The sequence below is a fragment of the Sphingomonas sp. SP5 genome, assembly GCF_058313455.1.
On sequence record NZ_JBZFLF010000011.1, the window covers coordinates 1 to 43,500 of the forward strand.

The following is a 43,500-nucleotide window of genomic DNA, read 5'->3' on the forward strand; positions in this document are numbered from 1 at the left end:
CGTCAGCTTGCCCAGGTTCCTGCCTATCGCCTTATCGTCGAAGGCGAGCGCGATGGTCGGCTCGTCGTCGCCGAGGTGGATGATCTCTACGATGCAGCCAGGCAGTGACGCCGCGGCGGCCATTTGGAAGGTCGCGTCGGCGAGCCCCTTGCCGGTGGAGGACGAACTGTGCCCGGTCCTGACGACGCGGGCCACGTGCCGGCCCCCCGCAGTGACGACGTCGTCGGCGACCGCGGTCACCTCGTCGTCCCCGATCGACGCCACCAGCGGCCCCATGTCGGCGCGAGCCCCTCCCGCGCGGATCGTCACGAAGCGTCGGAGGAGGAGTGTGGCGACCTCTCGATGGAGGCGATATTCCTCGGTGGCGAGGGGACCCTTGGACCAGCGCAGCTCGAGCAGGGCCTCCATGTCGGCCATCGAGGATGCGGAGGGATCGGTGGCGGCGAGTTCCTTTACCACGCCTCGCACCAGGTCGTGCATCCTCGTCATCGTAGTCGGCGTGCGCCGCCCGCCTACGTCGAGGACGTGCGTGTAGAGAAAGCGGCGGGCGCAGCGGGAGTAGAGGTCCAGCTGCGCGGTGGTGATGCACACCGGCGGCCCGATGCGGATCGGAAGCGGCAGGGTCTCGGGATCGGCTGCACGTTCCGCATGCGCGATCGCCGGGCGTGCGTTCGTCACCCCCAGTCGGGCGATGAAGGGGGAGGCGTCGCGCCGGGCCCCCTTCGCCGTCTTGGTGGCCGAATACAGCAGCAGCCGGTCGCGCGCGCGGGATGCGGCGACGTAGAGCAGGCATTCCTGTTCGAGCGCATGGTCCGCGGCGGCAAGGGTGACGGTGCCGCCCTGTCCTCCCTCGATCATCCCGTCCGGGACCGGGCAGGCGGGTTTGCGCGCCGTGCTCGGCATCGCGTTCTTGTTGAGGCCCATGACGTGCACTGCGGGGAACTCGAGCCCCTTGCTACCGTGGATCGTCATCAGCCGGACGGCGTCGATGCCCTGCGCCGCCGCAGGCTGCTGGCGGAGGTCTCGCTCGTCGGCGAGCTGGACGAGGCGCCTGATTCCATCGAGCGTGCGCTGGATCGGGAGGCCGGGTCCCGATCGCTCCGCGCGCAGGAAGCCCATCAGCTGCCAGATCGCCACTCCCATGGCGCGACTCGAGACGTCATCCGCCGAGGCGAGCAGCGCGGCCGTCCGCGTCCGGTCTAGCAGGAGGTGGGCGAGCACCGTCCACGGCCTCGCGTCGATGCCGAAGCCGGCCAGCATCCCGGCGGCCCGATCAAGCGCGTTGGCGTCGCTCTGGTCCAGGTGCGGCGCCCTGGTCGTCGTGGATGCCCACGCCATTGGCGCCGCGTCGGTGGCGCGCAGGTGCTCGACGACGGCCGATGCGCCGGCGAGGCTCAGGCCGGTCGCGAGCCCTTCAAGCGAAGGTTTCCGAACGAGGCCCATCGCGCGTCGGTCGACCAGCAGTGAAAGGACGGACAGGAGATCCTTCACCTCGGGGCGCTCGAACAGGTTGCCAAGATAGAGCACCGGGATGCCGCGCCGCTCCAGCTCGCGGCCGACGCGGGTGACCCGGTCGTTCCCCGGGCAGAGCACCGCCTGATCGCGGAACGGCACCTGCGGCGAGCCGCGGAGGATCTCGTCGGCGAGCGCGTCGGCCTCGTCATCGTTGTCGCCGAAGGTGACGTGCTCGGGTCCAATCCCGATGGACGCGCGGAAGGCGTCGAGCGACGCGTCACCGGTGCCTGCCTGCATGCTCCCGCCGAACCTAGAGAATGCGCCAACGATCTCTGGCGTCGAGCGGTAGTTGACGCGCAGTCGGCCGCCCAATGCGCCCGGGAAGTCGTGGGTCGCGAACCGGGACATGTTGAAGGACGAGGCGCCGCGAAACCTGTAGATCGCCTGCCGCGCGTCTCCCACGGCCCAGAGGTTCCGGCCGGCGTCGGTCAACTTCTGGAGCAGCCGCACGCTGCTGCGGTTCACGTCCTGATACTCGTCGACGAGGATGTGCGAGTAGGTGGCGCGAAGCGCGGCCGCCGCCTGTGGATCGCCGTCGAGCAACGTGACTGGCAGCGACACGAGGTCGCCGAAGTCCACGGCGCAGGCCGCCTGCTTCAGCTCCTCGTATCTCCTGTAGACGAGCGCGACCTCGGCGCACCGCTCCCCCGCCGCGCGGGCGTCGGCGTCGACGGCGTTGTCCACCATCTGCTGAGCGAGGGACGCGAAGCGCTCGGCGTCGGCAACCTCGTCCTTCGCCCGCGACATTGCGCCGAGCATGTCCTTTAACGGGCGCGCCGGATCCATGAAGTCGCGGTGGTGCCGGAGGTTCAGGGCGAGGTATTCACGCTCCATGATGGCGATCGCCTCGCTGCGATCCATCATGCGGGGCTCCCTAGCGAAGCCCAGCTGACGATGGTGGCGCCGCACGATGTCCAGCCCGAACGCGTGGAAGGTGCCGATCCACATCGCCGGTGCGGCGTCGGGGCGGAGCAGCGCGATGCGATCCGAGAGCTCGCCTGCGGCCTTGTTCGAGAAGGTGAGCACCAGGATCGAGCGGGGATCGACACCGTCGTCAACCAGCCCGGCGACGCGCCCGACGAGCGTCTGTGTCTTGCCGGTGCCCGGTCCCGCCTCGAGTAGGTAGGGGGCACCGCGATGGCGGGCGGCTTCGGCCTGTTCTGGGTTGAGGGGCTTGGATGGGGACGCTGGCTGCTGTGGAGGGGCGGCGTCGATCTCCGGGAGCAGCAGGGCGTCGAGGAGCTGCATCGCAATGACGTCGAAGGGGGCACCGAGCCGGTCGGCGATCTGGCTGGCGGTCATGCCGCCGAGATGCAGGGATCGCGCACGAGCGCGGGGAAGGATCAGTTCGCGGCCGAAGAGATCCATCTGGACCTCGCGCCGTTGTCGTCGGCTGTAGTCGACGACCCTGTCCTCCCCGACAGGCGCCGTCTCAGCCGGACGGGCGGGATCGACCTCCAGGGCGATGTGCTCAGTGCGGTCGTCGCCAAGGGTGGCGTGTCCGAGCTCGTGACCGATCAGGAACGCCCTTGCGAACGCGTCGCCCGCGTCCTCGTGTCGGATCGCCCGGTCGTTCGGATCGAAGTGTGCGCGACAGCCGGCCAGGATGGGACTTCCCGCCTCGACCGGCTCGACGTCGAAACCTTTGTCGGCGGCGACGGCCGAGACGATGTCGATCGGATCCCAAGGGTCCGCACCACCGGCGACGGCTGCATCGTGTAGGGCCGCGGCGCGCTGCCGTGCGAGTTCGACGGCGTCCACCGGTCAGTCCTGCGGGTTCAGCAGCTGCTTGCGCCTATCCTCCGGCACCCTGCACTGCTCGAGCAGCGCCTCGAAGGTTACTTTGCCCCCGCCCGCGCTCGGCGCGTCGTCGGACTTGTAGCTGAGGCCCGGGGTCAGTCTTGGTGGCCCCGCCAAGAAGGCGCTGAGCTCGTCGACCCCGGTGCGCAGGCCGCGCGCCAGGGCCGCGACGAACCAGGCCGGGACGCTGGGGATGTCCACCGCCCGGGAGCGGAAGCCCTGGATCACGCCGCTGGGGACGTCGAGCGAGCGCCTGAGAATGACGAGTTCATCGGAGGCGAGCGCGGCGAACGGATCGGCTGCCTGCGCCGCCACGCGTGCCGGTGCCGCGGCATGGAAGTCGGCTAGGGACGCCTCGACCCAGGCCTCGTCAACGGGCGCCGAGATGTCGGCGGTTGCGCGCTGGAGCCGCATCTCCATCGACAGGTCGATCAGGTCCTCTGCGAGTTCGGGGTGGAGGCGCAGGTATCGTTCCAGCGTGTCCCGGTCGTGATCGAGCTCGATGGCGAAGGCCATCAAGACCTCTTCGGCGTCATGGTTGGGTTGGTCAGTCATTCCGGCTTCCGATCCCCAGCTGCTCCCGTATGGTCGCGATGGCGGCGTCGCGTCTGTTGCGCACGGTCTTCTCCGACTTCACGCCGAGGACCTTGCGTATCGTGAGGACGTCGTCGTCGATCGAGTCGATGGGCATGTCCTGGAGGAGCATCTCGATAACTCTGCTTTGCTTGTCTGGTAGTGTCCTGATCGCCTTTGCAACCTTGGACCGGTAATTCGGGTCGTCGGAAAGCAGCTCCTGTTTGACGTCGAGGCTGCCGACCGCCTTCTCCACTGCGATCGAGGGTTCGCCGCTCTCCTCGTCGTCGATCGTGTCCTTCCTCGCCATATGGCGTCGCGCTCGGCCCATGGATGTTTTGCGCAACGCCGCGATTGCGCCTGAGAACATGACCTCGAAATAGTCGAGTGCGGATCCAGGAGTTGCACGATCCTCGATCAGCCTGGCCTTGAAGATGTCGCGCACGCGATCCCGTGCATCTGCCCCGTGGATGTTCTCGGGACCGCCGGCCCGCTCGCCCTCAATGCGGGGAAGGGCGGACGCCAAGCGCCGCATGAGCTCCCGGTAAAGTTCGTTGAAGTACCGCTCATCGTTGTCGTTCCGCGTGGCGCGGATCAGGTGGACGAGGCACTCTGACTGCACATGGTTCGGTGAGGTCGCGTCTCGCACCTTCAGCCTCTCGAGGATCTCCTCGCGCGACAGGTTGACCAGTGATGCCAGCGCGGTTTCAACCTCCTCACGTCGAGCGTAGGGAGTGCCATCCCGTTTTCGCTTGGTGAGCCCCTCTACCTGCCGTGTCTGCAAGATCATCCTCTGATGTTTTCGCCCGTTCGGCGTTCTAGTTCTCCAGATGCCTGAGTGGCAGGTCGGACCAGCTAACTACTACACTCAGATTTCTGTCGAATCGGTTTATAGAATGAGGTTGGTCTTGGACCAAGCGCCGTTGTCCGAGAGGCCGAGCTTCGAATCCATTGTTTGGGCGTTGGTTCATTAGATTTTGGTGTCACAACCGAACGGTTTTTGACAGCAGATGATAGGTGAGCGCAGTCGGGCCAATTCTCATGCAAATAGGTCTCGCATTGCCCTTTGTCTGAAGCGGTTGAGCCAGCGCCGTCGACGATGTTCGGGAGCATCATGGATCATATGGCACCGCTGGCACAGGGCGGCGAGGTTACGCGGTCGATTGTCACCGGGATCATGGTTCAAATGCGCGCTAGCTAGTACGACGCGAGTCACGCGCGGGCTCGACGGGGCCATGCCGGCAAACATGAGTTGAGTGTGGGATAGATTGGGCTGAAGCTGTAGGGTGCGGACCCGCTTGCCCCGTCCGTCACGCCAGACCGTGGCATCCTCGTCCCACCAAGTTCCTTCGCCGAGATGGATCACCTCGCGGCCGTGGGGCCGTTGGCAGCGCTCACAACGGCCCTTTGCTCTTCGAAAGCGGATTAGCTGGGATAGTTCAGCCCAATCGACCGGGTACAGCCAGCGATGTTCAGGCGCGATCGGCATGGCAATGCTACGAGCCAGTGAAATCTAGGTGCAAAGGCCGGTCGAAGCGGGACTCCTCAGCGTCAGCGAGAACTTGTTCAAACCCAGCTCGATAGCCCTCTACAAGGCTTCGGCGTTTGGCATATGCGCGCCGTCGGCCTGGCGTATCAGCCTCGACGCGAAGGCGCAGTACGCCACGCAGCGCTGGCGGTCGATGATGCACCGGCAATGGCAGGAAGATCGAGGAACCGCTGCTATCCATCATGTAAGTGCGTTCAGCGAGCAGCGCGAGCGTGGCACGGAAGGCTACTAAGATGAGTTTGGCCTCATCGTCGGCCGCGGCATAGCTGCTAAGCACACCCAGATCGACAGGCATCAGCGGCTCTGCATCTGGAGCATCGCTGTCGAACACCCAAGGCTCCCACCAGATGGCGCCCATTTTTTTAAGCAGGTCGAGCCGATCCCACAGCGGTTGCCAATTTGGTTTCTTACCGGGGCCCGGAACAAGCTGCTTTTCAATCCAAGGCTTCTGCCAAGCTTGCGTTTGATAGCCGTGAGTTAAACCCCAAAGTGCATGCACCCCTGTTTCTGATATCTTCCGAGCTGATGGTTCAGGGGCGAGCTGGCGAACCTCGTTAATCGGAACACCGTGCGTGGCGTCGGTGATTATCGTCGCATAGAGGTCGATCAATAGGACGAGAAGCAGCGGATCGCCGGCCTCACGCACACGGCGCAACACTGGAGTTTCGTGTCCTAAGCCGGTGACGATCTGCACGGGCAGGAAGATTGGTTCGGCATCGCGCGCCAGTTCAGGCAATTCGTACTGCGGAGCCATGCGCGTCGACGCATTGGTATGCCTGACCAAGCCGGCAGCAATTAGCTCCTCAATCGCCTGCTTCGCGCGAGGCTTACCGATGCCGACATATTCGTCGCAAGCTTTAGCCGACCATTTAGTGAGTCGATGATCGCTCCCGGTGCCGGCCAGCAGCACCAGGTACGCCATGATAAGGTAGAGCCGGTTGGAGGCAGGTGCCGTCTGTAGCTTGTCCCACACATCAGGCCCCAGCGCGAAAAAGCTACTGCCGCTACCACCGCCCCTGACTCGCTTTTTGCCCTCTGCGGCATCCATGAGCGCACTTCCCGAGCCGATAACAATCACGTCATAGCACACCAGCTTACACCCATCAAGGCAATCAAGGCTATCAAGGGTATCAAGGTCATCAAGAACACCAGACCATATCAAGGTGATCAAAAAACCGCCGATCAGGCCGCGCAAACCGCGCTCGATCGTTGCGTTGACGTGCAAATCCGGTATAAGCCGCCCCCTTCGGCCTTTCCTTCGGGCCAAGGGATAATTTCAGGAGCGTTCGCCGGTATCCGGCGGTGCGTAGAGTTGCTGGGGGTATTTATGAACACTACCGCTTCCCAGCAGCTTGGAATGGCGGCTTTCCGGCCTCCACATAGCAGAGAGGCTTGGGATCTTCCGTCTTGTGCAAAAGCCTTGGTCCACACCAAACTCTCCGTTTTACATGGCACAGAAGAGCGAGGTGCTCTCGGTAAGGCGAAGGTAGAGGCACTTTACAATCTAGCCAAAACTGGAGCGGATTTCGCCGCGGCTACGGAATTGGTGAACTTTGTATGGCGTCAGAGCGTTGAAGATGAGCTCGTAGAGCTAGTTTTGGCGGGAGGTGTCGCGCCAATCGTGGCATTCCCACATCCCGGTTTCGATGATGATGATGCCATCGATCACGATGCAGGGCGGCGGCTTAGTAGCCGTAATGCGTTGCCATACGCGCATGCCGCTCGCCTGAGAATCGCGCTGACGGGCCATGAAAATGTGACCATCAAACAGGCGGCGCGAGTCGGACGTACCAAACTCAGTCGCTTTCCACGCTTCGTGTATCAGCCCAGTTTTACCGGGGAGGTGTCCCGCGACCGGCCGTACATCCTGGTGGATGATACCCTGAGCCTCGGGGGTACCCTTGCGATGATGCGTTCTTATATAGTAGGGCAGGGGGGAACGGTGATCGCGGTTTCCGCGTTGGCTCACTCATTGGGTAGGAACCTTGAGTTTGCTCAACGAGCGGTAACCGGTGATTCACTGATTGCGATGTATGGTCCAGAATTGGACGCCCTATGGAAAGGAGAAATTGGACATGACCCTTTTCGCCTCACTGATGCGGAAGGTCGGTTTCTCCTCGAATGGGGATCAGGAAGCGGTAAGAAGCTCGCAGACGCATCAGGACAGTCCCTTGTACACGAACTACGAGCTAGACTCGATCGAGCAAGAGCTACGTGCGGGTAACGCCGCGGGTTATGCGGCGGGTGTCGCATTTGGCCTAAAACCAAACGCGCGAATTGTTTCAGCCGGCCTTCGATAATATCGATCTATTCTGCGAACCCGCTACCTAGTTAATGTAGCGGGTTATTTTTTGCGTTGTCGAGTGCGCGCAGGCCAGCAGCACCGATTTCTAAGTGCCATGCGCCAGGATGCTCTCTGTGCGGCCTATAGGGCCCTGTAGAGCGTGGCATGGTGGCATTTGAGCAGCTTGGCGGCTTCCCGCACCGATCTGCCTTCGCTTACCAACCGCTCGCCGAGTGCAATCTGATCGGGCGTGAGCTTGGGTGGGCGGCCGAAGCGGACTCCCCTCGCTTTAGCTGCTACCCGCCCGCTGCTGGTGCGCTGGTGGATCAGCTCGCGCTCAAACTCGGCAATGCCGGCGAACACCGTCAGCACCATGCGACCGGCCGGCGACGTCGTGTCGGCCCAGGGCTCGGCCAGCGACCGCAGGCCGGCACCGGCCTCCTTCAGCTTCTCGGCAATGTCGAGCAGATCACGGGTGGAGCGTGCCAGTCGATCGAGCCTCGTCACCACCACCGTGTCATCGTCGCGCAGTTGCTCGATCATCTTGGCCAGCTCGGGTCGATCACGCTTCGCGCCTGACACCTTCTCTTCGAACGTCCGCTTGCAACCGGCCTCTTTTAACGCGGCGCGTTGTAGCCGGAGGTCCTGGTCATCGGTGGACACACGGGCGTAGCCGATCAGCATGTCGCAAAACTGTATCAAAAACGGAGCGTTGTGCAACCGACTTTTGCGACAGTGACGTACGAGGAGAAACGAGCGCCGGAATAGCTGTCGCAGAACTTAGGACATTAGCGACGAACCAGCCGTCCCATTTCTCCGTCGTACCCGGTGGGTTTTGGGAAAGAGCAATCGGGAACAGGTTTTGGGAATGCAGGGAGCGGCAGCGCTCAACGGCTCACTGCCGCCCTGCCCTTCTCGCCTCAGCTTCCTTTACGGGAACGCCGATCAGGCTCTGGTTAGCTCAGTTTTGCGCGTGATAGTCCAATGCTCCAGTCGTTTGTAGACGATCACCTTGTCGCCGATCAGATCTCCATGCCGGCGACAGAAGAGGTCGAGCTGATCGCGATCGCCGACCAGTTCGACACAGATCGTCAGATGCGGATCGGCAATTTCCGAGCCGTTCTCCCGGATCGGTTCGTGATTGCTGAAGCCGTAATGGGTATTTTGCGCGACGGCGTTGATGATGCCGTCCGCCTTCGCGGTGCGAATCAGCTCGCGATAGAGCGGCTTTGCCCCCCAGAAGCGACGCGGGCCGATCTTGTCGGACGGTTTCAGATAGATGCGCAGCATCCCGACTTCGCGGTGATGGACGGTGAAACGATTGGGCATGACGGGCTTTCGACAGGAAACAGGATCAGGCGCGCGTGCGCCGGCGAGAAGCGCGGTGCGTGCGGGCATCGCGCAGGGTCGCGTCGGGTGTGAGGTGTGCGGCAGGTACCTTTGGCACAGCGACGCGCTGCGACAGGTAGATGCCGTTGTGGCCTGAGCAGAGGTAGGCGACGAAGCACGCGACTGCGATCGGCACCGTATAGGCCGCGCCGAACAACTCGATCCCCATGAACGTGCAAGCCAGCGGTGTGTTGGCCGCGCCCGCGAACAGCGCGACGAAGCCGATCGCTGCGAATAGCCCCGACGGTACTCCGAACATCGGCGCGAGCGCATTGCCGAGCGCCGCGCCGATAAAGAACAGCGGCGTGACCTCGCCCCCCTTGAAGCCCGCGCTCAGGGTCACGACGGTAAAGAGCAGCTTCAGCGCCCAGCTCCACGAGTGCGTATCGGGACCAAAGAAGCTGGCGATGGTCAGGCTGTCCGGTGTCGCGGCGAGCGTACCCAGGCCAAGATAGTCGCGGGTTCCGAGCAGCCAGACCAGCGCAATCACGGCCAGCCCGCCGATAACGGGTCGTAGTGGGCCATAGGGGATCACGCGCTTCAACCATCCGCCCAGCGCGTGATTGGCCTCGGCAAAGGTCAGCCCGGTCAGACCGAAGGCAATGCCGGCGACACCGGCCTTGGCGACGAGCAGCGCGTCGACCGGCACCAGCGCATCGACATGGTAGACGCCGTGATGAATGCCCCAGGCAAGACAGGTCCAGTCACCGACCAGCGCCGCGACCAGGCATGGCACCAGCGCGCGATACTCGACCCGACCGATCGCCAGCACCTCCAGTGCAAAGACCGCGCCCGCAATCGGCGTCCCGAAGACCGCGCCGAACCCAGCCGCGATCCCGGTCATAAGGAGGGTGCGTGTCGCTTCCGCATCCAATCTGAGCGCGCGTCCAAACCCGCTGGCAAGACTGCCGCCCAACTGCACGGCGGTGCCTTCACGTCCCGCCGATCCCCCGAACAGATGTGTCACGACCGTGCCGAAGAAGATGAGCGGAGCCATGCGCAGCGGCACGCCGCCCCCCGGTTCGTGGATTTGCTCGACGATGAGGTTGTTGCCGCCTTCGACCGAGCGCCCTGTCAGATGGTAGAGCAGTCCGACCACGAACCCGCCGATCGGCAGCAGGTAGAGCAGCCAGGGAAAGGCGAAGCGAAGCCGGGTTACGGCGTCGAGGCTCCGCAGGAAGGCCGCGCAGAGCGTTCCCACCGCTGCGGCCATCGGGACCAGGATCAAAGCCCACCGCAGTACCGACGTGGCATGGGTGCGGCGATCGCGAATGAACGCTGCCATGTTGAACTGGTCATAGAGATTGCGAAATGTCGCGCGCACGATTCCTCCTTGCTGCCTTGCGGCGCCTGGTAGGAATCATCGGCCCTTGCGAGGGCGGTTCGACCGAATGGCCCGGCGGAAATCCATCGCCGTGCCTGCGCATATGCTGTCCGACCGCGACCCGGTCAACCAACCGCAGAAGCATGAGACTATCGTTTTGGTGAGGACCGATAAAATGGCTTTGGCCACGGAATAAACCCCGACGAGCATCGTCTACGCTTTCGAGACCGATGCGCTGGAGGCTTATGCGTAGACGAGATTGGATGCTGGGTCTGACGGCTTCGGCCCTACTTACCGGCGCAGTCGCGGCCGCCCCCGCCGATGGCTACGCTACCATGATGTCTGTCGCGATGGACCGGATGATGGCGGGCATGATGGTCAAGCCGTCCGGTGACGTCGACCGCGACTTCGTGGCGATGATGCTTCCGCATCATCAGGGTGCCATCGATATGGCGGTGGCGGAGCTGCGCTACGGCCATAACGAGCAGCTCAAGCGCATCGCGCAGGAAATCATCATCGATCAGCAGCAGGAGATCGCCGCCATGAAGCTGGCGATCGGCCAGCCGCTACCGCCTTCGACGCCAGCCCCGACGCAGGGCGGCGACCACCATAGCCCTATGGAGCACTGACATGATCCGGACCATCCTGCGCTCGGCCGCCTTGCTGATGAGCGCCGCACCGGGCCTCGCCATGGCCCAGCAGGCGCCGTGGAACGCTAAGGACATGCCCGTCAGCCACCGCGACCGCGTCTATGCGTCTGAACAATTCTCCAACACGGTGTCGGTGACCGACCCGGCCGACAACCGGCTGCTCGGCGTCATCAAACTCGGCGATCCCCAGCCGATGAACTTCTCCCCGCTCTACAAGGGACAGGTGCTGGTTCACGGCCTGGGCTTCTCGCCGGACGGGAAGACCTTGGCGGTCGTGTCGATCGGATCGAACGCCGTGTCGTGGATCGACACCGCCACCAACACCGTCAAGCACACGACCTATGTCGGGCGCAGTCCGCACGAGGCGTTCTTCACGCCGGACGGCAAGGAGGTGTGGGTCACGGTCCGCGGCGAGGATTATATCGCCGTGCTCGACCCCACGACGTACAAGGAGACGGGGCGCATCAAGACGCCCGGTGGTCCGGGCATGACGATCTTCTCTCCCGATGGCCGGTACGGCTATGTCTGCTCTTCGTTCAATCCGGTATTGGCTGTGTTCGATGTCGCGACCCACGCGCAGGTCGGACAGGTGGCGCAGCCAAGCCCCTTCTGCCCCAACATCGCCGCGACGCCGGACGGCAAGCAAGTGTGGTTTACGCTGAAGGACATCGGCAAGACGGTCGCATTCGATGCTCGGCCACCCTTCGCGATCCTGAAGGTGCTGGATACCGGGCCTATCACGAACCATGTCAATTTCGCCCGCACGGCCAAGGGGCAGTTCGCGTATGTGACGGTCGGCGGAGAGAATGTGGTCAAGGTGTTCCGCACGTCCGACTTCACGCCGGTGGCAACAATTCCGGTCGGCAAGATGCCGCACGGTGTTTGGCCATCGGGCGACGGCCGGCGCGTTTATGTCGGGCTAGAGAATTCCGATGAGCTGGCCGCGATCGACACTGCCGGCAACACGGTCGTCGCTACCGTGCCGGTCGGACAGGCACCGCAGGCGATCGCCTATGTGTCGAACGCAGTTCCGACAGGCCCCGGCACCGACAATCTCCAGCCGCTCGGCACAGCGGGCAAGGCGCTGCATCTGACCATGGGGCCGATTGGCGGCAAAGGTACGGCAAGCAGCATCACCCTCTTCGACCAGGGCATCATTCAGGTCGTGCAGAGTGCCGTTACCGGTTTGCAGCCCAAGAAGCCTTACATGCTCGTACTGACCGCCAATGCGGACGGCAGCGGCGCTGTAGAGCCGCTTGCGAACTTCATGAGCAACCCGGCAGGTGCGGCGATCGTCAACGCATCGGGTCCGATCCGCCAGATCGTTCAGGGCAGCACCGCGACACCCCGGCGCTTTCTGGCGGTTGCGGAGGTGGTGAACGGCGCGCCGGGGCGCATCGTGCAGGTGCAGCGCGACTGAGATGGACCCGCTTGCCGCCGCGATCGAACCGCTGATCCCCGGGCTGCGCCGCTATGCCCGGTCGTGGTTGCGCGACCGGGTGATGGCGGATGACGTGGTGCAGGATTGCCTGGAGCGCGCGGTCGGGCGCTGGCGACAGCGACGGGGTGCGGAGGTCCGCCCGTGGGTCTATGCGATCCTGCACAATTTGTTGGTCGATCATCAGCGGCAGCATAGCCGGCGAGGTACGGCGGTTCCGCTCCACCTCGTGGACGACGCCGCGCTCGGCCGCCCGGCCGATCAGGACACAGGCCTGCACCACCGCGACCTGCTGCGCGCGCTTGATGCGTTGCCTGAAGAACAGCGAACGGTGCTGCTCCTGGTCTCGGTCGAGGGCCTGCCCTATGCGGAGGTCGCTGCCGTAGTCGGCGTGCCGCTGGGCACGGTAATGTCGCGCATATCGCGGGGGCGCGACCGTCTGGCGACCCTCCTCCGGGAGGGTGAACGGCCGCGATTGAGGAGCGTGCAATGACCAGCCCGATCGGCGAGGACGATCTGGCCGCATGGATCGATGGCAGGCTGTCGCCCGAGCGGCAGCGCCTGGTCGACGCCTATCTTGAAGGCCAGCCGGACGTGCATGCCCGTGTGCGAGAGCAGGCGGAGCAGGCGCGAGCCCTTGCATCCCTGTTCGCCCCCGTCGCGGATGAACCGATCCCGGCGACGATGCGCGTGGCAGCGATCAGGGGACGGCAACGGCAACCGCGTTGGCAGCTCGCCATCGCCGCGTCACTTCTGCTGGCGTTGGGGTTTGGCGGTGGCTGGTCGAGCGCGCGGTGGAGCGGCGAACCCCGCGCGGGCATCGCGGCGCTGGCCAACGAGGCGAGTGATAATTTCCGTGTCTATGCCGCCGACCGGATACGACCGGCGGAGATCGGCCCCGACCAGCGCGCCATGCTGATCCGATGGACCTCCGCTCGATTGGGTGAGCGCGTCACGATCCCGGACCTCAGCACGGCCGGCTATCGCTATGGCGGGGGGCGACTGGTCGCGACGCCCCACGGCCCTGCGGCACTGCTCCTCTACGACGGACCGCAAGCGTCGAAACTTGCGGTGCTGACGAGGCCCATGCAGATCGACAAGACCGCGAGCATGACCAGCACGTCCAGCGGGACCATGGGCCGGGTCACATGGGCGGTCGACGGGATCGGCTATAGTGTGGTGGGCGAGCGACCCGCGGCCGAACTGCATCCGATCGCCGATGAAGTCCGGCGTCAGGCAGATGCCGCGCTTGTGTCCTGATAGCGCCTTGCCGCCTCCCGGCGCCGACGGGCACCGGGCGGTCCAGCGCGATCACGGCTTGCGCTCGACATCCTTCCTGTCGGTCTCGGCCGGCGTCAGACGGGCTCGCTCGCGGATGCGGCGTTCCAGCGGCGCGCCGACGAACAGGACGAGCATTGCAAGGCTCACCCCGCCGATGATGAGCGGCCACACCGCCAACCCTGCTGCCGCGCCGATCGTGGCTGTCACCCAGATGCACGCGGCGGTCGCCAATCCATGCACTTCCTGACCCTGGCCGACCCGCAGCACCGCGCCGGCACCGATGAAACCGACGCCTGTCAGAATGCCCTGCATCGCCCGCCCTGCGGCGTCGGCGTTTACATTTGGCAGGCCACTATGCACGACCGCCTGCACGGCGATGCAGCTCGCCAGACCGACCAGACCCAGCGTTCGCAAGCCCATGATCTGCCGGTTCTCGCGCGAGCGTTCCCAGCCGAGCACCATCCCGGCCGCGGTCGCCACCACCAGCCGCCCGATCGCATCGATCCAGAAGCCGATGTCCGATGCCGCTGACGCTTCGATCATTCGACCAGCACGTGGACGTGATGCCAGGCGGTGCACAGATAGCCGGCGAAGTTCCACATCGTGTCCGGCCGTTCGGGCTGTCCCTGTCCAGCCCCGTCGAAGGCGCGCACGACAAGGTGCTGGCGACCTTTGGCAAGCGTGGCGTCGAGGGTCCAGCGCCGCCAACCCCAGTGCGTCTCCGGATCATCGGCGAACGTCGCCTGTTGCCACTCGCGACCACCGTTTACCGACACTTCGACCCGAGAGACGCGGCGATCATAGGCGATGGCATAGCCCTCGATCCGCACCTCCCCGGCCGGCAGGCTTTCGCCAGAGCCGGGCACGCAGATCGCGGCGTTGAGCGGCATGGCATTGATGGTCAGACCCCGGCTCCAGTCGACGGTGTCGCTCGTCACATCGGCGGGAAACAGCTTGTAGTCGTGCGCCTGGATCGGTGCGTCGGAAGGCATGTCTCGCACCTCGATCCGTGTCAGCCATTTGGCGCTGCGCACGCCGGCATAGCCCGGCACCACCATGCGGAGCGGTGCGCCGTGTTCGGGCGTCAGCGGCTCGCCGTTCATCGCCCAGACGAGGAGGACGTCGGGCTGCCGCGCCTTGCTCATGGCGATCGATACCCCGAACAAGGCTTCCTCGCCCTCCACGTCCACCTCGTCCGCGCCGGTGAACGCCACGAACAGGTCGGACGCATCAGGTGCGCCGACCGCATCGAGCACATCGGCCAGGCGTACGCCGGTCCACTCTGCATTGCCGATCGCGCCGACATCCCAAGGATCACCCGACGTTTTTCCGACCTGCTGGAGGTCAGTGCGCCGGTTGCCGGCGCACTGGAGAACTGCCGTCACCGTCCGCGTGGGGAACGTAGCTTTCAGTTCCTCTACCGAGAAAGAGCGGCTCGCCATGCCCGTCCCGCTCACCTCGATCCGATGATTGGCGGGCAGATCCGGCACTGGCCCGTGGCTGCGCACGTAGAACAGCGCCTGCGGCGTCAGGAACCGCTCGATCAACGCACCGGGCGTCGGCTCGGCGTTGTAGGGATCGGATTTGCGCTCGATCATATCGGTCATGGACGAACAAACGCCGCAAGCGCGCGGATCGCTTCAAGTCTTCAAGACCATCACAGACGAAAGGCTGCCGATCGTTCCGATATCCAGATTGGAATGAGCAGATCAAACGGTTGGTCGTATCGATCAGATTGCGCGATATAAGCTGCATGACCCTGGAGCAGCTCAGAATCTTCGTCGGTGTCGCCGAGCGCGAACACGTTACCAAGGCAGCGGAGGTGCTGAACGTCACGCAGTCCGCTGCCTCCGGCGCGATTGCTGCCCTCGAAGCGCGCTACGGGGTTCCTCTGTTTCACCGCGTCGGGCGTGGCATCCAGCTGACCGAAGCAGGCCGCGGCTTTCTGGAGGAAGCGCGCGCGGTGCTGGGGCGGGCAGCGCATGCCGAGACGATGCTGGCGGACTATGCCGGGCTTGCCCGTGGTTCATTGCGGATCGTCGCCAGCCAGACGATCGCGAGCTACTGGTTGCCGGCAAAGCTCGCCGCCTTCCACGAACGCCACCCGCAGATCGCGGTTGAGCTCGCGATCGACAACACCGAAGGTGCGGCAGCGCAGGTCCTGAGCGGCGCGGCGGAACTCGGCTTTGTCGAGGGCGAGGTGGACGAACCGGCACTCGCCCACTGGAACGTCGGGCGTGATCCGATGGTGCTGGTCGGCCGCGAGGACGCCGAACGTGTCGACGAGGCCTGGCTGCGCACAGAACGCTGGATCGTCCGTGAGCTGGGATCGGGTACGCGCTCGACCTTCGAGGACGTGCTGCGAACGCGCGGGTTTGATCCGGCCCAGCTGACGATAGCGATGACGCTGCCGTCCAACGAGGCGGTGCGTACCGCGGTCGAGGCCGGTGCCGGCGTTGCCGTCTTGTCGCGATTGGTCGTAGCTCGTGCGCTCAAGGCCGGTGACCTTGTCGAGCTGCCGCTCGGGCTGCCCGACCGCGCCTTTCACGCGCTGCGCCACAAGGAACGCTATCGCACCCGCGCGGCCGACGCGCTGACGGACCTCATCAAGGAGCAGGTCGCATGACTGCCGACACGCACTCCGTTCTGAGCGGCCTCAAGCCGCTCAGCCGGCTCGATCATCCCCGCGAGATGATCCGTCAGTTCACGCCCAACTGGTTCGCCGCGACGATGGGCACGGGCATCCTTGCCCTCGCGCTGCCGCAGGTGCCCGGCATCGGGCCTTCGCTTAAACCCGTCGGCGAGGTGTTGTGGTTCTTCAATATCGCACTCTTCGCGCTGTTCGCCGGCCTTTATGGTGCGCGCTGGGCGATGTTCGGGCACGAGGCGCGGCGCATCTTCGGGCATAACACCGTGTCGATGTTCATCGGCACCATCCCGATGGGCCTCGCGACGATCATCAACGGCTGCCTCGCCTTCGGCATCGCACGGTTCGGGAATGGCATCGTACCGGTCGCACACGTCCTGTGGTGGATCGACGTCGCCATGTCGCTCGCCTGTGGCGTCCTGATCCCGTACATGATGTTCACCCGTCACGAGCACAGCCTGGACGGCATGACCGCGGTATGGCTGCTGCCGGTCGTCGCTGCCGAAGTGGCGGGCGCCAGCGGCGGGCTGCTCGCGCCGCATCTGACCGATCCTCACGCGCAGCTAGTCACGCTTGCGACCTCCTATGTGCTGTGGGCCTATTCGGTGCCGGTCGCGTTCGGCATCCTCGCCATCCTCATCCTGCGCATGGCGCTCCACAAGCTGCCGCATGAGAGCATGGCGGCGTCCTCCTGGCTGGCGCTGGGACCGATCGGCACGGGTGCTCTGGGCATGCTGGTGCTCGGGGCGGACGCGCCGGCGATCCTCGCGGCGCACGGGCTGGCCGGTGTCGGTACCGTCGCGGAAGGGATCGGCGTTGTGGCCGGACTCTGCCTGTGGGGCTTCGGCCTGTGGTGGCTGGCGCTCGCGACGCTCATCACCATCCGCTACTGGCGCGCCGGCGTCCCGTTCAACCTGGGCTGGTGGGGCTATACCTTTCCGCTCGGCGTCTACACCGTCGCCACCTTCCGCCTAGGCACGACGCTGAACCTCGGTTTCTTCGGTTTCGTCGGCACGGTGCTGACGGTTGCGCTCGCGGCGATGTGGCTGCTGGTCGGTGCCAAGACGCTAGCCGGTGCATGGCGGGGCAACCTGTTCGTCTCGCCCTGCATCGCCACCCCGAACTGATCCGCCATGATGATCGGATCAGTCGGTCCGATCACTTGCAGAATGCCCCTTCGATCCGCCAGCGTGACTGGCCACAGGAGAGCCTTGTCATGGACAATTTCGACGCCGGGCTGGCGAGTGAGACCAGCCGTCGCCGCTTCCTCAGCCATGCCGCGCTCGGCACCGCCGGCCTTGCCGCCGCGCCGGCACTGGCGCAGCAGCTCGTCGACCTGAAGCTGCCCGGCGGCAATGCCGAGCGGCCGATGACCAGCGCCTTTCCCGGCAAGGGCAGCATGATCCTCCAGCGCGTCCATCCACCCTTGCTGGAGACGCCGATGGAGGTCTTCGACAAGTCGGTGTTCACGCCCAACGACCAGTTCTTCGTCCGCTGGCACTGGGCCGACATACCGACCTCGATCGACGTCGAAAGTTTCCGCCTCAACGTCTTCGGCCACGTCAATCGGCCGCTGTCGATCAGCCTCGCTCAGCTGCTGCGCCTTCCACGGGTCGAGATGGCGGCGGTGAACCAGTGCTCGGGCAACAGCCGCGGGCTGTTCCAGCCGCGCGTCGCCGGCGCGCAATGGGGCAATGGCGCGATGGGCAACGCCAAGTGGCTCGGCGTTCGCCTGCGCGACGTGCTCGACCTCGCCGGGGTCAAGGCAGGCGCGGTGCAGGTGCGCTTCGGCGCTCTCGATCAGCCGGTCGTGGCGGGCGCTCCTGACTTCGAGAAGGCACTCGACATCGACCATGCCCGCGACGGCGAGGTCATGATCGCCTTCGGCATGAACGGCGAGCAACTGCCGCTCCTCAACGGCTTTCCCTGCCGGCTGATCGTGCCGGGCTGGTACTCGACCTATTGGGTCAAGATGCTGAACGCGATCGAGGTACTGCCCGGCCCTGACGACCAGTATTGGATGGCCAAGGCCTACAAGATCCCCGCGACACCCGGCGCGAATGTCGCGCCCGGTGCCAAGGACTTCCCGACCGTACCGATCAATCGCATGATCCCGCGTAGCTGGATGACCAGCCTGCCCGATGGTCAGGCGATCGCCTATGAAGCGTCGATCCCGGTCGGCGGCATCGCAATGGGCGGCGATTGCGGCGTCGCCAAGGTCGATGTGTCGTCGGACGGTGGCCGCACCTGGTACAGGACGACGCTCGGAGCGGACGAGGGCAGGTACAGCTTCCGGCGCTGGGACGGGCGGGTGCCGCTGAGACGCGGGCCTAACCCCATCATGGTGCGCTGCTGGAACACCAACGGTGTCGCTCAGCCGATGAAGCCGATCTGGAATCCCGGCGGGTTCATGCGCGGCAACATTGAAACCACCACCATCATCGCGGCCTGAGGAGCGAGCAAATCATGAAGACTCCGTCTCCCGGCATGATGGCTGCTGGCCTGATCGGCCTGACCGGCATCATCCTCGTCTCGATCGGCGCGCCGAGCAGCCGCAAGGCGCCCGTTCCGATCTCCGAGATGTCTGAGCCGGCACCGGCCGCCAGCGTGTCAGCGCGCGGCTTCTCGCTTGCCTCGACCAGCGTCGACCTGCCGGCCGACGACGCGACCTACCCCGACGGTCCGCACGCCGACGTCATCAATGCCAATTGCACCTCGTGCCACTCAGCCAGCATGGCGCTGACCCAGCCTGCGCTATCGGCGGATCAGTGGAAGGCGACCGTCACCAAGATGCGTGAGGTGTATAAGGCGCCAGTGGCCGAGAAGGACGTCGATGCGATCGTTGCTTATCTCACCGCTATGCCGAGCCAGAAGGTGGCACCCGCGACCGGCAAGGCGCAGGACCCGGACCCCAAAGTGGCTCCTGATGTCTCAGGTGGAACCGGCTAACCGATCTACTTCCATAATCCCGAAATACCATCCCAATCGGGACCAAATTTGCAGCTTAATCGCTTAGTGGCTTAATCGCCTATAATTGTGGTTGGTCCGTCCTGTACGGAACCGCCTTTTCTCTTCGCAACGGCAATCAGCCGGGCTGTGTCTCGCCCCCCTCCGCCGTCGTTCGCCATAAAGTAGAGTCGACGATCGAGGTCATCTCAACGATCCGAGGACAGTGGCTAAGCGACTAATCACCTTTACGACTAAGCGGCTAAGCGGTATAAGTCGCTTAGCCGCTTAGTGGGAGTAGCAGTTATGCAGGTATGGGCCGTGATTGCGCAGAAGGGCGGTCAATCCAAGACGACCCTCTCTACCGGCTTCGCCGTCGAGGCGGCGCGCGAGGGGGCGTCTGTCGTGATCCTTGATGCTGACGATCGGCAAGGTTCGGCGCTTTACTGGTCGGAACGACGCGACATGGACGATGTGATGGTCAAGGACAGCAGCGTCGCCGGCCTGCCGCTCCACGTCTCGCGCGGACGGAGCAGCGGCAAGATCGACCTCATCATCATCGATACGCCGGCGAACTCGAAGGACATCGCCATGCTTGCGGCCGAGCAGGCGGATTTCGTCATCATCCCCGTCGCGCCGCGCGGGCTCGACGTGCATTCGGTCTTGCAGACCGTAAAGCAGGTCCAGCAGGCGGGCACGCCGTTCGCGGTCATCCTAACCCAAGTGCCACACCAGGGCGGGGAGGGGCAGGAAGCTCACGCCGGTTTCGCGGCGAAGGGAGTGACGCTGTTCGACAGCCGCCTCCATTTCCGCAAGGACTATTACAAGGCGACGCCGCTCGGACGGACAGCGGCCGAGACGGAGCCGGACAGCAAGGCGGCGGCCGAGTTACGAAGCGCCTATAAAGAGGCTAAGCGACTAAGCGGTTATACGACTAAGCAAGTAAGCGAGTTTGCATGATGGCAAGGAAGCCTTCCGCGCTGGCCGGCATCTTCGATGACCAGCCCGAAGAACAGGCGCCGGCACCCGCCGTCGAGCCTGCCCCCATGCCTCAGCAGTCTGCACCCGCGCGTCGATCACGCCGCGACGCCGGCGCCTCGGCAGCGCCAGCCAAGCGCAGCAGTCATCCCGGCAAGAAGCCGGTGTTGATCCATATCCCCGAGGACATGCACCGCGCGTTGCGTCAGCTCAGCGTCGAGGAGGGCGGGGAACCGCTTACCGTTATCACCGAACGCCTGCTCCGCCAGTATCTGGTCAAGCGGGGGCACACCAGGTTCGCGCCATGAGCAAGCGGCGTGATCCCAACCCCGAGTTCGACCTGTTCATCCCGGCGCTGGGCGACCTGCCGCTCCGCGACCAGCGCGAGGTCATGGAGCGGCCGTTCTTCTCGCTCCAGAAGCGCAAACGGTTGAAGCCGATCGAATACAAAAGTCCGGATGGCGAGGCGTGGGTGCGCGTCCAGGCGATTCCCGACTACGGCATGGCGACGATTTGGGACGCCGATATCCTGATCTGGGCGGCGTCTACGCTCAACCGCATGAAGCAGCAGGGATTGAACGACCTGCCGCGCACGCTGACGACGACGCCCTACGACCTGTTGCGGGCGATCAAGCGCAGCACCGGGGGCAGGGACTATCAGGAGCTGCAAGCCGCGCTGCTCCGGCTTCAGACCACATCCATCACGACCTCGATTCGGGCGACGAAGCGCAGGCAGAAGGCGGGCTTCAACTGGCTGGATAGTTGGACGTTCGATACCGACGCTGACACCGAACAGCCGCGCGGGATGACGCTGACCCTCTCCGACTGGGTTTACGAGGGCATCGTCAACGAGAAGTCGCTGCTGACCATGCACCCCGACTATTTCCTCCTGTCCGGGGGGCTGGAGCGGGCGCTGTATCGGATCGCGCGCAAGCATGTCGGCTCGCAGCAGGGTGGGTGGTTGTGCCGGGTCGAGGTGTTGCGCGACAAGACCGGCAGCGACGCCCAGCCCAAGGAATTCAACCGGATGCTCCGGCGCGTGATCGAGGCCGATCAGCTCCCCGACTATGCGATGGAGCTGGCGGAGACGACCGACAGGAGTCCGGCCGTCCAGTTCAGACGCCGCGGCGAGGCTGAGACGCTGGCGCTGGCGGAGAAGATGCGGGCGGAGGAGGAGCGGCGCGCGCGCTTCGACGCTGATCGCCGGCGCACTGAGGAGGTGGATGCCCGGATGGACAAGCTCGCGGGCCGACGCTGACTATCGGGGTTTCACCCACCGCTGGCCTAACTATCGGGGTTTCACCCACCCGGCATAGTCTTCCAGCGGTCGCCGGCGTACCGCTCCGGATGGCGTACAGCCTCTCAGTCTGTGGATAATCGATCCGGGCACGCGGTTTTCGGGTACGTCTGACTCGGGGTTTCACCCACCATTGCTTCGGGGTTTCACCCACCGCACTATCGGGGTTTCACCCACCGAATCACGGGGTTTCACCCACCGGGCATTCTCGTAGGCTACTGAAAACAGGCCAAAGATTCCGCTTTTTGGACCCCTTAACCTTCTTAACGATTCCTATTTAACAGAATCACTTAACCGACACGGACGTATTCAAGGAACGGAAAGGGAATGCGGAATTGCCTCTTTGAGGCAATGCGCCTTCGTTTCGTGCCGGCTATCGCCGTCACAGGAGCGGCCTAACAGCCGCAGGCTTCCGAAAGAAGCCAAGCCGATCCGGCGGTGTGTGCCTGTCGGCGTCACGCTCGTTGAAAAGGCAGGGTGGGGAGGTGTCCCGAAGCCTATCGTCGGTTTCGCCGGCGTGTAGGCGTGTACGATCACGCCGGATCGTAGAGGCCGGCGAACTCGCGTTCGGCATAGTAGCGGATCTTACCAACGACGAGCGGGTGCTGGCCCTGCCGCAGCAGGAGGAGATCGTCGGGGTTCATCCGCATGATTTCGTCGGGCGTCGCCAACCGGCGCGCGGCGACGTGGCCGCTGGAGCTTTCCGATCGGGTGCCGTCGCTGAAGATGCTCGCCGGGCCGGATGTGCCGAACGTCTCATATTCGATGGTGGTGTCGCCGATCGTGCGCGACAGCATGTCGGCGGTGGCAAGATCGTTGACCCCGAACGTCTGGATCACACCGGCGTTGGACATGAAGGTGCCGGCGCGCTCGCCATAGGTGGCCTTGAGCTGGTGCATGTCCTGGAGGATCGGCCAGAGCTGCATTCCGTAACCCGCCATCAGCCCCATCGCGCGTTCCACCGGGTCGAGGCGGCCGAGCGCCGCGAACTCGTCGAGCAGGAACAGCACCGGCTTGTCCGGCCGGGCAGGGGAGCGCGCCATGTCGGTAACGGCTTGGCTCACCAGCAGCCGCAGCCAGCGCGCATAGGTATCGAGCCGATCGGGCGGCAGGCACAAGAACACGGTGCTCGGCCGCTCCTTCAGGTCCGCGAACCGGAAGTCGGATGCCGACGTGCTGTCCACGATGCGGGGACTGTCGAGAAAGTGGGTGTGGCGCTGGGCGGACGACAGCACGCCGGCCGCTTCGCGATCGGACTTGCCGAGGTGGCGGTTGGCGGCGCGCGCGATCAGGCCGTGCGCGCCGGTGCTGGCCTGCATGTCGGCAAGCAGCGCGGCGAAGCCGGCGGGATCGCGGGTGAGCTTGTCGCGCACTGTTGCCAGCGTGGCGAGGGCAGGGGGCTCATGGATGACGGTGTGTAGGATGATGCCGGCGATGAGCGCCTTGGCTTCCTCGTTCCAATGCGCCTCGCCCGATTGTCCCGGTGCGTCGTGGACCAGCGCGTCCGCGACCGTCTGTGCGTCTTCCGCGAGGTCCGGGCTGGCGGCATCGAGCCACGCCAGGGGATTGTAGCGGGCCGCAGGACGCCCGGAGACGCCGAAGGGGTCTAGACACCACACGTCGCCCTTCCTTGCGCGCGTACGGGCCGTGACGCGGGCATTCTCGCCCTTGGGGTCGATGCAGATCACCGAGCGGTCGAGCAGCAGCAGGTTGGGGATGATCGTGCCGACACCCTTGCCCGAGCGGGTGGGTGCCATCGTCAGCAGATGGGCCGGGCCGTCATAGCGCAGCAGCTTGTTGTTCCGGCCCGATCGTCCAATGACGAGATCGCCCGAGCCTTCGAGCTTCGCCAGGTCTCGGCGATCGCCGAAGCGAGCCGATCCCATCAGCGTGTTACGACCCTGCCCGCGTCGGTTAAACTTCCAGATCGCGAAAAGGACCAGGCCGGTGAGCAGGAACGGCACGTCAGTCGCGATCTCGCCGACGCCGAAGATGCCCTTGAGCCAGCTATTGCTCGCCATCAGGACGACGAAGCCGATCAGCAGCGCCCAGAGCGGCCCGATCCGCACCGGCATCAGCAGCTCGCGCCGGCCGGAGTGATCGCCAGCGCGGAATCGGCATCGGGATGGCCGAGCAGCCTGAGAAGGATTTGCGTGGCTAGGGCAGGGGGCACCCGTTCGTCGCGCATCATATCGAACAGGGCATCATCCTCGGGCGTCAGCGCCATGCCTTCGATCGCGAGATTGGCGCGAGCGTCCTCGTCGTCCTCGCGCCACATCGTGTCCTCGGTTGGGCTGCCCCGCACATAGTCCAGCGCACGAACTTCGCTCCGCAGCGTGTCGAGGTCGATCGTCGTCATTCGCCCGTCTCCCGTTCCGCTTCTTCCGCGTCGAACGCCCGCCGGCCGCGGCGCTTCCACAATGCCAGCGTGTCGTCGCCAGCCTCGCTCCTTGCCTTGCCGACCAACTCCAGCAGCGCACCGTAGATGGTCGCGCGATCGTCGTCGGCGAGATCGACCAGCCCGGCCTTCTGGACGAGGCCGCCCAGTTCGATCAGGTGGCGGGTGCGTTCGCGGCGTTGCACGACCCAGCCCCTGCTATCCGTTCGCCGTTGCCCCGCTTCCGTCCGCAGCGTCGCCGCGCGGTTCAGTTGCAGCGCCCGATCCGTCGATTGCAGCAGCGCCGCCACCCTTGCGCCCGCGCCGTTGAAAGAACGCCGCGCCCTTCGCGCGCCATGCCTCCTTCGCGCTCGCATCCTTCGATCCGATCGCGTCGAGCAGCACGCCTGCGAGTGTTTCAGCATCGAGTGCGTCGGCACCAGTTGCGGTGACCAGCGCCCCGAGCTGTTCCACCCGCTTCGCCTTGAGCGCCTTGGCCTTGTCGCCGAGCGCCTTCAGCTCCGCATCGTAATCGCGCACCTTACGCATCGCGATCATCCTCGTCGGGTTCATCCGGCGCGGCAGGAATATCCGTCCACAGCAGCCCCGATGTTCCGTTTGCATCGACACCGGACGGAGCTTCCTCGTTCCACAGAACGCGCCAACCGTAGACCACGCCGTCGTCGCTGGCATTCTCGTCCAGATCAAAGGGGTAATCATCAAGCGTCTCGACGCTGATCCCGAGCGCTTGAGCGACATACGCATCGCGGCGTCGCTCCATCGCTTCCTCGTAAGCACGGCTCATCATGCTCTCCTCGTTCAGCCAGTTTGACAGAGCAGACGGGGAGCGCAAGCCTAAAGCGGGGCAAGTCAATCAGAAGGAGCGAAGCGGAGGATGAGTGCGCGCTTATACGTCGTTGCTGACGTGCGCTCAGAAGTGCATGGTGCCGCTCGCGATGGCGATCTACCATTTCAGCGCCAAGGTCATCAGCCGCGCAAACGGCTCCAGCGCCGTCGCGTCCGCTGCGTATCGCTCCGCATCCGAGCTGTATGACGAGCGGCTGGGACGTGACCACGACTTCTCGAACAAGGCCGGCGTCATCCACTCCGAGGTGATGTTGCCGAAAGGCGCGCCGGAACATTTAAAAGACCGCACCGTGCTCTGGAACGAGGTTGAGGCCGGCGAGAAGCGCAAGGACGCGCAGCTCGCCCGCGAGGTCGAGTTCTCGATCCCGCGCGAGATGAACGAGAAGCAGGGCGTCGCGCTCGCCCGCGATTTCGTTGCCGGGCAGTTCGTGAAGCGCGGCATGGTCGCCGACCTAAACGTGCATTGGGACAAGGCGAAGGACGGCAGCCCCAAGCCGCACGCGCACGTCATGCTGTCGATGCGCGACGTGGGGCCGGAGGGGTTCGGTCAGAAGAACCGCGACTGGAACAGCGGCGAGCTGTTGCAGGGCTGGCGCGAGGCATGGGCCGCCCACGTCAACGAGCGCATGGCCGAGCTGGGGCTGGAGGGCCGGATCGACCATCGCAGCCATGCCGATCGGGGCATCGAGCTGGAGCCCCAGCACAAGATCGGCCCGGCGGGGATGCGCCGGCTGGAGCGCGGAGAGGATGCCGAGCGTGCTGACGACCACCGGCGGATTGCGCGCGAAAACGGCGAGAAGATAGCGGCCGATCCGCGCATCGCGCTGGACGGCATCACCCGGCAGCAATCCACCTTCACCACCCGCGACCTCGCCGCGTTCGCGTTCCGGCATTCGGACGGCAAGGATCAGTTCGACCAGGTGATGGCGGCGGTGCGCGCAAGCCCCGAGCTGGTGGCGCTGGGCAAGGACGGGCGTGACCAGGAACGGTTCACCTCCCGCGACATGATCGCGACCGAGGCGCGGCTGGAGAAGGCCGGCGACGAGCTGGCCCGGCGCGGCGATCATGGCGTGTCTGACCGGCAGCGGACCGGTGCGCTGGAGGCGGCCGAGGGGCGGGGCCTGGTACTGTCGGGCGAGCAGTGCGACGCCTTCGACCACATCACCGGACGCGACAGGCTGGCATCGGTCGTCGGCTATGCCGGCACCGGCAAGTCGGCGATGCTAGGCGTCGCGCGAGAGGCTTGGGAGCGCGAGGGCTACCAGGTGCGCGGGGCGGCGCTGTCCGGGATCGCGGCCGAAAACCTTGAGGGCGGGTCGGGGATCGCGTCGCGCACGATCGCCAGCCTTGAGCATGGCTGGGCACAGGGTCGTGACCAACTCGGGCCGAAGGACGTGCTGGTGGTGGACGAGGCCGGGATGATCGGCACCCGCCAGATGGAGCGGGTGCTGTCCCATGCCCGTGACGCCGGGGCCAAGGTGGTGCTGGTGGGCGATCCCGAGCAGTTGCAGGCCATCGAGGCGGGCGCGGCGTTCCGGTCGATCACCGAGCGGCACGGTGCAGCCGAGATTACCGAGATACGCCGGCAGCGCGAGGACTGGCAGAAGGAGGCAACACGGGCCTTCGCCACCGGCCGGACGGCCGAGGCGCTGGACGCCTATGCCGCACACGGCATGGTCCATGTGGCCGACACGCGCGAGGCGGCACGGGCCGGGCTGGTCGATCGCTGGGATCGGGATCGTCAGGCCGAGCCGGACAAGACCCGCATCATGTTCACCCACACCAACGCCGAGGTGCGCGAACTCAACCGAGAGGCGCGCGAGCGGGTGCGAGCCAGCGGCGAGCTGGGCGAGGACCGGACCGTCGCGGCCGATCGGGGTGAACGCGACTTTGCGGCCGGGGACCGGATCATGTTCCTGCGCAACGAGCGGTCATTGGGCGTGAAGAACGGCACGTTGGGCACACTGGAGCGGATCAAGGACGGGCGCATGGGCGTCCAGTTGGACGATGGGCGCAGCGTTGCCTTCGACCTCAAGGATTATGCTTCGGTCGATCACGGCTATGCGGCCACGTTCGGCAAGTCGCAGGGCGTGTCCGTCGATCGCGGGCACGTGCTGGCGACGCCGGGCATGGACCGGCACAGCAGCTATGTCGGGATGACGCGGCATCGCGATAACGTGCAGCTCCACTATGGCCGCGACGACTTCGCCGACCAGGGTAAGCTCGCGCGCATGCTGTCGCGCGACCGGTCGAAGGACATGGCCGGCGACTATGCGCCGGAGCGGAGCGAGCAGGACTATGTCCGCGCCTTTGCCGACCGGCGCGAGATCCGGTTCCCGGAACTCGCGCGCCAGATGGTCGAGAAGGTTCGCGACAAGGCGCGCGGGATGTTCGCCGGATTCAGGCCGAAGCCCGGCAAGGAGCAAGGGGGGCCGATTAACACCGGTGCCATGTCCCCCTTTGGTGACCGAAACCGTGAAAGGGGGGCGATTAACACCGGTGACAGATCGGCTCTGGGCAATCGGAACCCCGAAAGGGGTGCGATTAACACCGCCGCCTTGTCCTCGCGTGAGATGCAGCCCGAAGGGCAACGGCGTCCGACGCGTGAGGAAGTTGAGAAAACCTGGATAGCGGAACACGGGCGTGAGTTGGCGGGTGTGCAGGCACGCGCACAGCGAGCGCAGGTGCGGGCGAATGGCATGTACAAGCGCCATGAGGCAGTGAGAGGTGACCATGCCCGCACCCAGCCGTTGCCACCTACCGGGCTGCTGGCGGCGTTACGGCGCTCGTCCTACGAGGCAGCGAAGGCTAATTGGGAGAAGACCGCACGCGGTTTGCAGCGGCGGTCCATGCAACTCGCGAAGCGGCTGGGTCAGATCAAGGAGTATCTTGGCCCCGTTACTGGACAGCGGCGTCATCGCGGCGATGAGTTAGCCCGTGCCAGGGTCGAGCGTGCGCATCCTTCCCTCAATAAGCTTTACGAGGCGGTCATGCGCGAACGCCGCGTCGAGCGTGTGCGGCAGCAGGAGCAGGAACGCGAGCGGAGCAGGCAGCGTGACCAAGATCGTAGTAGGGACGATCGTGGCCGCGGGCGGTAAATCCAACATCGGTTAGCCCCACGTGAGCTTTTCCCACGGTCATCAATCCGGGTGACGAACTTGCGCGGCAATAGGCCGAGCAAGATCCAATCCTTCCTTAAGAGTTAGTCGGTCGCGTAGTGCCCCAGCGCCGCGGACGATGACGAGCCGCCCTGTTGAAGGATTTCAGACGCTGACCCCATGTCGTTGGCAACTTCATCGAGGCATGAGCCTTCATGATCGACGGTTGAGCCCACCAAGGTAGCAGCTTGGTGGGCTCTGGTCGTGCGCGGGCGTTGCGCACGCCTTAGCGATACCAGGGCCATGCTGTGGCGCAAGGATGCACGCCGAGGGCAGCGCCTCCGATCGGTTGTCGAAAGCACGAATTGCATCGGCCGATTTACAGATGGCACCCTATCGCCTGTGACCATTTGGCGATGCGTTCGCGCTTTTGAAAACCGAAGCCGGATCAGCAAACGGTCGTCGAAAGCACGAAGATTCGGTAGCTCGGCGCCGTTGGTAACCGGCGCCTCAGCCCAAAAATCCCCAATCTTCGTGCTTTCGGCGACCATTGGTGTGCCACGTGGCACACTGCCTCGTTAAGCAGCGCCTTGTTCGAAGCCGGAGCGGCCTTTATCAGGTCGGGACAAGCGGCATCTTATGGACTGTCCGTTTCCCGATCAGGGAACTAGCACCGGGACCGCCTGTGAGGCGGTCCTCGGTTTTCCACGAGCACGCTCTTCCTTTGAAAGCCATAAATATGCACTAAGATGTGCTCAACATGGCCGTCCCCGCTGTTGCCTTCGGCATCAAGGGGCGGCCTTCCGTGCGATCGATCATCTCCGCGACTAGGTAGACCGAGGTGAGCGCAAGCGCCCACCCCAGCATCTTCCCATTAGCCCCGGCTGTATGATCGTAGGAATGGGCGGCTGCGCCGTGGTCATGCGCCATAAAGCGCCTTTTGTAGGTCGGGTGTCTCGTCAGGTTCTCGTGACGGCGTGACCATCGATCCGAACCGCGTATAGAGCGTGGGCAGTACGAACAGGGTCAGCAGCGTCGCCGAGATCAGTCCCCCGATCACTACCGTGGCGAGCGGCTTTTGAACCTCGGCCCCTGCGCCGTGGCCCAGCGCCATCGGCACGAAGCCCAGACTGGCGACAAGTGCCGTCATCGCAACGGGACGAAGCCGGAGCAGCGCCCCCTCGCGAGCCGCGCGCGTCCGGTCCATCCCTGCGCGCATCAGGTCGTGGATGGAGGATACCATCACCAACCCGTTGAGCACCGCTACGCCGGACAAGGCGATGAACCCGACCGCGGCCGAGATAGAGAAGGGCAGACCGCGGAGCACGAGCGCGAGAATACCGCCGACCAACGCCAGCGGCACGCCGGTGAAGACCAAGGCTGCGTCGCGCACCGATCCGAGCGCACCGTAAAGCAGCAGCATGATGACGGCGAAGCATATCGGCACCACGATCGTCAGGCGTGCCCGGGCGCTTGCCAGATTCTCGAACTGGCCGCCCCAAGTCAGATAGGTGCCGGCCGGCAACGCGACCTTTTGCGCTATCCTGGCCTGCGCCTCCTCGACGACGCCGGCCACGTCTCGCCCGCGCACGTTGGCCTGAACGACGACACGGCGCTTGCCGTTCTCGCGGCTGATCTGGTTCGGCCCGTCGCCAAGCCCAATCTCCGCTACGCTCGCGAGCGGGACGAACGATCCGCTCGCCGTTGGCACCGGAATCTGCCCAAGGGTCTGCAAATCGGCGCGTGCCGTCTCGCTGAGACGGATCACGACCGGGAAGCGGGCGTCGCCTTCGAAGATCACGCCAGCCTGTTTGCCACCTACAGTTGCCGCAACAACGTCCTGAACGTCGCCAGCAGAAACACCGACCCGCGCCATCGCGTCCCTATTGGGACGAATGTCGAGAAGCGGCAGTCCTTCGGTCTGCTCTACCCGGACATCCGCTGCACCAGGCACCTTGCGCATCACGTCCGCGATCTGGATCGCGGTCGCATTCATGCTGGCAAAGTTGTCGCCGAACACCTTGACCGCAATGTCGCCGCGCACGCCGGCGACGAGCTCGTTGAAGCGCATCTGGATCGGCTGCGTAATCTCGTAGCCGTTCCCCGGGATGGTCGAGACCTTCTTCTCGATACGCTCGACCAGCTCCTCCTTGGGGAGGCTCGGATCGGGCCATTCTTCGCGAGGTTTCAGCATCACGAACGTGTCGGTCGCGTTGGGCGGCATCGGATCGCTGGCGATTTCCGAGGTGCCCGTCCGCGAGAAGGCGTATTGCACTTCGGGCTCACGACTGATCGTCTTCTCGACCGCGAACTGCATACGCTGGCTTTGCTCGACCGACGTGCCGGGCGGACGCCAGGCCTGGACGAGGATGTCGCCCTCATCGAGTTGCGGCAGGAACTCCTGACCCAGCGTCGTGAAAGCGAGTGCCGCCACCAAGACGCCGGCAAGCGCCCCGCCGATGGTGACGCTCGGACGCCGCATGGCGGCGTCGAGGCCGGGTTCGTAGCGACGCTTGAGCCAGACGACGATCCGGCTTTCCTTCTCCTCGACCTTGCCGGCCAAGAAGGCGGCAATAGCCGCCGGTACGAAGGTCAGGGACAGCACGAAAGCGAAGACGAGCGCGATGATGACGGTCAGCGCCATCGGCTCGAACATCTTGCCCTCCACGCCGCTGAAGGTGAGCAGCGGCGCATAGACGAGGATGATGATCGCCTGCCCATAGACCGATGGCCGGATCATCTCGCGGGCGGACGCCGCCACGATCGCGAGGCGTTCCTTGAGCGGGAGGACACCTCCAGTTTCGTGCTGGCGCGTGCCGAGGTGGCGCAGCGCGTTCTCGACGATGATGACCGCACCATCGACGATCAGACCGAAATCGAGCGCGCCGAGGCTCATCAGATTGGCCGAGACACCGGCACGCAGCATCCCTGTGGCGGTGAGCAGCATCGTGATCGGGATCACCATCGCGGCGATCAGCGCCGCCCGGAAATTGCCGAGCAGCACGAATAGCACCACGATGACCAGCACCGCGCCTTCGGCGAGGTTGCGGGCAACCGTCGCGATCGTGGAGTTCACGAGCTTGGTACGATCGAGGACCGGCTTGACCACGACATCGGTAGGCAGCGATCGGCCAATGGCCTTAAGCCGTTCACCGACGTCGGTCGCGACGGTGCGGCTGTTCTCACCGATGCGCATCACGGCTGTGCCGACGACGACCTCGTGACCGTTCTCGGAGGCCGAGCCGGTGCGGATACCCTGCCCGGCCTCCACGGTCGCCACCTGATTGAGCACGATCGGCACACCGTCGCGACTTGCCACCACGGTGCGTGACAGCTCATCAGCGGTGCGAACCCGCGCGTCCGAGCGGACGAACAACCCTTCGCCGTTCCGATCGACCGTGCCTGCACCAATGCTGGTGTTACTGCGCTCGAGCGCGGTAGCGAGGTCCTGGACCGTCAGCCGCATCGATGCCAGGCGCTGGAGGTCGGGAATGACCAGATATTCGCGGTCGAACCCACCCAGCGAGTCCACGCCGGCGACACCTTCGGTCCCGCGGAGCTGCGGCGACACGATCCACTCCTGGACGGTGTGGAGGTAGGTCGCCTTATCGCGTTCGCTGACGAGGTGTTCGCCTTCGGGGGTGATGTAGCTGCCGTCGCGCTGGAGACCGGGTTCGCCATCCCGATGCTTCACGCGGTTGAGTTCCTGAAACTCTACGGTCCACATGAAGATGTCGCCGAGACCGGTCGCGATCGGTCCCATCTCGGGCATGACGCCCTGCGGCAGCCGTTCCTCGGCCATCCGCATCCGCTCGGCTACCTGTTGGCGGGCGAAGTAGATGTCGGTCGCGTCGGTGAAGACGGCCGTGATCTGGGCAAAGCCGTTGCGGTTAAGCGACCGGGTATAGGCGAGCCCGGGGATGCCCTTGAGCGAGGTTTCGATCGTGAACGAGACCTGCCGCTCGATCTGGTCGGGCGACAGCGAGGGTGCAAGGACGTTCACCTGCACCTGGTTGTTGGTGATGTCCGGGACGGCATCGATGGGGAGGCGCTGGAGGGCGAAGATGCCCGCGAGCGCGGCGACAAGGGTCAGCAGCAGGACTAGCCAGCGCCGCTCGACCGAGAAGGTGACAAGGCGGGAGATCATGGGCTCAGTCCATGTCCATCCCGCCACCCTTGCCGAGTTCGGCTTTCAGGGTGAACGAGTTCGTGGTGGCGATCCGCTCCTGGCCATTGAGGCCGGAGCTGATGATTACCTGATCGCCGTTGCGGCGACCGGCCGTGACCGGGGTCGCGTGGAAGCCAGTCGGGGTGCGGACGAAGACGACGGTGCGGTTCTCGATGCTTTGCACTGCCGTGGAGGGGACCGAGACGCTACGATCGCCGCTCCCGGGCAGCATGAAGCTCGCCGTCACCGGCTCGCCCACCCGCCAGGTATTCCCCGCATTGTCGAGCGTGGCGATGACAGGCACGAGGCGCGTGCTGTCATCGAGCGCCGGGGACACGAACGACACCCGTCCTTCCTGTCTACGACCGGCTGCGGTTACCTCAACCCGCGTACCCGGCCGGATACGGCCTGCATCCGCGGGCGAGACCGAGGCGGTGATCGTCACCCGCGAGAGGTTCGCGACCCGGTAGAGTTCGGCGTTCGCATCGACGGTCTGGCCGAGGACAGCCGGACGGGCGATTACCTGCCCTGAGATCGGCGAGCGCATGGCGATGCGGTTGAGGGCACCACCACCGCCCCCCGTGGCACCGAGCTGTTGCTGCGCGAGTCGCAGCGCGATCCCCGCCTCCGTCGCCGCGGTCCGCGCCGCCACCAGGTCCTGTTCGGGCGAAACGCGCTCGGCAAATAGCCGTTGCTCGCGCCGTAGGTTCGACTGCGCCAATGCGGCGCGGGCGCGAGCGGCCTCGACTTCCGCCTTCAGCGAAGCGGCCTCGCGGCTCTCGATCACCGCCAGCGGGTCACCCTGCCGAACAGGCTGGCCGAGGTTGCGCGTGAGCGCGACCAAGCGACCGCCGATGGTCGCGGAGACGACCTGGACGCCTTGGGGATCGCCCTGGACGAGCGCGGGCAACTCGATCGCGCCGGCGACCCCGCCCACCGTCGGGCGGGCGACTTCAATGCCGGCGTCGGCGATCTGCCGCGCCGTGAGCGTCACCGCATCCTTATCCGCCTTCTTCTCGGCCCCCTCACCCTTTTCCATGCCCTCCATCCCGGCCATGTCGTCGGTCTTCTTCTCGGCCCCGCCGCACGCAACGAGCGCCAGCGGAAGCAAGGCGGACAGCAGGGTCCGCGCATGATTGGTTTTCATCGTGCATCCTTCGCATCGACAGGCGCCGGGGCGGCGAGCCGTTCCAGCCGGGCCTGTGCGTCATGATAGGCGGCCAGCGCGTCGATCGCGGCCGCACGGGTGTCAGCGAGCGTGCGCTCAGCCTCCAGGAGATCCAACTGTCCGAACTTGCCCTCACGGTAGCCGATCCGGGCGATCCGGGCGGCTTCCTGCGCCGCGGCAAGAGTCGGGCCGGTCGCGTTACGGGCGGTCGTCGCCGCATTGGCGACATCGCCCTGTGCCGATGCGATGGCCTGTTCCGCATCGAGGAGCGCGAGGCGGCGCTGCGCGTCCGCCTGGGTGCGTTGGGCAGACGCCAGATCGACAACCGCGCGGCCGTTGTTGAAGAGGGGCAGCGGCACGGATAGGCCAACCACGGCAGCAGTATCATTGGTCATCGCAAGCCTGCGTGCGGATGCGCTGATCGTCACGTCGGGAACCCTCTGGCTTCGGGCAAGGCGGACCTGCGCCGTCGCCGTGGTGAGATCGGCCTGCACCGCTGCGGCCGTCAGCGTGCCTTCACTGCGCACCGGCAACCGTGGTCCTGCGCCTTCGATCCGGGCGAACCAGGCTGTATCCAGCGAACTGGCGCCGCGCCCGATCAGTCGGGCAAGATTACCGAGCGCCACTTGGGCAGATCGCTCCGCGCGCTCCGCAGCCCCTTCCGCATTCAGCCGGGCGACGTCGGCGCGTTGCTCTTCGAGCGGTGAGGCGCGACCGGCTGCAACGCGGACCCGCGCTGCACGCAGTACCTCGTTTGCGATCCCGACCTGTTCGCGGGCGGTGACTACCCTGCGTTGCGACGCCGCGGCATCGTTATAGGCCTGCGTGACCCGTAACCGGAGATCGGCCTGTACGATCGCCGCTTCAAGCGAAGCGCGGTCGAGTTGCGCATTGGCGACTGCTACGCGCGCCGACCGCTTGCCGCCGAGTTCGAGCGGCAGGGACACGCCGACCGTCGTTTCAGCCGAGCGCAGTCCCCTATAGATACCGGTGCCAGCGACGTTCTCGCTCATCGCGTCGAGCGACGGATTAGGCCGCAATCCGGCGATCGAGCGTTGCGCTTGTGCCGCCTGAATGCCCGATCGGGAAACCTCGACCGCCGGCGATACCGCGCCGGCCGCGGTAAGTGCTTCATCAAGGGTCAGCGGCGGTGCCGACGCCTCCGTGTCCTGTGCCTGTGCCGAGTTGCTCGACGCACAGGCTGTCGCGACCAGCACGGCCGCTATCATGCGCTTCATTGTAGATGCTCCTGACGAACCAGTCTCAGGCGCCGGAAGGCGCCCGGTGCGTCGTCAGGCCTGTGGTGGTCGAAGCGCCGGATCGTTTTGATGAGCAAGCCAGAGCGGAGCCTTGTGGCTCGCAAATTCGGCCCAATTGTCGATCAGGGCGACGTCGACACTATGCTCAGCCGGCGCGGCGACATGGTGGCCGTGACAGACGGTGTGATGATGAGGATAGCCCTTGTCCGCATCCGCCGGCACCTCGTCGCAGTCACCAGCCATGTGCATGATTGTATTGACCTGAGAGGTCTCGATGCACCCGACGCTTTCCGTAGCCTGCGCCATGCCCGCCCAGCCGGTCAGGACCAGCATCAGACAGGCGAGAAAGGGCAGCAGCTTGCGCATGAGCTTGCTCCTTATCATTCCACGAGAATGGCGTAACCCGCGATCATCAGACGCTACCCGGCCAGCGTTGCTTTCGGCCTTCATGAGCGGCCACCCATTTCTGCCAACGCACCTCGGGCAATCTCCCAAGCGGAGTGCAGGAACAGGATCGCGATGACGCCGGCGACCGCGAGGTCGGGCCATGCCTTTCCGGTCCACGCCACCAGGCCGGCGGCAATGACGACGGCGATATTGGCGACAGCATCGTTTCGGCTGAACAGCCAGATGGCCCGTACATTGGCATCGCCTTCGCGAAACCGCGACAGGACGAGCGCCGCACTGACGTTGATGATAAGGGCGACGATCCCGATGCCGCCCATCAGATCGGCGTCGGGTGCCACGGCGTTCATCGCGCGCCAGATGGCAAAGCCGATGACACCTAGGCCCAATGTTCCGAGGAACAAGCCTTGGGAGAGAGCAACCCTTGAGCGAGCTGCCGCCGTCCAGCTCAGCGCGATGAGGCCGAACAATGAGATCGTGCCGTCGCCGACGAAGTCGAGCGCATCAGCTTTGAGCGCCTGGCTGTCGGCGATGAACCCACCGACGATTTCTATCAGCCCGAAGCCGAGGTTAAGAAGTACGACGATCCATAGGGCACGACGATAGGCTGGGTCGCGCTCCGCACGTTTCGTATCGCCCGTGCAGCCGCACGTAGAGGATTCGCTTGCGCTCATCCCGCTCCGTTACGATCTACAGTCACTGTAGAAGCAACCGGAAAATCGCGAGGATCGCAAGGTGTTGATGATTGGCGACATAGCGAAAAGGACCGGGACCAAGGTCAACACGATCCGCTTCTATGAAGACATCGGCCTGATGCCGGAGGCTGCGCGCACGGCAGGTGGGCGCCGTACCTACGGTGATGCGGAGGTTCGCCAGCTCGCCTTTATCCGGCATGCCCGTGATCTGGGGTTCTCGACTGACGAGATTCGATCCCTGATCGCCTTGTCGGCCAACCCCGATCAGGATTGTAAGGAAGCAGGCTCGCTCGCTCGCCGGCACCTTGCGAGCGTGGAAGACCGCATTGCCCGCCTAACGGCGCTGAGGGACGCCTTAGCTGATGCGACACGGGATTGTGACGGCGGCAGGATTGCTGACTGCCGGGTTATGGAAGCGATCACGAGGCCGCCTGATTTGGCTAGCGGAGCGCGGGTCTAAGGCCGCACGTACACACCACCTGACGAGCCCGTCAGGATTGCGGCGCTGTCGCGATGCTGGAGAGGTCCTTAGCGGTGTCGATCGGCACCCCGGCTTCCTTGCGCTCCGAATAGCGATCTACGAGTTGGGCTGTGTGCGGGCGCAGAAGCACCGTGAAACGCACCAGCTCCTCCATCACGTCCACAATCCGGTCGTAATAGCTGGACGGCTTCATGCGTCCGGCATCATCGAACTCGTTGAACGCCTTGGCGACGCTTGACTGGTTCGGGATCGTCACCATTCGCATCCAGCGGCCCAGCACGCGCAGCGTATTGACGCTATTGAACGACTGCGATCCGGCCGACACCTGCATGACCGCGAGCGTGCGCCCCTGCGTCGGACGCATCCCGCCCATCGACAGCGGCAAATGGTCGATCTGCAACTTCATGATGCCGGTGATCTGGCCATGTCGCTCAGGACTGCACCACACCTGACCTTCCGACCACATCGACAGCTCGCGCAGCTCATGAACGGCCGGATGGTCGTCGCCGGCGTGCCGGTCGGGCAGCGGCAGAGTGGACGGGTCGAAGATGCGCGTCTCGCAGCCGAAGAAGCGGAGCAGGCGCGCCGCCTCCTCGATGCACAGGCGCGAATAGGATCGCTCGCGCAGCGAACCGTAGAGCAGGAGGATGCGCGGCGCGGGATCGAGCGGGCCGAGCCCCAGCGCTGGCCGCTGGATGGCATAGGCGGGATCGAGCGCCGGTAGGGTATTGGGATCGGACAGGTCACGAAGCGGCATCAGGCAATTCCGATCCGGATCGCGAGCGCCGCGAGGGTGACGAGCAGCACCGGCACGGTGAGCGTGACCCCAACCCGGAAGTAATAGCCCCATCCGATCCGCACGCCCTTTTGCCCGAGGACGTGGAGCCACAGCAGCGTTGCGAGCGACCCGATCGGCGTCAGCTTGGGGCCGAGGTCGCAACCGATCACGTTGGCATAGATCATCGCGTCCTTGATCGCGCCTGTGGCGTGTGTCGCGTCGATCGACAGCGCGCCCACCAGCACGGTCGGCATGTTGTTCATTACCGACGATAAAACGGCCGCGATGATACCCGTACCCAGCGCCGCGCCCCACACCCCGCCTTGTGCGGTGCGATCGAGCAGCGCCGCCAGATGATCGGTCAGGCCGGCGTTTCGCAGGCCATAGACGACCAAGTACATACCGAGCGAGAAGATCACGACCTGCCAGGGTGCGCCGCGCAGCACCTTGCCGGTCTGGATCACATGGCCCCGCCCCGCGATCACCAGCAGCAGGATTGCGCCGGCAGCGGCCACGGCGCTGACCGGCACGCCAAGCGGTTCGAGTAGGAAAAACCCGGCGAGCAGCAGGGCAAGGACGATCCATCCGGCGCGGAAGGTCGCGGCATCGCGGATCGCGTCGCGCGGCGCGCGAAGCGCCCCCACGTCATAGTCTGCCGGTATGTCGCGCCGGAAGAACAGCAGCAGCGCCCCCAGCGTGGCGGCGATTGACACGAGGTCGACCGGCACCATCACGGCCGCATATTCGCCGAACCCGATCCTGAAGAAGTCGGCCGACACGATGTTGACGAGGTTCGACACGACCAGCGGCAGGCTGGCGGTGTCGGCAATGAAACCGGCCGCCATGACGAATGCCAGCGTCGCCTTGTCCTTGAATCCCAGCGCCCGCAGCATGGCGATGACGATCGGCGTCAGGATCAGCGCCGCGCCATCATTGGCGAACAGCGCTGACACCGCCGCGCCGAGCAGCACGATCAGAACGAACAACCGGCGACCATGCCCTCCGCCCCAGCGGGCGACATGCAGCGCGGCCCATTCGAAGAACCCGGCTTCATCGAGCAACAGGCTGATGACGATGATCGCGACGAATGCGGCGGTCGCGTTCCAGACGATGCCCCACACCACCGGCACGTCGGACAGGGTGACGACGCCTGCGAGCAGCGCCACGACGGCGCCCCCCATCGCGCTCCATCCGATGCCGAGGCCCTTGGGTTGCCAGATGACGAGCGCGATCGTCGCGACGAAGATCAGGACGGCGAGAAGCATCAGGCGACGCGCTGGCCCGAGGCGTCCACCACTTGCTCGCCGTCTTCCTTTGCGAACGCGCCGAGCTGGCCGGTCGGCAGCAGATCAAGCACGGCTTCGGATGGCCGGCACAGCTTCACGCCGAGGGGCGAGACGACCAGCGGCCGGTTGATGAGGATCGGGTGGGCCATCATCGCGTCCACCAGTGCGTCGTCGGACAGCGACGCGTCGCCCAGGCCCAGCTCGGCATAGGGCGTGCCTTTTGCACGTAACAAGTCGCGGGGCGTCATGCCGGCGCGATCGATCAACTCGACCAGCAGCGCGCGTGCAGGCGGCGTCTTCAGATACTCGATGACATGCGGTTCGATGCCGGCGTTGCGGATCATGGCGAGGGCGTTGCGAGACGTGCCGCACTCGGGATTGTGGTAGATGACGATGTCAGTCATGCCCGGTGCTCCATGTCGGCATTTTCTTGTTCGGACATCTGGTCGTGGATGTCCTGGAGGCGCTGACGCACGGCCATTGCCGGTACTTCACGGTTGTGGATGGGCAGCTCGACCAGCTTGGCGATGCGGCGGGTCAGCGCGTCGTGCGTGGCTTCGAACGCCGCGTCCACGGTCGCATCGTCGCCGGTCACCGCCGCCGGGTCGGGCAGACCCCAATGCGCCTTGATCGGCGTCCCGGTCCAGACCGGACAGACTTCGCCCCCGGCATTGTCGCAAACGGTGATGACGATATCCATCGAAGGCCCTTTGCCGTCCGCGAACTCGTCCCAGCTCTTCGAGCGGAGGTCATCGGTCGGATAGCCGTGCCGGGCGAGCAGCCGCAGCGCGCCCGGATGAACCTGCCCCTTGGGCGCTGAACCTGCCGAGAATCCACGAAAGCGTCCCTGCCCCAGGCGATTGACGATCGCCTCGCCCAGAATGGAGCGCGCACTGTTGCCGGTGCACAGCACCAGAACGTTGGTGATATGGCTCATGCCTTGCCCTCTGGCAGGCAGCGGCTCCGCATCGCCAGCGCGGCGAGCGGTGCGCAGACCTCGGGATTTCCCGCGCAGCAGTCTTGCATCAGAAACTCCAATAGCTCGGTCATCTGTTCGTATCGCGCCGTGTAGATCACCGAGCGACCGTCGCGCCGGTTCTCGATCAGCCCGGCGTTCGACAGGATGGTGAGGTTCGCCGACAGCGTGTTCGGCAGCACATCGAGCCGGCGGGCAATTTCGCCGGCGGCAACCCCTTCCCGGCCTGCCTGGATGAGCAACCGGAAAATCGCCAGGCGGGTGGCGTTGGCGAGAGCCGACAAGCCGGAGACAGCGTTCTTCATTTCCATATTTCTGATGTAACGGAAATGAGGGGCCCCGCCAACGCCCAAGCTCGCTCAGCTTCGCTTTTCGCGCACCTCGAACGATCCGACGCCGCCCTTGCGCACCGTTGTGGTGCAGGCTTCGGCAGAGGAATCCTTGAACGGGCAAGGCAGCGTCGGCGATTTCAGCGAGATGGTGATCGGTCCACGCGAGCTGCCCTTGTATTCGCATTCCAGGCGCCACACGCCGTTGACCGAGAGGCTGGGACGGCTCTTGTCGAGGAAGCGCACCGTCTCGTCACCGCCACGGGGCCACACATGGCACTTTACGTCGAAACCCTGTTCTCCTTCGACGGTCATGACGGTGGGAGCCGGCGGCTGGTCAGCCGCCAAAGCCGGAGCGCTTGCGAGCATGGCCATCATGTAAACAGCGAGCTTCATCGATAATACCCTTTCGATTCGACTATTCCAAGATACCAGAATAAACGAACCAAGCAAGGTGTCGTGAGTTTTGGTGTCAAAACCGCTCGGTTGTGACACCTGCATCCCTTACGTCCGCAGCCGGAGAGAGTGCGTTCACACCGGGGCTGAACGGCTGATAATCGTGAGAATGTCTATGCCACCGGCATGGTTCTTTTGCCCATGCCGGCGGACTCGCACCCTAGGCTAAGCGGGTGAACATCCACTGGCCTCCGACCTTCCACGATCTGGCGGCTCCACGTTGGACCAGTCGGTTGGCGGCGCGGTTCGCGTCCCAGACCAGCTCGTCGATGGCGTCCGCGAGTTGAACCGCGCTGCGCGGCTTCTCGATGTCCATCGCGCCGAGGACCATCTCCTCGATCCCCGCGTCGTAGTCCGGCTCGAGGTTATCCCGTTCGAACCGGTCGCACCACAGGATGTGACCGCGCCAGACGATGAAGTGGCTCCCGCAGCCGCCGTCCCGCCACACCGAGGGGAAGAGCGTCAGCCCGCCGCGGCGCATGTCGAAGCGCCATGCCTTGCCCGCGCGGCCGTCGAGGTTCACGACGAGCGTCTCGCCACAACCGTCGGGACATGCCATCACGATTGCCCGCGGCCTGCCCCGCAGGATCAGCGACGCGTCACCCGGCTGACCGAGTTTCGCCTCAGCCTTGTCTCGGTATTCGGCGTCGCCGACCATACGCACTATCCGCGCCGGCGGGCTCATCGCGCGCCTCCCCCGCTACCGACCGGTCGAACCGGCAGGCTCCACGTCGCGCCCTTCGCCCGCGCGCCCGCGTGGGAGCACACGATGCAGCCTGGCTGGACCGCCACGGCCATCTCCCGGACCCTTCCGCGGATGCCGTCGTAGGTCTGATGTCGTGGCTTGACGGGCACCGGCGTCACTGCGCCGAGGACCATCGTCATCGCGAGCGAGCTCACCGTCGAGTTGATGGAGAGCACGGCGGGCTGCGGCTCCCGCACGCCATGGACATACGGGTCGGCCGCGCGCTGTTCCGGCGTCTGCATCTCGCGACGGATGGCGTCCGCGTCGAGCGCGCCGCAGCAGGTCAGGCACGGGAGGCCGGGCGAGAGCATCTGCACCCGTCCGGTGACGTGGCTCACCGCCCCGTTCGCGACCGTGATGCTGACGCCCATGTCGATCACGGGCACCAAGTGCTGGTAGGCGGCCTGGTTCACCACGGCGCGGCTGGCGTGAGAGTCCGTGCACAGGAGGATGAAGTCGAACGTCGCCAGGAGGGCGGCGACATGCTCGTCCACGATGTCCGCCTGGATTGGGATCACCGTGGCGGCCGGGTTGACGGCGCGGATCATGCGCGCTGCGACCTCCACCTTCGGCTGGCCCACGTCCGAAGGGATCGAGCCCACGAGACGGTTGAGGTTCGTCTCCTCCACGAGGTCGGGATCGATGACGGTGATCCACGAGGCGCCGAGGTGGGCGAGCTGCTGGCATTCGAGCGATCCAGTGCCGCCGGCGCCGATCACCGCGAAGCGGAGCTGGCGGAGCAGGCGCTGCCCCGGTTCGCCGAAGGCGCGGACTTGGCGGTCGTCACGGTCGTGGGCAGCCCCGCCCGCGAGAGGCGAGTGGAGGACGAGCTTCTCACCCACCTCCCACACCGGCACCTCTTCGTCGCGGCCGAGAATGCGAGCGCGCGCGCCCTCCGGGCCGATCACCAGGGCGACGTGGAGCACCGGCGCACCGCGCCTGCCGAGATAGGACGCGAGTTCGGCCTCCCCGTCGTCGTCGATCGCTGAGAAGTGCGGGTTGCCCCGGCTGCTGGGATGGGTGTGGATGGCCACGACCGACATGCCGGTGATCCGGCTGCGATTGGCCACGTCGATCAGGAACCCGGGCTTGAGGACTGCCGAGACGCAGTCGCGGCGTTCGTAGGCGTCGTCCGGCACGGGAGCGGCGTCGGCGACGATCCAGGACCCGCTCGCGTGGTCGTGGTGCGCGTAGCCGATGGCGCAGCTCTCTAGACCGTCGGCGTCGAGCAGGCCTGACGCCAGCGCCGAATAGGCCGGCGCCGCGAAGCGTAGGCCGCTCATCGGACCTGCCTCAGGCGATCGATCACCACGTTCATCCATGTCGAAAGGGTGTCGCGGTTCGGATTCCAGGCGCTCGCGAGGTGCCACGAGAACCACATGCCCTGCTGCAGAGTCTCGGGGATGATGTTCAGCGCCGTGTTCTGCGGCATGGCCCCGTGGGCGAGGAGGAGGTCGGGATCCGCCCAGAAGCAGTCGAGCTGCGCGAAGGGGTAGCCGGGCGGGACGAGGAAGCGGATGGTGGTCGAGGACCTCGACCACCCCTCCGGCAGGCGCACGCCGGGCACAGTGACGAGCGTGGTGCCGCTCGCCATCGTGCTGGCGTGCGCTTCGACGAAGCGCTCCCGCAGCTGCTCGAGCTGCATGCTGAGGATGCCCGACATCAGCCGAAGTTCGCCTTAGGGACCGACGAGAAGCGGCGGACGCCGTGCTTGGGGTCGAGGCTGACCGTCTCGTCGTCGCCGATGATGCGATCGGGATCGTCACCCTCGCCTTCGAGGGAGAGGTCGTGGGTCTGATCCCAGTCGGGCACCATCGCCTTGATCTGCGCGCCGGTGAGCTTCTTCTTGGCGGTCTCGTAGAGCTTGCCGTTGACGAAGAAGGTGTAGGTGACCTTGTTCGGCGCAGTGATGAACTTCTCGACGCCATGGGCGGCGAGGTCGGCCTCGGTGCCCGGCTCGATCAGCTTGTCCTTGCCGCCGCGCACCTCGAGGAACACGGCCTCGTCGTCGTCGATGCCGGCGAGCGAGCGGAGCACCGCCTCCGGGATGGAGGGGCGGCCCCACACGATGCGGCTGTCGTTGAGCTTCACGCGGTAGAGCGGGTCGGTGCTGAAGGCGACGAACCGGTGGGCAGCGCGGTCGCGCAGGTCCACCTCCTCGTCGGCGCGGACGTCCTCGAAGTCGCCTTCGGAGGTGATGACGAACAGCGCGTGGCCGTCAACGTCCTTGATGCCACCCGCCTTCAGAATTTGGCGGCCCAGGGGCACGGGATCGTCGAGGACGATCGGCTGGTAGTCGAGGTCGTCGAGCGCGAAGGAGACGCGGTAGCGTCCGGGACGCAGCGCGCGGCCCTCCTGAACGGCGCTCTCGACGTCGTCGATGTCGGGGTGGTCGATAATGATCATGGTGTTGTTTTTCCTCTTCGGACCTCGGCGGACCTGCGTCGGTCTCGAAGGGGCAATCCCGCCAGCCGAGGCCGACCGGTAATTCCGATCAGAGATTCTTTTGCAGGGGCCCGTCGGCGAGTGGGCCGCAGGTGAAGAAGGCGGGGCAGAAGGGGCAGGTGCGGTCGGAGCGCTCGGGTTCGAACCGGCCCGAGGCGATCGACGCCAGCGTCTCCGTCAGCTTGCCCAGGTTCCTGCCTATCGCCTTATCGTCGAAGGCGAGCGCGATGGTCGGCTCGTCGTCGCCGAGGTGGATGATCTCTACGATGCAGCCAGGCAGTGACGCCGCGGCGGCC

The 43,500-nt window shown here is 65.2% G+C and carries 44 protein-coding genes and 1 riboswitch; of the genes, 13 read left to right on the forward strand and 31 right to left on the reverse strand.

Annotated features, from left to right (window positions below; genetic code table 11):
- From AC4GY7_RS17350 to AC4GY7_RS17385, 8 genes are all read right to left on the reverse strand, one after another.
- Positions 1–3,276, reverse strand: a 3,276-nt coding sequence (locus AC4GY7_RS17350) for a UvrD-helicase domain-containing protein (protein WP_491116391.1), incomplete at its 3' end; no start/stop codon positions are given.
- A gap of 3 nt (positions 3,277–3,279) precedes the next feature.
- Entirely contained in the window at positions 3,280–3,831 is a 552-nt protein-coding gene (locus tag AC4GY7_RS17355; RefSeq protein ID WP_491116393.1) for a hypothetical protein, read from the reverse strand.
- A 31-nt stretch (positions 3,832–3,862) separates the two neighbouring features.
- Positions 3,863–4,672 (reverse strand): DNA-binding response regulator, encoded by an 810-nt coding sequence (locus AC4GY7_RS17360; protein ID WP_491116395.1) that lies wholly within the window; start codon positions 4,670–4,672, stop codon positions 3,863–3,865.
- Between the two features lie 712 nt (positions 4,673–5,384).
- Entirely contained in the window at positions 5,385–6,632 is a 1,248-nt protein-coding gene (locus AC4GY7_RS17365; protein ID WP_491116397.1) for a hypothetical protein, read from the reverse strand.
- A 396-nt stretch (positions 6,633–7,028) separates the two neighbouring features.
- A complete protein-coding gene (locus AC4GY7_RS17370) occupies positions 7,029–7,187 on the reverse strand; it encodes a hypothetical protein (protein ID WP_491116399.1) in 159 nt (52 codons plus the stop codon).
- A gap of 675 nt (positions 7,188–7,862) precedes the next feature.
- Positions 7,863–8,405 (reverse strand): recombinase family protein, encoded by a 543-nt coding sequence (locus AC4GY7_RS17375; RefSeq protein ID WP_491116401.1) that lies wholly within the window; start codon positions 8,403–8,405, stop codon positions 7,863–7,865.
- Between the two features lie 261 nt (positions 8,406–8,666).
- Entirely contained in the window at positions 8,667–9,119 is a 453-nt protein-coding gene (locus AC4GY7_RS17380; RefSeq protein WP_204200589.1) for a DUF190 domain-containing protein, read from the reverse strand.
- A complete protein-coding gene (locus tag AC4GY7_RS17385; RefSeq protein WP_007406263.1) occupies positions 9,076–10,434 on the reverse strand; it encodes a voltage-gated chloride channel family protein in 1,359 nt (452 codons plus the stop codon). The genes AC4GY7_RS17380 and AC4GY7_RS17385 overlap by 44 nt, the downstream gene beginning before the upstream one ends.
- Before the next feature lie 23 nt (positions 10,435–10,457).
- A riboswitch (Fluoride riboswitch) is annotated at positions 10,458–10,534 on the reverse strand.
- A gap of 163 nt (positions 10,535–10,697) precedes the next feature.
- Here AC4GY7_RS17385 and AC4GY7_RS17390 point away from each other — a divergent pair.
- Genes AC4GY7_RS17390 through AC4GY7_RS17405 form a run of 4 tightly spaced genes read left to right on the forward strand, consistent with a single transcriptional unit; the run spans position 10,698 to position 13,782 of the window.
- A complete protein-coding gene (locus AC4GY7_RS17390) occupies positions 10,698–11,063 on the forward strand; it encodes a DUF305 domain-containing protein (protein WP_219994278.1) in 366 nt (121 codons plus the stop codon).
- 1 nt (position 11,064) lies between these two features.
- Positions 11,065–12,504, forward strand: a complete 1,440-nt coding sequence (locus tag AC4GY7_RS17395) for a YncE family protein (protein WP_007406255.1) — start codon at positions 11,065–11,067, stop codon at positions 12,502–12,504.
- A gap of 1 nt (position 12,505) precedes the next feature.
- Entirely contained in the window at positions 12,506–13,015 is a 510-nt protein-coding gene (locus AC4GY7_RS17400) for an RNA polymerase sigma factor (RefSeq protein ID WP_007406239.1), read from the forward strand.
- Complete coding sequence (locus AC4GY7_RS17405) at positions 13,012–13,782, forward strand: anti-sigma factor family protein (protein ID WP_007406229.1); 771 nt, start codon at positions 13,012–13,014, stop codon at positions 13,780–13,782. Before AC4GY7_RS17400 ends, AC4GY7_RS17405 begins: the two co-directional genes overlap by 4 nt.
- 51 nt (positions 13,783–13,833) lie before the next feature.
- On the opposite strand, the gene AC4GY7_RS17410 is transcribed toward AC4GY7_RS17405, so the two are convergent.
- Together AC4GY7_RS17410 and AC4GY7_RS17415 are read right to left on the reverse strand one after the other, a co-directional pair.
- On the reverse strand, positions 13,834–14,346 hold the full coding sequence (locus AC4GY7_RS17410) for an MgtC/SapB family protein (RefSeq protein ID WP_183952279.1): 513 nt from the start codon (positions 14,344–14,346) through the stop codon (positions 13,834–13,836).
- Positions 14,343–15,410 (reverse strand): molybdopterin-dependent oxidoreductase, encoded by a 1,068-nt coding sequence (locus tag AC4GY7_RS17415; protein WP_491116406.1) that lies wholly within the window; start codon positions 15,408–15,410, stop codon positions 14,343–14,345. The genes AC4GY7_RS17410 and AC4GY7_RS17415 overlap by 4 nt, the downstream gene beginning before the upstream one ends.
- 146 nt (positions 15,411–15,556) lie before the next feature.
- Here AC4GY7_RS17415 and AC4GY7_RS17420 point away from each other — a divergent pair, with 146 nt between their 5' ends.
- From AC4GY7_RS17420 to AC4GY7_RS17450, 7 genes are all read left to right on the forward strand, one after another.
- On the forward strand, positions 15,557–16,429 hold the full coding sequence (locus AC4GY7_RS17420) for a LysR family transcriptional regulator (protein ID WP_183952277.1): 873 nt from the start codon (positions 15,557–15,559) through the stop codon (positions 16,427–16,429).
- Complete coding sequence (locus AC4GY7_RS17425) at positions 16,426–17,577, forward strand: TDT family transporter (RefSeq protein ID WP_345907745.1); 1,152 nt, start codon at positions 16,426–16,428, stop codon at positions 17,575–17,577. The genes AC4GY7_RS17420 and AC4GY7_RS17425 overlap by 4 nt, the downstream gene beginning before the upstream one ends.
- An 89-nt stretch (positions 17,578–17,666) precedes the next feature.
- A complete protein-coding gene (locus tag AC4GY7_RS17430) occupies positions 17,667–18,902 on the forward strand; it encodes a molybdopterin-dependent oxidoreductase (RefSeq protein WP_007406293.1) in 1,236 nt (411 codons plus the stop codon).
- A 14-nt stretch (positions 18,903–18,916) separates the two neighbouring features.
- Complete coding sequence (locus AC4GY7_RS17435) at positions 18,917–19,399, forward strand: c-type cytochrome (protein ID WP_007406258.1); 483 nt, start codon at positions 18,917–18,919, stop codon at positions 19,397–19,399.
- Between the two features lie 303 nt (positions 19,400–19,702).
- Positions 19,703–20,356: a nucleotide-binding protein gene (locus AC4GY7_RS17440; RefSeq protein WP_309730835.1), complete on the forward strand. Its 654-nt coding sequence runs from the start codon at positions 19,703–19,705 to the stop codon at positions 20,354–20,356.
- Positions 20,353–20,682, forward strand: coding sequence for a hypothetical protein (locus AC4GY7_RS17445; RefSeq protein WP_309730833.1), 330 nt, complete (start codon positions 20,353–20,355; stop codon positions 20,680–20,682). The genes AC4GY7_RS17440 and AC4GY7_RS17445 overlap by 4 nt, the downstream gene beginning before the upstream one ends.
- The gene (locus AC4GY7_RS17450; RefSeq protein ID WP_309730830.1) at positions 20,679–21,632 is read left to right on the forward strand and encodes a replication initiator protein A; all 954 of its coding nucleotides are present in this window, start codon (positions 20,679–20,681) and stop codon (positions 21,630–21,632) included. Before AC4GY7_RS17445 ends, AC4GY7_RS17450 begins: the two co-directional genes overlap by 4 nt.
- Positions 21,633–22,204: 572 nt before the next feature.
- Here AC4GY7_RS17450 and AC4GY7_RS17455 read toward each other — a convergent pair.
- The 5 genes from AC4GY7_RS17455 to AC4GY7_RS17475 are packed head-to-tail and all read right to left on the reverse strand — an operon-like array spanning position 22,205 to position 24,853.
- Positions 22,205–23,746 (reverse strand): type IV secretory system conjugative DNA transfer family protein, encoded by a 1,542-nt coding sequence (locus AC4GY7_RS17455; protein WP_491116412.1) that lies wholly within the window; start codon positions 23,744–23,746, stop codon positions 22,205–22,207.
- Positions 23,746–24,030, reverse strand: coding sequence for a hypothetical protein (locus tag AC4GY7_RS17460; RefSeq protein ID WP_309730824.1), 285 nt, complete (start codon positions 24,028–24,030; stop codon positions 23,746–23,748). Before AC4GY7_RS17460 ends, AC4GY7_RS17455 begins: the two co-directional genes overlap by 1 nt.
- Positions 24,027–24,254 carry a conjugal transfer protein TraD gene (locus AC4GY7_RS17465; protein ID WP_198355687.1) on the reverse strand — a complete coding sequence of 76 codons (228 nt, stop codon included), beginning with the start codon at positions 24,252–24,254 and terminating at the stop codon, positions 24,027–24,029. Before AC4GY7_RS17465 ends, AC4GY7_RS17460 begins: the two co-directional genes overlap by 4 nt.
- A 13-nt stretch (positions 24,255–24,267) precedes the next feature.
- The gene (locus tag AC4GY7_RS17470; protein WP_309730818.1) at positions 24,268–24,597 is read right to left on the reverse strand and encodes a conjugal transfer protein TraD; all 330 of its coding nucleotides are present in this window, start codon (positions 24,595–24,597) and stop codon (positions 24,268–24,270) included.
- Entirely contained in the window at positions 24,590–24,853 is a 264-nt protein-coding gene (locus AC4GY7_RS17475; protein WP_309730815.1) for a hypothetical protein, read from the reverse strand. Before AC4GY7_RS17475 ends, AC4GY7_RS17470 begins: the two co-directional genes overlap by 8 nt.
- Before the next feature lie 151 nt (positions 24,854–25,004).
- Between AC4GY7_RS17475 and traA the strand changes: the two genes are divergently transcribed.
- Complete coding sequence (gene traA, locus AC4GY7_RS17480) at positions 25,005–28,013, forward strand: Ti-type conjugative transfer relaxase TraA (protein WP_491116415.1); 3,009 nt, start codon at positions 25,005–25,007, stop codon at positions 28,011–28,013.
- Positions 28,014–28,932: 919 nt separating this feature from the next.
- Here traA and AC4GY7_RS17485 read toward each other — a convergent pair.
- The 5 genes from AC4GY7_RS17485 to AC4GY7_RS17505 form a co-directional block, all read right to left on the reverse strand.
- Positions 28,933–32,160, reverse strand: a complete 3,228-nt coding sequence (locus tag AC4GY7_RS17485; protein ID WP_309730812.1) for an efflux RND transporter permease subunit — start codon at positions 32,158–32,160, stop codon at positions 28,933–28,935.
- A 4-nt stretch (positions 32,161–32,164) separates the two neighbouring features.
- Positions 32,165–33,328, reverse strand: a complete 1,164-nt coding sequence (locus AC4GY7_RS17490) for an efflux RND transporter periplasmic adaptor subunit (protein ID WP_309730809.1) — start codon at positions 33,326–33,328, stop codon at positions 32,165–32,167.
- Positions 33,325–34,587 (reverse strand): TolC family protein, encoded by a 1,263-nt coding sequence (locus AC4GY7_RS17495; protein ID WP_309730806.1) that lies wholly within the window; start codon positions 34,585–34,587, stop codon positions 33,325–33,327. Before AC4GY7_RS17495 ends, AC4GY7_RS17490 begins: the two co-directional genes overlap by 4 nt.
- A gap of 54 nt (positions 34,588–34,641) precedes the next feature.
- Positions 34,642–34,974 (reverse strand): hypothetical protein, encoded by a 333-nt coding sequence (locus AC4GY7_RS17500; RefSeq protein WP_309730803.1) that lies wholly within the window; start codon positions 34,972–34,974, stop codon positions 34,642–34,644.
- Between the two features lie 80 nt (positions 34,975–35,054).
- Positions 35,055–35,687 carry a cation efflux transmembrane domain-containing protein gene (locus AC4GY7_RS17505; protein WP_309730802.1) on the reverse strand — a complete coding sequence of 211 codons (633 nt, stop codon included), beginning with the start codon at positions 35,685–35,687 and terminating at the stop codon, positions 35,055–35,057.
- 67 nt (positions 35,688–35,754) lie between these two features.
- On the opposite strand from AC4GY7_RS17505, the gene AC4GY7_RS17510 reads away from it, so the two are divergent.
- A complete protein-coding gene (locus AC4GY7_RS17510; protein ID WP_309730838.1) occupies positions 35,755–36,168 on the forward strand; it encodes a MerR family DNA-binding protein in 414 nt (137 codons plus the stop codon).
- A gap of 31 nt (positions 36,169–36,199) precedes the next feature.
- Here the strand turns inward: AC4GY7_RS17510 and arsH are convergent, their stop codons facing one another.
- The 11 genes from arsH to AC4GY7_RS17565 form a co-directional block, all read right to left on the reverse strand.
- Positions 36,200–36,946, reverse strand: coding sequence for an arsenical resistance protein ArsH (gene arsH / locus AC4GY7_RS17515; protein WP_309730799.1), 747 nt, complete (start codon positions 36,944–36,946; stop codon positions 36,200–36,202).
- Entirely contained in the window at positions 36,946–38,232 is a 1,287-nt protein-coding gene (locus AC4GY7_RS17520) for an arsenic transporter (RefSeq protein ID WP_309730796.1), read from the reverse strand. The genes arsH and AC4GY7_RS17520 overlap by 1 nt, the downstream gene beginning before the upstream one ends.
- Entirely contained in the window at positions 38,232–38,657 is a 426-nt protein-coding gene (gene arsC / locus AC4GY7_RS17525; protein ID WP_309730793.1) for an arsenate reductase (glutaredoxin), read from the reverse strand. Before arsC ends, AC4GY7_RS17520 begins: the two co-directional genes overlap by 1 nt.
- Positions 38,654–39,190, reverse strand: coding sequence for an arsenate reductase ArsC (locus tag AC4GY7_RS17530; protein WP_309730788.1), 537 nt, complete (start codon positions 39,188–39,190; stop codon positions 38,654–38,656). Before AC4GY7_RS17530 ends, arsC begins: the two co-directional genes overlap by 4 nt.
- A complete protein-coding gene (locus tag AC4GY7_RS17535; RefSeq protein WP_405052843.1) occupies positions 39,187–39,534 on the reverse strand; it encodes an ArsR/SmtB family transcription factor in 348 nt (115 codons plus the stop codon). Before AC4GY7_RS17535 ends, AC4GY7_RS17530 begins: the two co-directional genes overlap by 4 nt.
- A gap of 54 nt (positions 39,535–39,588) precedes the next feature.
- A complete protein-coding gene (locus AC4GY7_RS17540) occupies positions 39,589–39,954 on the reverse strand; it encodes a hypothetical protein (protein ID WP_309730783.1) in 366 nt (121 codons plus the stop codon).
- Between the two features lie 220 nt (positions 39,955–40,174).
- The gene (locus tag AC4GY7_RS17545; RefSeq protein ID WP_491116421.1) at positions 40,175–40,699 is read right to left on the reverse strand and encodes a ubiquitination-like system serine protease family protein; all 525 of its coding nucleotides are present in this window, start codon (positions 40,697–40,699) and stop codon (positions 40,175–40,177) included.
- Entirely contained in the window at positions 40,696–42,042 is a 1,347-nt protein-coding gene (locus AC4GY7_RS17550) for a HesA/MoeB/ThiF family protein (protein ID WP_491116423.1), read from the reverse strand. Before AC4GY7_RS17550 ends, AC4GY7_RS17545 begins: the two co-directional genes overlap by 4 nt.
- Positions 42,039–42,422 (reverse strand): E2/UBC family protein, encoded by a 384-nt coding sequence (locus tag AC4GY7_RS17555; RefSeq protein ID WP_491116425.1) that lies wholly within the window; start codon positions 42,420–42,422, stop codon positions 42,039–42,041. Before AC4GY7_RS17555 ends, AC4GY7_RS17550 begins: the two co-directional genes overlap by 4 nt.
- Entirely contained in the window at positions 42,422–43,165 is a 744-nt protein-coding gene (locus AC4GY7_RS17560; protein ID WP_491116427.1) for a multiubiquitin domain-containing protein, read from the reverse strand. The genes AC4GY7_RS17555 and AC4GY7_RS17560 overlap by 1 nt, the downstream gene beginning before the upstream one ends.
- Positions 43,166–43,253: 88 nt before the next feature.
- On the reverse strand, positions 43,254–43,500 hold a 247-nt coding region (locus tag AC4GY7_RS17565), incomplete at its 5' end, for a hypothetical protein (RefSeq protein ID WP_491116429.1).

Bases quoted from the DNA above. Each gene is read 5' to 3' on its own strand.
- AC4GY7_RS17355 (WP_491116393.1), bottom strand. From the start codon at position 3,831: ATGGCCTTCGCCATCGAGCTCGATCACGACCGGGACACGCTGGAACGA.
- AC4GY7_RS17370 (WP_491116399.1), bottom strand. From the start codon at position 7,187: ATGGCCCGTCAGCGCGATTCTCAGGCGAGCGGCATGCGCGTATGGCAA.
- AC4GY7_RS17375 (WP_491116401.1), bottom strand. From the start codon at position 8,405: ATGCTGATCGGCTACGCCCGTGTGTCCACCGATGACCAGGACCTCCGG.
- AC4GY7_RS17380 (WP_204200589.1), bottom strand. From the start codon at position 9,119: ATGCCCGCACGCACCGCGCTTCTCGCCGGCGCACGCGCGCCTGATCCT.
- AC4GY7_RS17390 (WP_219994278.1), top strand. From the start codon at position 10,698: ATGCTGGGTCTGACGGCTTCGGCCCTACTTACCGGCGCAGTCGCGGCC.
- AC4GY7_RS17395 (WP_007406255.1), top strand. From the start codon at position 11,065: ATGATCCGGACCATCCTGCGCTCGGCCGCCTTGCTGATGAGCGCCGCA.
- AC4GY7_RS17400 (WP_007406239.1), top strand. From the start codon at position 12,506: ATGGACCCGCTTGCCGCCGCGATCGAACCGCTGATCCCCGGGCTGCGC.
- AC4GY7_RS17405 (WP_007406229.1), top strand. From the start codon at position 13,012: ATGACCAGCCCGATCGGCGAGGACGATCTGGCCGCATGGATCGATGGC.
- AC4GY7_RS17410 (WP_183952279.1), bottom strand. From the start codon at position 14,346: ATGATCGAAGCGTCAGCGGCATCGGACATCGGCTTCTGGATCGATGCG.
- AC4GY7_RS17415 (WP_491116406.1), bottom strand. From the start codon at position 15,410: ATGACCGATATGATCGAGCGCAAATCCGATCCCTACAACGCCGAGCCG.
- AC4GY7_RS17420 (WP_183952277.1), top strand. From the start codon at position 15,557: ATGACCCTGGAGCAGCTCAGAATCTTCGTCGGTGTCGCCGAGCGCGAA.
- AC4GY7_RS17425 (WP_345907745.1), top strand. From the start codon at position 16,426: ATGACTGCCGACACGCACTCCGTTCTGAGCGGCCTCAAGCCGCTCAGC.
- AC4GY7_RS17430 (WP_007406293.1), top strand. From the start codon at position 17,667: ATGGACAATTTCGACGCCGGGCTGGCGAGTGAGACCAGCCGTCGCCGC.
- AC4GY7_RS17435 (WP_007406258.1), top strand. From the start codon at position 18,917: ATGAAGACTCCGTCTCCCGGCATGATGGCTGCTGGCCTGATCGGCCTG.
- AC4GY7_RS17440 (WP_309730835.1), top strand. From the start codon at position 19,703: ATGCAGGTATGGGCCGTGATTGCGCAGAAGGGCGGTCAATCCAAGACG.
- AC4GY7_RS17445 (WP_309730833.1), top strand. From the start codon at position 20,353: ATGATGGCAAGGAAGCCTTCCGCGCTGGCCGGCATCTTCGATGACCAG.
- AC4GY7_RS17450 (WP_309730830.1), top strand. From the start codon at position 20,679: ATGAGCAAGCGGCGTGATCCCAACCCCGAGTTCGACCTGTTCATCCCG.
- AC4GY7_RS17455 (WP_491116412.1), bottom strand. From the start codon at position 23,746: ATGCCGGTGCGGATCGGGCCGCTCTGGGCGCTGCTGATCGGCTTCGTC.
- AC4GY7_RS17460 (WP_309730824.1), bottom strand. From the start codon at position 24,030: ATGACGACGATCGACCTCGACACGCTGCGGAGCGAAGTTCGTGCGCTG.
- AC4GY7_RS17470 (WP_309730818.1), bottom strand. From the start codon at position 24,597: ATGCGTAAGGTGCGCGATTACGATGCGGAGCTGAAGGCGCTCGGCGAC.
- AC4GY7_RS17475 (WP_309730815.1), bottom strand. From the start codon at position 24,853: ATGAGCCGTGCTTACGAGGAAGCGATGGAGCGACGCCGCGATGCGTAT.
- traA (WP_491116415.1), top strand. From the start codon at position 25,005: ATGGCGATCTACCATTTCAGCGCCAAGGTCATCAGCCGCGCAAACGGC.
- AC4GY7_RS17485 (WP_309730812.1), bottom strand. From the start codon at position 32,160: ATGATCTCCCGCCTTGTCACCTTCTCGGTCGAGCGGCGCTGGCTAGTC.
- AC4GY7_RS17490 (WP_309730809.1), bottom strand. From the start codon at position 33,328: ATGAAAACCAATCATGCGCGGACCCTGCTGTCCGCCTTGCTTCCGCTG.
- AC4GY7_RS17495 (WP_309730806.1), bottom strand. From the start codon at position 34,587: ATGAAGCGCATGATAGCGGCCGTGCTGGTCGCGACAGCCTGTGCGTCG.
- AC4GY7_RS17500 (WP_309730803.1), bottom strand. From the start codon at position 34,974: ATGCGCAAGCTGCTGCCCTTTCTCGCCTGTCTGATGCTGGTCCTGACC.
- AC4GY7_RS17505 (WP_309730802.1), bottom strand. From the start codon at position 35,687: ATGAGCGCAAGCGAATCCTCTACGTGCGGCTGCACGGGCGATACGAAA.
- AC4GY7_RS17510 (WP_309730838.1), top strand. From the start codon at position 35,755: ATGATTGGCGACATAGCGAAAAGGACCGGGACCAAGGTCAACACGATC.
- arsH (WP_309730799.1), bottom strand. From the start codon at position 36,946: ATGCCGCTTCGTGACCTGTCCGATCCCAATACCCTACCGGCGCTCGAT.
- AC4GY7_RS17520 (WP_309730796.1), bottom strand. From the start codon at position 38,232: ATGCTTCTCGCCGTCCTGATCTTCGTCGCGACGATCGCGCTCGTCATC.
- arsC (WP_309730793.1), bottom strand. From the start codon at position 38,657: ATGACTGACATCGTCATCTACCACAATCCCGAGTGCGGCACGTCTCGC.
- AC4GY7_RS17530 (WP_309730788.1), bottom strand. From the start codon at position 39,190: ATGAGCCATATCACCAACGTTCTGGTGCTGTGCACCGGCAACAGTGCG.
- AC4GY7_RS17535 (WP_405052843.1), bottom strand. From the start codon at position 39,534: ATGAAGAACGCTGTCTCCGGCTTGTCGGCTCTCGCCAACGCCACCCGC.
- AC4GY7_RS17540 (WP_309730783.1), bottom strand. From the start codon at position 39,954: ATGAAGCTCGCTGTTTACATGATGGCCATGCTCGCAAGCGCTCCGGCT.
- AC4GY7_RS17545 (WP_491116421.1), bottom strand. From the start codon at position 40,699: ATGAGCCCGCCGGCGCGGATAGTGCGTATGGTCGGCGACGCCGAATAC.
- AC4GY7_RS17550 (WP_491116423.1), bottom strand. From the start codon at position 42,042: ATGAGCGGCCTACGCTTCGCGGCGCCGGCCTATTCGGCGCTGGCGTCA.
- AC4GY7_RS17555 (WP_491116425.1), bottom strand. From the start codon at position 42,422: ATGTCGGGCATCCTCAGCATGCAGCTCGAGCAGCTGCGGGAGCGCTTC.
- AC4GY7_RS17560 (WP_491116427.1), bottom strand. From the start codon at position 43,165: ATGATCATTATCGACCACCCCGACATCGACGACGTCGAGAGCGCCGTT.